This window comes from Streptomyces sp. NBC_01092, from assembly GCF_045039535.1.
In the GTDB taxonomy this organism is placed as follows: domain Bacteria; phylum Actinomycetota; class Actinomycetes; order Streptomycetales; family Streptomycetaceae; genus Streptomyces.
On the sequence record NZ_CP108659.1, the window covers coordinates 2,053,531 to 2,111,201 of the forward strand.

The 57,671-nt window shown below is 71.2% G+C and carries 50 protein-coding genes and 1 pseudogene (2 of these 51 only partly in view); 15 read left to right on the forward strand and 36 right to left on the reverse strand.

Annotated features, from left to right (window positions below; all coding sequences use genetic code 11):
- Positions 1-327: the final stretch of a uracil-xanthine permease family protein gene (locus tag OG254_RS09030; protein ID WP_405579267.1), read on the forward strand. Its footprint begins 1,083 nt before the window's first position; 327 of the gene's 1,410 nt are visible here — the last part of the coding sequence; its start codon lies off the left edge, out of view; it ends in the stop codon at positions 325-327.
- On the opposite strand, the gene OG254_RS09035 is transcribed toward OG254_RS09030, so the two are convergent.
- Positions 309-1,439, reverse strand: a complete 1,131-nt coding sequence (locus tag OG254_RS09035; protein WP_405594909.1) for a glycoside hydrolase family 6 protein — start codon at positions 1,437-1,439, stop codon at positions 309-311. The two genes, OG254_RS09030 and OG254_RS09035, sit on opposite strands and share 19 nt — an antisense overlap.
- Before the next feature lie 172 nt (positions 1,440-1,611).
- On the opposite strand from OG254_RS09035, the gene OG254_RS09040 reads away from it, so the two are divergent.
- Positions 1,612-2,298, forward strand: coding sequence for a DUF5995 family protein (locus tag OG254_RS09040; RefSeq protein WP_405579269.1), 687 nt, complete (start codon positions 1,612-1,614; stop codon positions 2,296-2,298).
- Between the two features lie 99 nt (positions 2,299-2,397).
- Positions 2,398-3,327, forward strand: coding sequence for an LLM class F420-dependent oxidoreductase (locus OG254_RS09045; protein WP_405579271.1), 930 nt, complete (start codon positions 2,398-2,400; stop codon positions 3,325-3,327).
- Between the two features lie 15 nt (positions 3,328-3,342).
- On the opposite strand, the gene OG254_RS09050 is transcribed toward OG254_RS09045, so the two are convergent.
- A complete protein-coding gene (locus tag OG254_RS09050) occupies positions 3,343-5,058 on the reverse strand; it encodes a flavin monoamine oxidase family protein (RefSeq protein ID WP_405579273.1) in 1,716 nt (571 codons plus the stop codon).
- Positions 5,059-5,105: 47 nt separating this feature from the next.
- Positions 5,106-5,894 carry a carbon-nitrogen hydrolase family protein gene (locus OG254_RS09055; protein ID WP_405579275.1) on the reverse strand — a complete coding sequence of 263 codons (789 nt, stop codon included), beginning with the start codon at positions 5,892-5,894 and terminating at the stop codon, positions 5,106-5,108.
- 299 nt (positions 5,895-6,193) lie between these two features.
- On the opposite strand from OG254_RS09055, the gene OG254_RS09060 reads away from it, so the two are divergent.
- Complete coding sequence (locus OG254_RS09060; RefSeq protein WP_405579277.1) at positions 6,194-6,736, forward strand: Repetin; 543 nt, start codon at positions 6,194-6,196, stop codon at positions 6,734-6,736.
- Here OG254_RS09060 and OG254_RS09065 read toward each other — a convergent pair.
- The 6 genes from OG254_RS09065 to OG254_RS09090 all read right to left on the reverse strand — a co-directional run bounded on the left by OG254_RS09065 (position 6,705) and on the right by OG254_RS09090 (position 13,483).
- Positions 6,705-7,907: an MFS transporter gene (locus OG254_RS09065; protein WP_405579280.1), complete on the reverse strand. Its 1,203-nt coding sequence runs from the start codon at positions 7,905-7,907 to the stop codon at positions 6,705-6,707. The two genes, OG254_RS09060 and OG254_RS09065, sit on opposite strands and share 32 nt — an antisense overlap.
- 120 nt (positions 7,908-8,027) lie before the next feature.
- On the reverse strand, positions 8,028-9,491 hold the full coding sequence (locus OG254_RS09070; RefSeq protein WP_405579282.1) for an HAD-IA family hydrolase: 1,464 nt from the start codon (positions 9,489-9,491) through the stop codon (positions 8,028-8,030).
- 56 nt (positions 9,492-9,547) lie between these two features.
- The gene (locus OG254_RS09075) at positions 9,548-10,627 is read right to left on the reverse strand and encodes an ABC transporter ATP-binding protein (protein ID WP_405579285.1); all 1,080 of its coding nucleotides are present in this window, start codon (positions 10,625-10,627) and stop codon (positions 9,548-9,550) included.
- Positions 10,628-10,629: 2 nt separating this feature from the next.
- Entirely contained in the window at positions 10,630-11,442 is an 813-nt protein-coding gene (locus tag OG254_RS09080; RefSeq protein ID WP_405579288.1) for an ABC transporter permease, read from the reverse strand.
- Positions 11,430-12,329, reverse strand: a complete 900-nt coding sequence (locus OG254_RS09085; RefSeq protein WP_405579290.1) for an ABC transporter permease — start codon at positions 12,327-12,329, stop codon at positions 11,430-11,432. Before OG254_RS09085 ends, OG254_RS09080 begins: the two co-directional genes overlap by 13 nt.
- Positions 12,326-13,483, reverse strand: coding sequence for an ABC transporter substrate-binding protein (locus OG254_RS09090; RefSeq protein ID WP_405579293.1), 1,158 nt, complete (start codon positions 13,481-13,483; stop codon positions 12,326-12,328). Before OG254_RS09090 ends, OG254_RS09085 begins: the two co-directional genes overlap by 4 nt.
- A 226-nt stretch (positions 13,484-13,709) precedes the next feature.
- Between OG254_RS09090 and OG254_RS09095 the strand changes: the two genes are divergently transcribed.
- Positions 13,710-14,450 (forward strand): GntR family transcriptional regulator, encoded by a 741-nt coding sequence (locus OG254_RS09095; RefSeq protein ID WP_405579295.1) that lies wholly within the window; start codon positions 13,710-13,712, stop codon positions 14,448-14,450.
- Between the two features lie 75 nt (positions 14,451-14,525).
- A complete protein-coding gene (locus OG254_RS09100; protein ID WP_405579298.1) occupies positions 14,526-14,888 on the forward strand; it encodes a hypothetical protein in 363 nt (120 codons plus the stop codon).
- Between the two features lie 50 nt (positions 14,889-14,938).
- On the opposite strand, the gene OG254_RS09105 is transcribed toward OG254_RS09100, so the two are convergent.
- The 4 genes and pseudogenes from OG254_RS09105 to OG254_RS09120 form a co-directional block, all read right to left on the reverse strand.
- Positions 14,939-15,391, reverse strand: coding sequence for an Lrp/AsnC family transcriptional regulator (locus OG254_RS09105; RefSeq protein ID WP_048581051.1), 453 nt, complete (start codon positions 15,389-15,391; stop codon positions 14,939-14,941).
- Between the two features lie 10 nt (positions 15,392-15,401).
- Positions 15,402-16,892, reverse strand: coding sequence for an amino acid permease (locus OG254_RS09110; protein WP_405579300.1), 1,491 nt, complete (start codon positions 16,890-16,892; stop codon positions 15,402-15,404).
- Positions 16,893-17,121: 229 nt separating this feature from the next.
- A pseudogene (locus tag OG254_RS09115) lies at positions 17,122-17,619 on the reverse strand (GNAT family N-acetyltransferase).
- A gap of 94 nt (positions 17,620-17,713) precedes the next feature.
- Positions 17,714-19,156, reverse strand: coding sequence for a GuaB1 family IMP dehydrogenase-related protein (locus OG254_RS09120; protein WP_351196320.1), 1,443 nt, complete (start codon positions 19,154-19,156; stop codon positions 17,714-17,716).
- A 343-nt stretch (positions 19,157-19,499) separates the two neighbouring features.
- On the opposite strand from OG254_RS09120, the gene OG254_RS09125 reads away from it, so the two are divergent.
- The 6 genes from OG254_RS09125 (at position 19,500) to OG254_RS09150 (ending at position 29,150) form a co-directional block, all read left to right on the forward strand.
- A complete protein-coding gene (locus OG254_RS09125; protein WP_405579305.1) occupies positions 19,500-20,384 on the forward strand; it encodes a hypothetical protein in 885 nt (294 codons plus the stop codon).
- Between the two features lie 6 nt (positions 20,385-20,390).
- The gene (locus OG254_RS09130) at positions 20,391-21,731 is read left to right on the forward strand and encodes a hypothetical protein (protein WP_405579308.1); all 1,341 of its coding nucleotides are present in this window, start codon (positions 20,391-20,393) and stop codon (positions 21,729-21,731) included.
- Between the two features lie 11 nt (positions 21,732-21,742).
- On the forward strand, positions 21,743-23,803 hold the full coding sequence (locus OG254_RS09135; protein ID WP_405579310.1) for a hypothetical protein: 2,061 nt from the start codon (positions 21,743-21,745) through the stop codon (positions 23,801-23,803).
- Positions 23,804-23,807: 4 nt separating this feature from the next.
- A complete protein-coding gene (locus OG254_RS09140; protein WP_405579313.1) occupies positions 23,808-25,217 on the forward strand; it encodes a penicillin-insensitive murein endopeptidase in 1,410 nt (469 codons plus the stop codon).
- Between the two features lie 11 nt (positions 25,218-25,228).
- Positions 25,229-26,023 carry an amidohydrolase family protein gene (locus OG254_RS09145; protein WP_405579316.1) on the forward strand — a complete coding sequence of 265 codons (795 nt, stop codon included), beginning with the start codon at positions 25,229-25,231 and terminating at the stop codon, positions 26,021-26,023.
- A 190-nt stretch (positions 26,024-26,213) separates the two neighbouring features.
- The gene (locus OG254_RS09150; protein WP_405579318.1) at positions 26,214-29,150 is read left to right on the forward strand and encodes an AAA family ATPase; all 2,937 of its coding nucleotides are present in this window, start codon (positions 26,214-26,216) and stop codon (positions 29,148-29,150) included.
- 263 nt (positions 29,151-29,413) lie between these two features.
- Here the strand turns inward: OG254_RS09150 and OG254_RS09155 are convergent, their stop codons facing one another.
- The 3 genes from OG254_RS09155 to rpe all read right to left on the reverse strand — a co-directional run bounded on the left by OG254_RS09155 (position 29,414) and on the right by rpe (position 31,815).
- Positions 29,414-29,830, reverse strand: a complete 417-nt coding sequence (locus tag OG254_RS09155; protein ID WP_405579321.1) for a barstar family protein — start codon at positions 29,828-29,830, stop codon at positions 29,414-29,416.
- Positions 29,831-30,006: 176 nt separating this feature from the next.
- Positions 30,007-31,050 (reverse strand): sugar-binding transcriptional regulator, encoded by a 1,044-nt coding sequence (locus OG254_RS09160; RefSeq protein ID WP_405579324.1) that lies wholly within the window; start codon positions 31,048-31,050, stop codon positions 30,007-30,009.
- A 78-nt stretch (positions 31,051-31,128) separates the two neighbouring features.
- A complete protein-coding gene (gene rpe, locus OG254_RS09165; protein WP_351196302.1) occupies positions 31,129-31,815 on the reverse strand; it encodes a ribulose-phosphate 3-epimerase in 687 nt (228 codons plus the stop codon).
- Positions 31,816-31,949: 134 nt separating this feature from the next.
- On the opposite strand from rpe, the gene OG254_RS09170 reads away from it, so the two are divergent.
- Positions 31,950-34,082, forward strand: a complete 2,133-nt coding sequence (locus OG254_RS09170; protein WP_405579327.1) for an MMPL family transporter — start codon at positions 31,950-31,952, stop codon at positions 34,080-34,082.
- A 72-nt stretch (positions 34,083-34,154) separates the two neighbouring features.
- On the opposite strand, the gene OG254_RS09175 is transcribed toward OG254_RS09170, so the two are convergent.
- Positions 34,155-35,573 carry an RsmB/NOP family class I SAM-dependent RNA methyltransferase gene (locus OG254_RS09175; RefSeq protein ID WP_405579330.1) on the reverse strand — a complete coding sequence of 473 codons (1,419 nt, stop codon included), beginning with the start codon at positions 35,571-35,573 and terminating at the stop codon, positions 34,155-34,157.
- Positions 35,574-35,647: 74 nt separating this feature from the next.
- Positions 35,648-36,580 (reverse strand): methionyl-tRNA formyltransferase, encoded by a 933-nt coding sequence (gene fmt, locus OG254_RS09180; protein ID WP_405579333.1) that lies wholly within the window; start codon positions 36,578-36,580, stop codon positions 35,648-35,650.
- Positions 36,581-36,889: 309 nt separating this feature from the next.
- On the opposite strand from fmt, the gene OG254_RS09185 reads away from it, so the two are divergent.
- On the forward strand, positions 36,890-37,432 hold the full coding sequence (locus OG254_RS09185; protein ID WP_147997191.1) for a hypothetical protein: 543 nt from the start codon (positions 36,890-36,892) through the stop codon (positions 37,430-37,432).
- 158 nt (positions 37,433-37,590) lie between these two features.
- On the opposite strand, the gene OG254_RS09190 is transcribed toward OG254_RS09185, so the two are convergent.
- The 14 genes from OG254_RS09190 to pyrR all read right to left on the reverse strand — a co-directional run bounded on the left by OG254_RS09190 (position 37,591) and on the right by pyrR (position 54,240).
- Positions 37,591-39,744: a primosomal protein N' gene (locus OG254_RS09190; protein WP_405579337.1), complete on the reverse strand. Its 2,154-nt coding sequence runs from the start codon at positions 39,742-39,744 to the stop codon at positions 37,591-37,593.
- A 106-nt stretch (positions 39,745-39,850) separates the two neighbouring features.
- Entirely contained in the window at positions 39,851-41,059 is a 1,209-nt protein-coding gene (gene metK, locus OG254_RS09195; protein WP_351196291.1) for a methionine adenosyltransferase, read from the reverse strand.
- Positions 41,060-41,299: 240 nt separating this feature from the next.
- Positions 41,300-42,502: a bifunctional phosphopantothenoylcysteine decarboxylase/phosphopantothenate--cysteine ligase CoaBC gene (coaBC, locus tag OG254_RS09200; RefSeq protein WP_351196289.1), complete on the reverse strand. Its 1,203-nt coding sequence runs from the start codon at positions 42,500-42,502 to the stop codon at positions 41,300-41,302.
- Between the two features lie 122 nt (positions 42,503-42,624).
- Positions 42,625-42,897: a DNA-directed RNA polymerase subunit omega gene (gene rpoZ, locus OG254_RS09205; RefSeq protein ID WP_030247008.1), complete on the reverse strand. Its 273-nt coding sequence runs from the start codon at positions 42,895-42,897 to the stop codon at positions 42,625-42,627.
- Positions 42,898-42,961: 64 nt separating this feature from the next.
- Positions 42,962-43,519: a guanylate kinase gene (gene gmk / locus OG254_RS09210; protein WP_351196287.1), complete on the reverse strand. Its 558-nt coding sequence runs from the start codon at positions 43,517-43,519 to the stop codon at positions 42,962-42,964.
- A gap of 59 nt (positions 43,520-43,578) precedes the next feature.
- Positions 43,579-43,902, reverse strand: a complete 324-nt coding sequence (locus OG254_RS09215; RefSeq protein WP_003977346.1) for an integration host factor — start codon at positions 43,900-43,902, stop codon at positions 43,579-43,581.
- A 320-nt stretch (positions 43,903-44,222) separates the two neighbouring features.
- Entirely contained in the window at positions 44,223-45,068 is an 846-nt protein-coding gene (gene pyrF, locus OG254_RS09220) for an orotidine-5'-phosphate decarboxylase (RefSeq protein ID WP_405579343.1), read from the reverse strand.
- On the reverse strand, positions 45,065-46,171 hold the full coding sequence (locus OG254_RS09225) for a quinone-dependent dihydroorotate dehydrogenase (RefSeq protein WP_405579345.1): 1,107 nt from the start codon (positions 46,169-46,171) through the stop codon (positions 45,065-45,067). Before OG254_RS09225 ends, pyrF begins: the two co-directional genes overlap by 4 nt.
- Before the next feature lie 75 nt (positions 46,172-46,246).
- The gene (gene carB, locus OG254_RS09230) at positions 46,247-49,555 is read right to left on the reverse strand and encodes a carbamoyl-phosphate synthase large subunit (protein ID WP_405579348.1); all 3,309 of its coding nucleotides are present in this window, start codon (positions 49,553-49,555) and stop codon (positions 46,247-46,249) included.
- Entirely contained in the window at positions 49,548-50,705 is a 1,158-nt protein-coding gene (gene carA, locus OG254_RS09235) for a glutamine-hydrolyzing carbamoyl-phosphate synthase small subunit (protein WP_351196280.1), read from the reverse strand. Before carA ends, carB begins: the two co-directional genes overlap by 8 nt.
- Positions 50,702-51,298 (reverse strand): hypothetical protein, encoded by a 597-nt coding sequence (locus OG254_RS09240; RefSeq protein WP_147997180.1) that lies wholly within the window; start codon positions 51,296-51,298, stop codon positions 50,702-50,704. Before OG254_RS09240 ends, carA begins: the two co-directional genes overlap by 4 nt.
- Complete coding sequence (locus OG254_RS09245) at positions 51,295-52,581, reverse strand: dihydroorotase (RefSeq protein WP_351196277.1); 1,287 nt, start codon at positions 52,579-52,581, stop codon at positions 51,295-51,297. Before OG254_RS09245 ends, OG254_RS09240 begins: the two co-directional genes overlap by 4 nt.
- A gap of 5 nt (positions 52,582-52,586) precedes the next feature.
- Positions 52,587-53,564 carry an aspartate carbamoyltransferase catalytic subunit gene (locus OG254_RS09250; protein ID WP_351196275.1) on the reverse strand — a complete coding sequence of 326 codons (978 nt, stop codon included), beginning with the start codon at positions 53,562-53,564 and terminating at the stop codon, positions 52,587-52,589.
- A gap of 103 nt (positions 53,565-53,667) precedes the next feature.
- Positions 53,668-54,240 carry a bifunctional pyr operon transcriptional regulator/uracil phosphoribosyltransferase PyrR gene (gene pyrR, locus OG254_RS09255; protein WP_351196273.1) on the reverse strand — a complete coding sequence of 191 codons (573 nt, stop codon included), beginning with the start codon at positions 54,238-54,240 and terminating at the stop codon, positions 53,668-53,670.
- Between the two features lie 255 nt (positions 54,241-54,495).
- Here pyrR and bldD point away from each other — a divergent pair, with 255 nt between their 5' ends.
- Positions 54,496-54,999, forward strand: a complete 504-nt coding sequence (gene bldD, locus OG254_RS09260; RefSeq protein ID WP_007491469.1) for a transcriptional regulator BldD — start codon at positions 54,496-54,498, stop codon at positions 54,997-54,999.
- A gap of 174 nt (positions 55,000-55,173) precedes the next feature.
- Here the strand turns inward: bldD and nusB are convergent, their stop codons facing one another.
- The 4 genes from nusB to OG254_RS09280 form a co-directional block, all read right to left on the reverse strand.
- The gene (nusB, locus tag OG254_RS09265; RefSeq protein ID WP_351196965.1) at positions 55,174-55,608 is read right to left on the reverse strand and encodes a transcription antitermination factor NusB; all 435 of its coding nucleotides are present in this window, start codon (positions 55,606-55,608) and stop codon (positions 55,174-55,176) included.
- Between the two features lies 1 nt (position 55,609).
- Positions 55,610-56,176: an elongation factor P gene (gene efp, locus OG254_RS09270; protein ID WP_030607045.1), complete on the reverse strand. Its 567-nt coding sequence runs from the start codon at positions 56,174-56,176 to the stop codon at positions 55,610-55,612.
- Between the two features lie 51 nt (positions 56,177-56,227).
- The gene (locus tag OG254_RS09275) at positions 56,228-57,334 is read right to left on the reverse strand and encodes an aminopeptidase P family protein (RefSeq protein WP_405579353.1); all 1,107 of its coding nucleotides are present in this window, start codon (positions 57,332-57,334) and stop codon (positions 56,228-56,230) included.
- 173 nt (positions 57,335-57,507) lie between these two features.
- Positions 57,508-57,671, reverse strand: partial view of a Pro-rich N-terminal domain-containing protein gene (locus tag OG254_RS09280; RefSeq protein ID WP_405579356.1) — the end only. It continues 739 nt past the right edge of the window; the window shows 164 of its 903 coding nt (coding positions 740-903); the start codon falls outside the window, past its right edge; the stop codon is at positions 57,508-57,510.

The following is a 57,671-nucleotide window of genomic DNA, read 5'->3' on the forward strand; positions in this document are numbered from 1 at the left end:
ATCACCGTCATCCTGTACGGCATGATCGGCCTGCTCGGCGCGCAGATCTGGATCAACGCCAAGGTGGACCTGCGCAATCCGCTGAACCTGGTGCCGGCCGCGGCGGGCATCATCATCGGCGTCGGCAACGTCACCCTGGAGTTCACCGACACCTTCGAGCTGAGCGGCATCGCGCTGGGCACGCTGGTGGTCATCACCGGCTACCACGCGCTGCGGGCGTTCGCCCCGGCCCACCTCAAGACGCAGGAGCCGCTGCTCGACGAGGGGACGTCGTCGTACGACGAGGAGAGCGGCACCGGCGACGGGGCTCAGCGCGCCAGCTCGTAGGCGTACGACGCCGTGAAGGTCCCGGGACTGCCCTTGCACCCGTCCGACTCCCCCGGGAGCTTGACCCACAGGTAGGCGTCGATGCGGGCCTCGCCGGTGGCGAGCGTCGGCGCCCGGCCCAGTTTGCGGCCGGACGGGTCGCACCACTCCCCGTCGGCGGGGGCTCCGGCGCCGTTGCGGCTGGTGTCGATGACGGCGCCCAGGCTCGCGGGGCCGCCGAGGGCGTCGAGGACCCGGCGGTCGTAGGCGATCTCGTCGGGGGTGGTGTGGAAGTTGGAGACGTTGCTGAAGACGCCGTCCGAGGACGCGGTCGTGGCGGCGCCGGCCTGGCGCAGCCACGCGGCCTGCTTGGCGGGAGCGTTCCAGCCGGAGTGCCCGGCGTCGTAGTAGACCCGGGCCTTGGGGTTGGCCGCCTTGAGGACGCGGCCCGCGCGGGCCAGGGAGGCGAAGCGGTCGGCGCGGGCGCGGGCGGAGAGGCACTCGGACTGGGCGACGGAGTCGGGCTCCAGGACGACGATGACGTCGCCGGAGCCGAGCCCGGCGGCGAACCTGTCGATCCAGGCGTCGTAGGCGTCGAGGCTCGGCGCCCCGCCCTCGGAGTAACCGCCGCAGTCCCGGTCCGGTATGGCGTACGGCACCACCACCGGTACCCGTCCCAGCGCCGACCCGCCCGAGGTGACCGCGCGGACCCGGGCGGTGATGGTGTCCGGCGTGAAGTCGGCGAACCACACGGCGGCCGGCTGGGCGGCGATACGGGACTCGATGAGGGTGTGGCGCGGGTCGGCGGGGTTGTCGCGGACCCACTCCAGGACCTGGGAGTCGGGGTGGCGATAGAGGCGGGGGGAGACCACGGCCGGCTGCTGCTTCCTCTCGGTCCGGGGCGGCGAGGGCTTCGGACTGGCCTTCGGCCTCGGGGTCGGCGAGGCGGACGTCGGCGAGGCGGACTTCGTGACCGACGGGGAGGCGGACGGCGCGGGCGGCAGGTACTCCAGGCGAGGTGAGCGCGTCGCCTCGGGCGGCCCGGCCTCGTCGGTACCCCTCCGGTCGTCGAGCGCGGAGATCATCCCGGTCGCCGCGCCGACGGCGACCACGACGAAGGCCGCCACGACCATGGCACCCCGCCGGGCGACCTTCCTGCGCTCGGCCCTTCGAGCGGCCAGTCGCCGGGCACGTGAGCCTGGCACGTCCTGCTCCCCCTCCCCCTCGGCGGGCGCGTTCCCCCGTTCTGGGGAAGCGCCGGGCCCGCCGACACTGCCGCCACCCTAAAGCTGGGACATTGCCCCCATGGGGCAATGCGAACAATTCACCACAGCCGTGGACGCGGTCATCTCCCGTATGCGCGCCCTCGACGCGACCCTGCCCGAGCACGACGGCGTCGCCGTCTTCAACCGCGTCTACCTCGCCGTCACCGAGGCCGTCGACCGGCACATCGACGGCGGCCGGTTCGCGGACCCGCGGGCGGCGATCACGCTGGACGTGCGGTTCGCGCAGCGGTATCTCGCGGCGGTGGAGTCGGCCGAGGAGGGACGGCGCCCGCCCGCCTGCTGGCGGCCCCTGTTCCAGATGCGGCGCCATCCGGGCGTACGACCGTTGCAGTTCGCGCTCGCGGGCATCAATGCGCACATCGGCCACGATCTGGCGCTCGCCGTGGTGGACGCCAGTCGTAGCCTCGGCTGCGAACCCGTCGACCTGGAGGACGAGTTCGATCGGGTGGGTGATGTCCTCGTCTCGCTGGAGGAGCGCGTCCGCGAAGAGCTGATGCCGGGTCCCGACCTGCTCCAGATCGCCGACCCGCTCACCCATCTGCTCGGCTCCTGGAGCCTGGAGCGGGCCCGGGACGCCACCTGGTCGGCGGCTCGGACGCTGTGGGCGCTGCGCCGACTGCCCGACGTCGCCGAGGAGTTCACCGAGCGGCTGGACGCGGCGGTGGGACTGGCGGGGCGCATGCTGCTCACGCCGCTGAACGACTGATCTCGGCCACACCCGTGCGGTACACCTGCCTCGGGCGGGTACCTGAGTTAAGTTGACGATTGAACCGTCTGAGACGAACCGACGCAAAGGAGCGTACGGATGGCCATCAGGCTGGGACTCAGCCTCCCCCAAGCACAGCAGTACGACATCGGCCGTGACGTGCCGGACGTCGCGCGCACCGCCGAGCGGATCGGCTACGAGAGCTTCTGGGTCTACGAGCGGGCCCTGTTCCCGGAACCCGCGACACAAGGCCTGTACGGCATCGAGGGGATGCCGTGGCCCGAGATGTACCGGGGCGTCCCGGAACCCCTCGTCACGCTCACCCTGGCGGTGTCGGCCACCGAGCGGGCCCGGCTCGGCACCAGCGTCCTGGTGGCCCCGCTGCACAACCCGTTCCAGCTGGCCAAGACGCTCGCCACGCTGGACGCGGCGAGCGGCGGCCGGGTCGTGGCGGGCCTCGGCACCGGCTGGTCGCTCGACGAGTACGCGGCCGCGGGCGTGGCCCCGTTCGAGGAGCGGGGCAAGGTGCTCGACGAGGTCATCGACGTGTGCCGGGCCGTATGGGGCCCGGACCCCGTGTCCTACGAGCGCCCGCACTCCAAGGTCGCCTCGGCCGCGGTCTCCCCCAAGCCCGCCCGGCCGATCCCGATCCTCGTGCCCACCAACAGCAAGAAGGCGATGACCCGCCTGGTGGACCGGCTCGACGGCTGGATGCCGATCGCCATGGGCGCCGAGCAACTCGCCGCGCAGTGGCGGCAGTTGCGGGACCTGGCGGCGGAGCGCGGCCGCACCGAGCCGATCCAGGCGGTGGTCCGGATCAACCCGCAGTACAGCGCCAAGGCGTACGACGGCCCCGACCGCGCCGCGTTCCAGGGCAGCGTCGACCAGATCGTCGAGGACCTGGCCGCGCATGTCGTGGAGGGGCTCGACGAGTTCTTCTTCGAGTTCCAGGGCCTGGCACGGGACGCCGAGGAACTCAAGGACATCGCCGCCGAGGTGTACGAGGCGGTGCGGGCCGCCGGAATCTGACGGCCCTGGCCGGGCTCAGTCCTCCGGCAGCTCGACCGGCGCGATCTCGTCGTAGACGTCGCCCGGGCCCGGGTTGCCGGCGTCCGTCGCCCCGCCGAAGTGGTGCATCACGCCCCAGACCGCGTTCAGCGCGGTCTGGATGGCGCCCTCGGCCCAGCCGGCCGTCCAGGAGATGTCGTCGCCGGCGAGGAAGATGCCCCGCTTGTCCTCGGGCAGCCGGTCCTGCATGAAGTGCGTGAACAGGCGCCGCTGGTAGCGGTAGTGGCCGGGCAGGTTGGCCTTGAACGCGCCCATGAAGTAGGGCTCGTTCTCCCAGGAGACGGTCACCGGGTTGCCGATGATGTGCTTCCTGATGTCGACCTTCGGGTAGATCTCGCCGAGCGACTTCAGCATGACCTCCATCCGCTCGTTCGCGGACAGCGGCAGCCACTTCAGGCTGTCGTCGCACCATGTGTAGGAGAGGCAGATGACGGCGGGCTTGTCCGGACCGTCGTCCAGGAGGTAGGTGCCGCGCGTCATCCGGTCGGTCAGCGTCATCGACATGACGTCCCGGCCGGTCGGATTTCCCCTGTCGTCGACGGCCTTGTCCAGCCAGAACGGCCGGTCGACGGGCACGAACAGCTTCGAGCTCTCCATGTAGTGGGTGCGCTCGATCGCCGTCCAGTGGTCGATCGGGAAGAGCGAGTCGTCGCAGGCGATCTTGGAGAGCAGCATCCAGGACTGGGCGGTGAAGACGGCCGCCTGGTAGGTGCGGATGTCGCCGTTCGCGTCGGTCACGGTGATCCGGTTGCCGGCGGCGCGGTGCAGCCGGGTCACGGCCGGGCGGGGCTCGCCGTTCTCGTGCAGCGACGCCAGCGAGGTGCCGTACGCCCAGTGCACGATCTTCTCCGGCTCGCGCTCCCACATGCGCACCGGCAGCTGCTGGGAGCCGCCGACGATGCCGCGGTGGTGGTCGTCGGCCTCGGTGTAGACGACGCGCAGGATCTCCAGGATGGAGTTCGGGAAGTCGGTGTCCCAGCCGCCGGTGCCGAAGCCGACCTGGCCGAAGATCTCGCGGTGCCGGAAGGACTTGAACGCCTCGGAGTCGCAGAGGAAGCCGTAGAAGGTCTGGTTGTCGAGCTTCTCGACGAGCTTCGCCCAGATCTCGCGGATGCGCGGCACGTCGCGCTCGCGCATCGCGCGGTTCATGTCGGAGAAGTCGGCGCCCTCTTCGAGGCACTTGTTCCAGGCCTCGGCGACGTCCCGGTAGACCTGCGGCAGGTCGTCGACCGTCTCGGCGTAGTGCGACTCGCCCTTGAGGTCGACGACCGTCGACGGCGTGGTCTCGGCGAGCGGGTTCGGGAAGGGGCTGGTCCGAAGGTCCACCAGGTCGATGTAGTGCTGCAGGGCCGTGGAGGACGGCGGGAAGCGCATCGCGCCCATCTCGGCCGTCAGGCCCTCGGTGCTCGGGCCGTCGAAGCCGACGGTGCGCAGCCGGCCGCCGATCTGGTCGGCCTCGTACACGACGGGCTTGAGGCCCATCTTCATCAGCTCGTACGCGGCGACGATGCCGGACAGGCCGCCGCCGATGACCGCGACCTCGGTGCCGTGCTCGGTCGCGGGTATCTGGCCGAGCCCCGCCGGGTGGGCGAGGAAGTCGTCGTACGCGTACGGGAAGTCCGGGCCGAACATGGTGATCGGCGGCTGCTGCTCGTCGGCGTGCTGGACGGCGTTGGGCACCATGGACGTCATGGGGTACGGACTCCTTGCAGAAGCTGCTGGTGAAGGCTGAGGGGGATTCAGACGAGCGACCCGTAGAGGCCGGGGCGGCGGTCCTGCAGATACGGGTTCGCCTCGCGGGAGGCGGCGACGAAGGCGGGGTCGACGTCGGCGAGGACGAGCTCCTCACCGCGGCCGGCGCGGGTGCGGGCGACTCCGTCGGGGCCGGCGAGCGTGGAGAGGCCCACGAACTCGAACTCCCCTTCCTGGCCGACCCGGTTGACGTACGCGACGTACATCTGGTTCTCGAAGGCCCGCACCGGGATCATCGACTCGGCGACGAACTGGAACGGGTGCATCTGCGCCGTCGGGACGACGAGCAGGTCGGTGCCGGCCAGGGCGTGGGCGCGGACGTTCTCCGGGAACTCGACGTCGTAGCAGATCAGGATGCCGACGCGGACGCCGTCGAGCTCCGCCTGGACGACCTGCTGCTCGCCCGGCGTGAAGTGGTCGCGCTCGAAGCAGCCGAAGAGGTGGGTCTTGCGGTAGTTGGCGAGCCGCGTGCCGTCGGCGGAGATCAGCTGGGCGGAGTTGTACACGGTCTCGCCCGCCCGCTCCGGGTAGCCGTAGACGATCGCCAGGCCGTGCCGGCTCGCCGTCTCGGCGATCGCGTCCGCGCAGTCGCCGTCGGCGGGCTCGGCGAGGCGGGCGATGTCGTCGCCGATCGCGTACCCGGTCAGGAACATCTCCGGCGCCACCAGCAGCCCGGCACCCGCGGCGGCGGCACGGCCCGCGGCCTCGTCGAGGACCTTCAGGTTCTCGAACGTGGAGCCGGGGCGGCCGGAGCTCTGGAGCAGGGCGGTGCGCATGCGTGTCCTCACCGGGCGAAAGGGTGATTGTGGGGGCCACGTAGACGGTACGGGCGGCTGACCAGGCCGGACAAGAAGGAGCCGTTGCGCGCCGGTGAGCGGTTCGTTGCGTCGGTCACGGGTCCGGCGGTGATTCGTTGCGCGCCCTCGGGACGGAGATCCCGTCCTCCTCGGAGCTGAGGGGCGCACGAGTGGCTCCGCCGTGCGGCGGAGGCGGGGTCCGGTCCTCGGTGCGATGTGGCCGGGGTGCGTCGCCGCGAGAGTGGTGACTGTCCGGTTGACCTGCGGAAAGGACCGCCATGAACCGCCGTACGAGGACCGTCGTGCTCTGCTGTGCGCTGCTGCTGCTCACCGCCGGAACGGTCGGTCCCGCCACCGCGTCCCACGACGCGCCGGTGCGGCGCGAGGCCGCCGCGCTCACCGGCACCGCCAAGCTGTACCGCTCGGCCGGGGACGACATCACGTTCTCGTTCGACGCGCACCTGGCGGCGAAGGACAACGCCGACCCGATGAAGGCGACCGGCACCTTCGAGTGGAGCCACTACCTGAACGGCGAGGGCGCCTGGGCCAAAGCCAAGGTCGACTGCCTGGTCACCGGTGGGAAGGTGGCCGTCGTCTCCGGGGTCATCACCTCCTCCGACCTGCCGGGCGCCGAGGGCAAGCGGGTCGGCGTCACCGTCCACGACGCCGGCCGCCACGACCGCCTCGGCTACAGCTGGGCCTCGACGGGCAACCCCGTCGAGACGAAGGAGCTGCCCAAGTGCGTGAGCTCCGCCCCCTTCGAGAAGGTCAAGAAGGGGACGGGCGACTTCACGGTCGTGCCGTGGCAGCCCGACTTCTAGCCAGCGCCAGCGCCAGCGCCGTCACCAGGTAGGGAACCGCGAGCACCGCGAACACCGTGCTGTGTGCCGCGCGCGTGCCGAGCAGCGCGTACGCGCCGAACGTGGCGACCGTGGCCAGCTCGGTGCCCAGGTTGGCCACGGAGGTGAGGGTGGCCCGTCGGGACTCGTCGATGCGGTGCTGGAGACGGACGTCGGCGAGTACCTCGGCCAGCTGGAATCCGGCGAAGGCGAGGCTCACGAGGGCGACGCCGGCCAGGGAGCGAGCCGTGGCGCCGATGGCCAGGGCGAGCGCCGCGCCCGCGAGCAGTGCAGCGAGGCCGGTCGTGCCGAGGCGTTCGGCCGGGCCGGTCAGGAGACTGCCGAGGGTGACACCGGCCCAGATCAGCATGATCAGATACGGCACGGTCGCCTCGGCGACGCCGATGTCCCGGACGAGCAGCGGGGTGTACTCGTCGAGCGCGCCCCATACGGCGGCCACGGCCGGGATCAGCAGCAGGGCGCCGCGCACCGCACGGTCCCTGCGGACCTGGGCGAGTCCGGTCCGCAGGGTCGTCGCCCAGCTGTCGTAAGCGGTCTCCGCCCGCATCCGGTGCTCGGGGAACCGGGTCGCGACGGCCGCGGTCAGGACACAGGCCAGGAAGCTCGCGGCACCGACCGCCGTGTAGCCGCCCTGGGCGAAGACGGGCCCCGCGAGGCCGATGGAGGCCACGGTGCCCACCAGCCGCGCGGCCCGGGCCCGGCCCATGACCCGCGCATAGCGGTCGGCGGCGCCCAGCCGGTCCAGCTCGTCGTACACCAGCGCCTCCAGCGCGCCGGAGCCGAGCGCTCCGCCGGCGCCCCACAGGACGAAGCCGGTCGCGAAGGCCCAGTACGACGGGACGGCCACCCACAGCGCGAAGCCGACGGCGGTGAGCAGCGGACCGATCCACAGCAGCCGGCGGCGCGACACCGCGTCGGCCCAGGCACCCGAGGGCACCTCCAGGACGACGCCGGTGATCGACCACAGGGCGAACAGTGAGGAGATCTGCCAGAGCGACAGGCCGGTGTCGGCGAACAGCAGCGCGTACACCGGGTAGAGCAGGACGAAGTCGTCGAGGAACGCGTAGCCGTACAGCGTGGCTGTCAGCCGCCGGACACCGGAGGCGGGCACACGCGCAGGTGAGAGTGTCATGAGGCCTTCCCGCAGGGACGTTTCGGACACCGGGGGTACGGCGTCCGAGGCGGCCCTCGGGAGGCACGGCTGGTGGATCAATGTCGCCAGGTCATGGCACCGATGGTAGGCCGGTCCGGCTCACTCGCGCAGGGAAAATGTGGTGATCACGGCGGCGTGGTCGGAGGGCCATGCGTTGTGCTCGACGTCCGGCCAGGGGCGCGGGTGACCGCTGACGTACGTCTCGGAGTCGAGTACGCCGAGGCCCCGGTGCAGCACGAAGTCGATCCGGTCCTGCGGCTCGGGGCGTCCGCTGCCGTCCTCGTGCAGGGCGTGGATCGGCGACCAGGTGTGGCCGGGGCGGTCGGCCGGGTCCGGGTGGGCCTCCCGGTAGGAGTCGCGCAGCCCCGCCTCCTCGGCCGCCTTCGTCACCGGCCACTCGACGTCCGGCCGGTCCAGGTGGGAGGGGCTGTTGAAGTCGCCGACGAGGACGACGGGGACACCGGGGACGGCCGTCTCCTCGATCCGGCGCAGGGCGTCCCGCATCTGCGCGAGCCGCACCTCCTCGTGTGCGATCAGCTCGGCGGCCGGGAGCCCGTCGAAGGCCGCCTCGTAGGGGCCGTAGGGCGTGTGGTCGAGGTGGGCCGTCCAGATGTCGACCTCCCGCTCCCCCGCCCGGATGCGGACGCCGGCCGCGCCGAAGAAGCCGACGGCAGGGTCGCCGAAGCGGGCCGTGATCGGGTGGCGGCTGATGATGCCGAGGTTCTCGCCGGCCCGGTGGTGGTACCAGCCGAGGGCGTCGGCGAGATCTTGGGCGGCGGTGCCGTGGGTCTCCTGGAGACCGACCACGTCGACGCCGGTCCCGGCGATGACCTTGAGCTGCTTGGCCAGGTGGTCGTGGACCTTGGTGCCGCCGTACCAGAGGTTCCAGCTCATGACGCGCAGCTCGGGCGAGGGCAGGGCGCCGGGCAGCAGGGCGCGCAGCCGCGCCGTGGTGACGCCTTCCAGGCTGGCGAGGACGGTGCGCCCGGGGGCCGGCTCGATCGGCGCGAGCGAGGGCACCGCGAGCACCGTGCAGCCGGCCGCCTCGGCGGAGCTGACGCCGGTGCGGGTGTCCTCCACGGCGACGCAGGCAGCCGGGTCGACGCCGAGGGCGCGGCAGGCGGCGAGATAGGGGTCGGGGGCGGGCTTGGTGCGGTCGGTGTCGTCGGCGGTGACGGAGACCGCGAAGCGGCTCGCGCCGAGGGCTTCGAGGACGGTGTCGGCGACGGCCCGGGGCGACGCCGTGACCAGGGCCGTGGGGACGTTGTCGCGGGCCAGGGCGTCGAGCAGGTCGAGCGCGCCGGGGCGGGGGACGATGCCGGTGCGGACCCGGTCGGCGAACTCGCGGTGCAGGGTGTCGGCGAGGTCGGTGGCCGACGCGCCCGTGGCCGCGGCCAGCCAGTCGGCGGTGTGCTCGACGGACCGCCCGAGCACCTCCGCCTCGTCCGCCTCGGTCAGCGCCCGGCCGGCGACGAGCTCCACCGCCTCCCACCACAGTCGCTCGGTGTCGACGAGCGTGCCGTCCATGTCGAACAGGACGGCCTGGAGCGGGAGTTCAGTCACGGTGGTCTCTTTCTTGCGTGTCTTGCGTGGGGGGGGATCGACAGGTGGTGCGGGGGTCAGCGGCTGCGTTCGGCCACCAGCACCGGCCGCTCCGGGAGCGAGACGCTCACCGCGGCGCCGGCGCCGAGGGCGGCACCCTCGTGGGCGGGCAGGTCGGCCTTGACCTCGGTGCCGTCGGCGAGCCGTACGGTCAGCCGGGTGGTGGCCCCAAGGAACGCCGTGGCGACCACGCGCGCGTCGGCGGCGTCATCCGCGCGCACGGTCACCGCTTCCGGCCGCGCCAGCACGTCGACCTCGGACACCGAGGGTACGTCGCCGTCGACGGGCAGCCGCCGCCCCAGCACCTCGACGCCGCCCTCGACGAGCTTGCCCGGGATCCGGCTCATCGTGCCGACGAACTCGGCGACGAAGGCGGTGGCGGGCCGGCCGTACAACTCGGCGGGCGCGGCGCACTGTTCGAGCCGTCCGGAGCGCATGACCGCGACCCGGTCGGCCATGGACAGCGCCTCCTCCTGGTCGTGGGTCACGAACAGCGTGGTGATGCCCAGCTCCTGCTGGAGCCGGCGGATCTCCTCGCGCAGCGTCAGGCGCACCTTGGCGTCGAGTGCGGACAGCGGCTCGTCCAGCAGCAGGACGCGCGGGCGCAGGGCGAGGGCACGGGCCAGGGCGATGCGCTGCTGCTGCCCGCCGGAGAGCTCGTGCGGGTAGCGCTCGCCCTTGTCGGCGAGGCCGACGAGCTCCAGCAACTCGGCGGCACGGGCGCGCCGTTCGCCGGTACGGACCTTGCGCATGCGCAGCCCGAAGGCCACGTTGTCGAGGGCGCTCAGATGCGGGAAGAGGCTGTACGACTGGAAGACCATTCCGGCGTCGCGGCGGTGCGCGGGGATGGCGGTGACGTCCTCGCCGTCCACCAGCACCTGGCCGGAGTCGGGATGTTCGAACCCGGCGAGCATGCGCAGGGCGGTGGTCTTGCCGCAGCCGGACGGGCCGAGCAGGGCGAGGAGTTCGCCCGGCTCGACGGTCAGGTCGAGTCCGTCGAGGGCGACGGTGGTCCCGAACTCCCGGCGCAGGCCGCGGAATTCGACGGTGGCGGCCTTGGTCGCCGTAGCTTCGGCTGTCTTTTCGAGCACGGTCATGATCATCCCCGGGAGTTGGTACGGGTGCGGCCGCCGAAGCCGGCCATCACAAGGAGCAGCACCCAGGTCACGAGCAGGCTGAGCACCGACACGGCGACCGACAGCTGGGCCTGCGAGCCGCTGACGTTGACGATCCACACGGCGAAGGGCTGGAAGCCCAGCAGCTGCGCGACCGTGAACTCGCCGAGCACCAGGGCGAGGGTGAGGAAGGAGGCGTTGAGCAGCGCGCCGCGCAGGTTGGGCAGGACGGCCTGCACCAGTGCCTGCGGCCAGCCGGCGCCGCAGCTGCGGGCGGCCTCCACGAGGGTCGGCACGTCGATGGCGCGCAGTCCGGCGTCCAGGGCCCGGTACACGAACGGCAGCGCCATCACGACGTAGGCCAGGACCAGCACCACGGGGAAGTCCGGGTTCTGGATCGCGACGAAAGTCTGGAACAGCGGCGTGCGCGAGAGGTGCTCGGGCCCCCACTTCAGCACCGTCCCGATCCCGGCGACGAACGCGATCGGCGGCACGACCAGCGGCAGCGAGCACACGATCTCGACGACCGGCCGCAGCCGGGGCGCGCCGAGCCTCAGCGCGACCATGGCGGGCACCATCAGCAGCAGGACGACGGCGATGGTGGCGGCGGCCAGCTCCAGCGAGAGCAGCAGGCTGGAGACGAAGCCCTCGGTGGAGAAGATCTGCGTGTAGGCGTCGAAGGTGATGCCCTGCCCGGGCACGTCGACCGTGAAGAGCACCGACGCGGCCAGCGGCACCAGGAAGTACAGTCCGGCGAGGCCGAGCACGCCCCACCGCCACAGGTTCAGGCGAGCCATCGCGCGCTCCGTCGTTGCAGGGGCAGATACACGGCCATGACCAGCCCGGCGACCAGGACCATGTCGAGGCTGAGCGCGAGCGCCACGTTCTCCTGGCCGACCAGGACGTTGCCGGAGAGCGCGTCGGCGATCTGGAGGGTGACCAGCGGGATCGAGCTGCCCACCATGGCGGCGGCCGTGGCGTACGCGGCGAAGGCGCTGCCGAAGAGCAGGACGAACCCGCCGAGGAGCGTGGGCAGCAGCACGGGCAGGGCCACGTGTCGCCAGTACTGCAGCGTGGTGGCGCCGTTGTTCTGCGCGGCCTCGCGCCACTGGGAGCGCAGGCCGTCCAGGGCCGGGGTGATGGTGAGCACCATCAGCGGGATCAGGAAGTACAGGTAGACGAGCACCAGTCCCCAGAAGCTGTACAGATCCCAGCCCTTGTCGCTCAGGCCCAGGTGCCGGGTCAGCACACCGGCGTTGCCGAGCGTGGCGACGAAGGCGAAGGCCAGCGGGACGCCGCCGAAGTTGGCGAGCACGCCGGACGCGGTGAGCACGGCCTCGCGCAGGGCGCGGAAGCGGGAGGTCACCACGGCCTGGGCGAGCGGCAGCCCGAACAGAGCGGCCAGGGCCGCGGAGACGGCGGACAGCTTGACGCTGCCGAGGAGGGCCGTGAGGTAGGCGCCCTGGAGCGAGTTGGTCAGGTTGTCCGCGCTGTACGAAGTCGCCTGCGTGGCCGGGTCCTTGACGGTGAAGGCGCCGTCCAGCATGGCCAGGGCCGGGAGCCCGAAGGCGAGCGCGGTGAAGACGAGCAGCGGGGCGACGGCGAGCCAGCCGCCGACGGCACGGCGCCGCCGCTTGCGCGGAGCGGCGGTCGCCGTGTCGACCCGGGTGAGGGTGGTCGTCATCCGGAGACGGCCTTCGCCCAGCCCTGGCCGAGCACCGTCTTGGCCTTGTTCTGCTGGTCCTCGGTCGGGAAGGAGGGCGTCCCGGAGACCTTGGGCAGCTTGGCGGCGGCCGTCTTGTCGAGGGTGCCGGCCTTCTCCATGGCGACCATCAGCGCCGGACGGGCGAAGCCCTTGAGCCACAGGTTCTGGCCCTCGGTGCTGTAGAGGTACTCCTGCCACAGGCGGGCGGCCGCGGGATGCGGGGCGTCCTTGTTGATGGCCTGGGAGTAGTACTGGGCGTAGACGCCGTCGGAGGGGATGGTCACCTGCCAGTCGACGCCCTTGGACTTGAACTCCTCGGCGTACCCGGCGTTGAGGTAGTCCCAGTCGATGCTGATGGGCGTCTCGCCCTTCTCGACCGTGGCCGGCGTCGACTCGACGGGCGTGTAGTTGCCGTTCTTCTTCAGCTTGCCGAAGAAGTCCAGGCCGGGCTGGATGTCGTCGAAGGAGCCGCCGCTCGCGAGGGCCGCCGCGTACACGCCGCCGAAGGCCGAGCCGGACTTGGTGGGGTTGCCGTTGAGGGCGACCTGGCCCTTGTACTGCGGCTTCAGCAGATCAGCAAAAGTCTTCGGGCACTCCTTGACCCGCTTCGCGTCACAGCCGATGGAGATGTAGCCGCCGTAGTCGTTGAACCAGCGGGCCTGCGCGTCCTTCTGGCCCTCGGGGATGTCGGCGAAGGCCTCCACCTTGTACGGCGCGAGCAGCCCCTGCTGGGCGGCGCTGATCGCGAAGGAGCTGCCGAGGTCGAGCACGTCGGGGGCGCGGTCCTGCCCCTTGCGCGAGGTGACGGCGTTGATCTCGTCCTGGCTCGCGCCGTCGGGGTTCTCGACCTCGATCTTGATGCCGTACTTCTTCTGGAAGCCGTCGATGAGGGCGCCGTAGTTGGCCCAGTCGCGGGGCAGCGCGATGGCGTGCAGCGTGCCCTCCTTCTTGGCCGCCTCGACCAGCTTGTCCATGCCGCCGAGGTCGGCGGCGGAGGTGGCGGTGGCGGCGCTCTTGCCGTCGGCGGTGGTGGACGCGTTGTCGGGTGCGGCGCCACAGGCGCTCAGGGCGAGCGCGGCGACGACGGCGAGGGCACCGCCGAGGGAGGCGGTTCTCGGCAGGGAAGCGGACACGGTTTCTCCAGGGGACGCGCGAGGGTGCAGGAGGATCTTGCCCAGAAAAGATCTCGAACTTGTCTGAACAAGTTGGCCCCAGTAGGCCCGCCGATGGTGACACGTTCGTTAACACTGGCGAAAGCCTCTGCCCTGAATTTGTGCACAGTCCCCTCAGGACCGGAGTGCTGGACGATCTCGATTACGCTGGTCACGCTGTGCACAGTGACGGACTCAGAGGGGAAGCATGACGGCGCGACACGAGGAGATCGCCGACGCGCTGCGTCGGGCGATCGACCGCGAGGAGTACACGGTCGGCTCACTGCTGCCCGCCGAGACGGACCTCGCGGCCCACTACGGCGTCTCGCGCGGCACGGTCCGGCAGGCCGTCGCGGCCCTGACCGCCGAGGGCCTCATCGGCTCCCGCCAGGGCGCCCGCCGGGTTGTCCTGGCCAGCCGCCGCAGCCAGAGCTTCGCCGAGCTGCGCAGCTTCGCCCAGTGGGCGCACGCGATGGGCCGCGAGGCGACCGGTCACGTGGTCACGCAGGAGTACCGCCCGGCGACGAAGGAGGACGCGGTGCGCCTCCAACTGACCGCCGGAACGCCGGTGTTGCACGTCCTGCGGGTGCGCGGCCTGGACGGCGAACCGGTGCTCCTGGAGCGCACGGTCTACGCGGACTGGATCTCGCCGGCCGTCGAGTCCATAGAGCCCGACTGCGCGTCGGTCACCCAACGCCTGTACGAGGAAACGGGGTTGGTATTCGCCTACGGCGAGCACGTCATCGACGCGGTGTCAGCGGGCGCCCAGGACGCCGAGTTGCTGGGCATCCGCCGCACGAGCCCCTTGCTCCGGGTCCGCCGCGTGACGACGACCCGCGAGGGCCGCCCGGTGGAGTGGTCGGACGACCGCTACCGCTCGGACGCGGTGAGCTTCAGCGTCCACAACTCGATCGACAACAACGCGCTGGCGAGGAAGACGGCCGACTGACGCCTCCGCCGTACGGCTATGCGGCTCCGCCCGACGGAGGAGGCCGCAGCGTGGGCGAGCGGGGAGACTCCTCCCATGGACGCCACCGAGATCCCGGCCCTGCCCTTCGTCGATGAACATGCGACGACGGTCGAGGCGAACGCCGACGCCGTCTGGCACGAACTGGGCGCCATGATGAACGGCTCCCGAGGCTTCCGGGTGGCGGTGTCGGTGCCGGGCCAGGAGCTGGCCTACGTCGGCCGCCACCCCTTCTCGACGTACGCCCTGATCTTCCACCTGGACGAGACGCCCCAGGGCGGGACGCGCCTGCGGGCCGAGACGAGGGCCGACTTCCCCGGCCGCAAGGGCGCCCTCTACCGGCGGCTGGTCATCGGCACGGGCGCCCACGCACTGGTCGTACGGCACATGCTGACGAAGGTCCGCAAGAACGCCGCTTAAGGGGCGCGGGGAACTGCGCGACAAGCCCCCACCCACCCGCACGCAAAAAACTACGTGGGCGACCCGGAAGAAAACCGCCGCAGCAGGGGCGACAGCACCAGCACAGACTTGGTCCGCTCCACGAACGGCTCCCCGGCGATCCGCTCGAGCACCCGCTCGAAGTGCCGCATGTCGGAGGCGAAGACCTGCACGACCGCGTCCGCGTCCCCGGTGACGGTGGACGCGGCCACGACCTCCTGATACCGCTCAAGACCGCGCCGGATGGTGTCCGGCGAGGTGTTGTGGCGGCAGTAGATCTCGACGAACCCCTCGGTCTCCCAGCCGAGCGCCGACGGGTCCACCCGTACGGTGAATCCGGTGATGGCTCCGGTGGCGCGCAGCCGGTCCACGCGCCGTTTCACGGCGGGCGCGGACAGGCCGACGAGTTGCCCGATGTCCGCGTAGGAGCGGCGGGCGTCCTCGGCGAGGGCGTGCACGATGCGTTCGTCGAGATCGTTCAGCACTGCGGGTGGTTCACTTCACTTCTGGTGTTACGGGAGCGTCGACCGTCGCGAGACGGGAACGGCGATAGCCGTACAGGAAGTAGAACACGAGTCCGGCGGCCATCCAGCACCCGAAGACCACCCAGGTGACGGTGTCGAGGCTGAACATGTTGTACGCGCAGAAGAGGAAGCCCAGCACCGGCAGCACCGGCCCGAACGGCACCCTGAACGTGCGCTCGAGCTCCGGCCGCTTCACGCGCAGCACGATCACCGCGATGTTGACCAGCGCGAAGGCGAACAGCGTGCCGATGCTGGTGGCGTCGACGAGCTTGCCCAGCGGGATGAGCGCGGCGAGCGCACCGCAGAACAGGGACACGATGATCGTGTTGAGGCGGGGCGCGCCGGTCTTCTTGTGGACCTTGCCGAGCGCCTTGGGCACCAGGCCGTCCCGGGACATCGCGAAGAGGATGCGGGTCTGGCCGTAGAGCACGGTCAGGACGACGCTCGCGATGGAGATGACGGCGCCGAGGGCGAGCAGGGTGCCGTAGAAGGACTGGCCGCTGACGTCGGTCATGATCGCGGCGAGGGAGGCCTCGGAGCCCTCGAACTTGGTCCAGTTCCAGGCGCCGACGGCGACGCCTGCGACGAGGACGTAGAGCGCAGTCACGATGATCAGCGACAGCATGATCGCCCGCGGCAGGTCCCGCTTGGGGTCCTTCGCCTCCTCACCGGCAGTGGAGGCGGCGTCGAAGCCGATGTACGAGAAGAACAGCGTGGCACCCGCGGCGCTCACGCCGGCCATGCCGAGCGGCATGAAGTCCTCGTAGTTGCCGGACTTGAAGCCCATGAAGCCGACCGCGCAGAACAGCACCAGCGCGGCGATCTTGACGGCGACCATGATCGTGTTGGCGCGGGCGGACTCGCGGACGCCGCCGAGCAGGAAGATCATCGCCAGCATGACGACGATCAGCGCGGGCAGGTTGATGATCCCGCCCTCGCCGGGCGCGGAGGACAGTACGGACGGGATGGTGACGCCTATGGTCCCGTCGAGGAGCTCGTTGAGGTACTCGCCCCAGCCGACCGCGACGGCGGCCACCGAGACGCCGTACTCCAGCACCAGGCACCAGCCGCAGACCCAGGCGACGAGCTCGCCCATCGTTGCGTACGCATACGAGTACGAGGAGCCCGCGACCGGGATGCTGCCCGCCAGCTCGGCGTACGACAGGGCCGAGAACAGCGCCGTGAGGCCGGCGATCACGAAGGCGAGGGTGACCGCGGGACCGGCCTCCGGGACGGCGTCGCCGAGGACGACGAAGATGCCGGTGCCGAGGGTGGCACCGATGCTGATCATGGTGAGCTGCCACAGGCCGAGGGAGCGCCGCAGGGACCCTCCTTCGCCCTGGCCACCCTCCGCGACCAGGTGTTCCACAGGCTTGCGGCGCATCAGACGCGCGCCGACGCCGAGGGGCGCGGGGGCGGCTGTCTGGCCTGGGGATTGCGGGGGTGCGCCTTGGTCGAGCACGCGCTGGCTCCTTATCGCTGCCGGTCAGGGCGGCAGGGACGAGCGGCACCCTTGCAGCGGGGACCACCGAGCGGGGTCCCTGCCACGCCACGTACGAGGCGACAGCCTACGAGGAGTGACGTTGCTGGTGAAATGCAGCAACCTTGCGTGTGCCCGCATGATCATTGCGTGTCTGGTGGCTGGGTGGATGTTCGTTGCAGCGGGGCTTTCGACCGTTGCGCAGGGCTGGTCAGAACAGGTCTTTGACGAGGAACGTGCACGCGTCGACCCAGTCGTGCAGCGCTCCGTCGGGGCCCTCGTACGACCAGCGGTCGTGGTAGTCGATCAGGGGCTGATAACCCAGCCGCGCATAGAGCGCGGCAGCACGCGGGTTGTCCTTCGCGACGCCGATGCCGACGACGGTGATGCCGCGTTCGCGGGCCGGCGTCTCGGCAGCCTGGACGAGCGCGGTGCCGATGCCCCGTGAGCGCAGTTCCTCCGGCCAGACGCCCAGTCCGTTGATCTCGGGGCAGCCGGGCCGCGCGGTGCGCACAGCGGGGGCGTCGCAGCCGATCCAGCGCATCTCCACGTGCCCGACGGGCCGTCACTCCAACCAGGCGACCAGATAGGTGCTTTCACCCCGTTCCTGACGTGCGAACCTTCGCGCATGGAACGACAGGGCGCCGGGCGAAGCGATGTGCCGGTCGAGCAGCGCCACATCGGCGGGTCCGCAGACGGTGATCTCCATGTCGCCGAAGTTACTTCCCGGAGCATGGGAACGGCCCCCGATTTTCCCGGCGGGCGGGACAACGGGGGCCGTACGAAAGGGCACTGACGAGGCGTCAGCTCCAGCTGGCGTGCAGCGGCTTGCCCTCCGCGTAGCCGGCGGCGCTCTGGATGCCGACCACGGCCTTCTCGGCGAACTCCTCCAGGGAGCCGGCGCCCGCGTAGGTGCAGGACGACCGCACGCCGGCGATGATCGAGTCGATCAGGTCCTCCACGCCCGGGCGGGTCGGGTCGAGGAACATGCGGGAGGTGGAGATGCCTTCCTCGAACAGCGCCTTGCGGGCCCGGTCGTACGACGACTCCTCGGACGTACGGTTGGCCACGGCACGCGCGGACGCCATGCCGAACGACTCCTTGTAGAGGCGCCCGCTCGCGTCCTGCTGGAGGTCGCCCGGCGACTCGTACGTCCCGGCGAACCAGGACCCCACCATCACGTTGGACGCACCGGCGGCCAGCGCCATGGCGACGTCACGCGGGTGCCGGACGCCACCGTCGGCCCAGACGTGCTTGCCGTACTTCTTCGCCTCGGCGGCGCACTCCAGCACCGCCGAGAACTGCGGCCGGCCGACGCCGGTCATCATGCGGGTGGTGCACATCGCGCCCGGACCGACACCGACCTTGATGATGTCCGCGCCCGCCTCGATCAGATCCCGCACGCCCTCGGCGGCGACGATGTTGCCGGCGACGATCGGCACCTGCGGGTCGAGCGCCCGCACGATCCGGACCGCGGCGATCATCGACTCCTGGTGGCCGTGCGCGGTGTCGATGACGAGGGTGTCGACGCCCGCGTCGAGCAGCTGCTTGGCCTTGCCCGCCACGTCGCCGTTGATGCCGACGGCGGCAGCGATGCGCAGCTTGCCCTGCGCGTCGACGGCCGGCGTGTACAGCGTGGCGCGCAGGGCGCCCTTGCGGGTCAGGATGCCCGCGAGGCGGCCCTCGGAGTCGACGGCCGGGGCGTAGCGCCGGTTGTGGTGGTCGAGGGTGTTGAAGGCCTCGCGCGGGTCGAGGTCGGCGTCGAGAAGCAGCAGGTCCCGGGACATGACCACTTCGAGCTGCGTGAAGCGGTCCACGCCGGAGAGGTCGGAGTCGGTGACGACACCGATCGGCCGCTGGTTCTCGTCGACGACGACCCCGGCGTTGTGGGCGCGCTTGGGCAGCAGGGCGAGCGCGTCGGCGACGGTCTGGTGCGGGGCCAGCACGATCGGGGTGTCGAGGACGTGGTGGCGGCTCTTCACCCAGGCGACGACGTCCGTGACGACGTCGATCGGGATGTCCTGCGGGATGACGACCAGGCCGCCGCGCCGGGCCATCGTCTCGGCCATACGGCGGCCGGCGATGGCGGTCATGTTGGCGACGACCAGCGGGATCGTGGTGCCCGTCCCGTCCGGGGAGCTGAGGTCCACGCCCTGCCGCGAGCCGACGGAGCTGCGGCTCGGGACCATGAAGACGTCGTCGTACGTCAGGTCGTACGCGGGCTGGATGTCATTGAGGAAACGCACGTGCTGCACATCCCAGTCGATCAGAGGTGGCCCCCGGACAGGTCAGCCAGGGGGAAAGCACGTACTTCATTGTCCCATGTCGCCGGGTATGCGCGGGCTGGTCGAAACATCCAGGCAGGTCACGGGGGTGTTTGTCGCATCCTCCGAAGCCCTGCCCGGCGGACTGCCGACCCGGGGTGCCCCGGGGGCCTTCCCGCGCCCTCCCTGGCCGGTGCCGGCTCCGATCCTCGGGCCGACCCGGGGGCCGGCACGGACGCGGCCCCGGACCCGGCGTTCCTACGGTGGCAGCCGGAGCCCATCCGGGGGCTCGCCCGACCACGGTCGCCGCGACCGGGAGGAGCTGATGAGCATGCAGCAGTACGGGCTCACCCCTTATCAGGAAAGCGAGTCCTACCCGCAGGAGCTGGAGTTCGGCGCCGAGGCGCACGGCCCCGGCGAGTACGAGGGGCCGCTGCACGGCGAGTACGAGATGCCGGGGGCCGGCGAGTACGAGATTGCGGGCGCCGAGGCCGAGTTCGGCGGGCATGCCGAGGGTGCGTTCGGCGGGCACGGAGAGGCCGGGGCGTTCGGTTCGCACGCCGAGAGCTGGGAGGTCCAGGGAGGTCTGCACGAGGGTCCCGCATACGGCGAGGTGCCCCACGCGGAGCTGGAGAGTCCGCTGAGCGAGCAGCAGGAGATCCAGCTGGCCGCCGAGCTGCTGGAGATCACCACCGAGGCCGAGTTCGAACAGTTCATCGGTGGCCTCATCAAGAACGCGCGCAACTTCTTCCGCAAGGGCTTCGGCAAGACCCTGGGCGGCCTCCTGAAGAACTTCGGGCCCGCGCTGGCCGGCTTGCTCCCGGTCCCCGGCCTCGCCACCGTCGCCAACCTGGCGAGCAAGCTCTTCGAGGTGCAGTCCGAGGGCGTCGACCGGCAGGAGTTCGAGTTCGAGATCGCCCGGCGCTTCGTCCGGCTGGCCAGTACGGCCGTCCAGAACGCGGCCCTCGACCAGCGCCCGGTATCGCCCGAGCAGCAGGCCAGGGACGCCTTGCTGACCGCCGCCCAGATACACGCGCCCGGCCTCGCGAGGTACCCGCAGCTGATCGCTCGCCCGGCCTCCTGGCACTGGCCCGCGCAGCAGGCCCCGGGTTTCGCCGACGGCCACGGCCAACCGAGGCGCCGGCCGGGCCGGGCCCGCTCGGGTCGCTGGGTCCGGTACAACAACAGCATCGTGATTCTGGGGCTCTGAGGAACCGTGGAGGCGACCTCCGCGACCTCCGTGAGCTCCGCGGCCGCCTCGCTGCTGAGCGGCGAGGCCCGGGGTCTGCTGACCCGGCTGGACCGGGTGCGGCCCTTCGCCCTGCACGAGACGATGGTGCCGGCCGCCGCCCCGACGCCCGAGGCCATGACCGCCGTCGAGCGGTTCCTGGTCCGCGGGCGTACCGAACTGCGCCGCGAGGTCGAGGCGTATCTGGCCTGGCTCGGCGGGCCGGGGCGCACCGCTCCCCCGCACGTCGCACAGCGGCGGTTCACGGCCGTGCGCCGGCGGTTCAACGGGGTACTGACCCAGTTCGACGTCTTCCAAGAAGCCGTCACCCAGCGCAGCGAACGGGACATCGGCGTCTGGCTGGCCGGACTGGACGTCGCCGCCGCCGACGCGCTGGCGACGCCCCGCACCCCGCTGCACCGGCCGCCACCCGTGATCACCTATCTGGATCATGGACCGGGCGCCGCGATACGCCGGGTGAACACCCGCATCCCGGGCGGGGGCCGCACCCCCGTGGCGCTCGTGCGCATCCCACGGGAGCGCATGGTGGGATACGGCATCGGCGCCTCCCTGGTCCACGAGGTCGGGCATCAGGCGGCCGCCCTGCTGGGGCTGGTTGACTCCCTGCGGCAAGTGCTGCTCGACATCGAGCTGACCGCGCGCCATCCGGCCGAGCGGGCGGCCTTCGGGTACTGGGGGCTGACGGTCAGCGAGATCGTCGCGGACTTCTGGGCGGTGGGCCAGCTCGGCATCGCGGGCACGCTCGGTCTGATGGGCGTGGTGAGCCTGCCCCGGAGGTTCGTCTTCGCCCTCGTACCCGACGATCCGCACCCGCTGCCGTACATCAGGGTCCGGCTGAGCTGCGCGCTGGGCGACGCCCTGTATCCGCATCCGCAGTGGCGCGCGCTCGGCTCGCTGTGGTCGGCGCTGTATCCACCGACGCCGCTTCCCCGGGAGCTGCGGCTGCTGCTCGGGGCGCTGGAGTCGACGATGCCGCGGTTCGTCGACGTCATGCTGCGCCACCGGCCGCCGGCCCTCGGCGGTCTGCGGCTGGCCGACGTCATGCCGCTGGCCGAGCGCCGACCGGAGCAGCTCCTCACCCGCCACGGGAGCTGGCTGCGCAGACCGGACCTGCTGCGCGCGGCCCCGCCGACCCTCGTCTTCGCGGTCCTCGGCCAGGCCCGGGCCGCCGGACGCATCGGCGCCGAGGAAGAGAGCCGGCTCCTCGGTGACGTGATCACCCACTGGGCGCTCAGCAGCACGCTCGCTTCGGCGTGGCGCTGCGCGGGCGCCCGACCCGAACTTCCCGCCGGCCGTTCCCACCGCTGAGGAGGCCCGCCATGCCACTCAATGCCGTACCGAAAACCATCGAACAGGGCGGCAAGGTCCGACTGACCTACGAACTGCCGAGGATCGGGCTGGGGATGATCGCCTCCGGCTCACCGGCCTCCGCTCCCGGGGGAGGAGCTCCGAGCACACCACCCACCGCTCCCTCGGCAAGTGCCTCGACCTCACCGCCCGGCGGCACGGCCGCTCCAGCGGCCGTGGGCCCCGTAGCGGCGCCCGCAGCCACCATCACGTGGGAGATCGTCGGCATCGGCACCATCGCCGCCACCCCGGTCCTCGCCGGCGCCAGTGGGCCGTGGAACGTCGACTGGGACGTACCGGCCAACCTGCAGCCGAGCCAGTACACCGCGCGCGCCGTCTACACCGAGAGCGGCTCTGCGCCGATCGACGAGGCGGACACCTTCGTGGTGACCTCAAGGCCCCTCGGCCCTACCGATCCGTTCCATGTGCAGGTACGCATGCGCCGGACGGGCACCGACCCCACCGACGACCAGGCGCTCTGGTCCGCGATCAGGCTGAGCACCGACGGGCTGGCCTTCAAGCCCTACGCCGAATGGATCGAGCCGATCATGTGCAGCGGCCAGCTGCCCGGTCCGAGGGTTCCGGCCCCCAGGCGCGACCCGCTCAACCCGGCCATGGCCTTCCCCGGCGTCGACCCCTACCTGCTGCTGCGGGTCGCGACCGAGGTGTTCCTGCTGGCGCGCTGCGGTGTGCACATCCAGTCGAACAACATCCAGCAGCTCTTCGCCGGGCTCGACCTCGCCGACGAAGCCCGTCGGTACGCGACCGAGCAACCCGATCCCCAAGCGTTTCAGCGCGCCATCGAACTTCAGTGGCAACGCTACGTCGGCGCCGCCCCGGGCCACCCCAACCCGGCCACGGACCCGGCGGCACTGCCGTATCTCGCCGTCATCCGCGAGAAGCTCGGAGGCGTCGGCTTCCCCCTGCAGGACGGTTTCGGCCGCGACTGCTCCGGCATCCTCCGGGAGAAACTCGCCTTCCCCTGCTTCCTGGAGCTCTTCTGGAGCTTCTGGCACGAGCTCGGCAACCTCACGCACTCCGTGGACGCCATCGCCCTGCGGTTCCAGAACATCCGCGGCCCCGGCGCCCGCGATCCGCTGGCGCACGTGGAGATCGACCCGCTGCGGGCCCTCAATCCGATCCTGTGGGGTTACGTCCAGGACAAGGAGCACCGACTGACCGCCCTGCGCCGGGCCCACGAGTACGACCACCACTACGGCATCAGCCAACTCCCGCCCGGCGCCCCGTCACTGCGCCCCGCCGACAGCCGACCGCAGTTCCTGGAGGCCTTCCACACCCTGCTCCACCTGGCCTCCGCCTTCTTCCGCGACGACGACGACACCACCGTCATCGCCGACGGTTTCCCGGTGCTCAACGCGCTGCGGGACGTTCATCTCCTGCTGACGGAGGGACAGCACAACCAGTACGGCGACCTGCCCTGGACGGCACGCCAGGAGATGCTGATGCAGCAGTGGATCCTCGCCCGCCCCGAGATGCGCGAATTCCTGCCGGGCCGGACGATGGTCGCCTATCCGGAAGCCTGGATGGACCGGGTGGACACGATGAAGCGCCTGCAGGGGTGGGGCTCCGACTCGGTGATCCACTTCCACAATCTCGGACGGTTCGGCGAACAACTGCTGCTGTCGGTGCGGTTCGGGAACTGGGGTGCCGTCATCGACCGGGACTCCGCGGCCAACTGGGCACGCTACTGGCGCACCGAGATCCAGGGGTACGTCCACTCGTACCGCTCGGTGACCGGCGCCGATCTGACCGAGGCCCCGGTCGACACAGCACTGCCGACTCTCCATCTCGTCCGCCGCCTCTCCCCGCAGGGCCCCGGACGCGCCGCCCTGCCACCCACCACCAGGGGCACCGCGTCCCCCGCGCTCCGCCGCAGGGCCGCCCCTCGCCTCGCACAGCCCCGCCCCGTGCCCCAGCTGCCGCCCGCCCAGCGTCCCCCGGCCGCCTCGCCGGCCCCGCTGCCGCCCGGCAGCCAGGGCGCCCCCCGGCTGCCCCGGCGGGAAGGACGGTGACGGCATGACGCTTCTGACCGAGGCTCCGCTCACAGCGGCCGAACGCAACCGTGCCTACGCCGACACACTGGGCTGGGGTGCGCGACTGGCCGAGGTCCGGCGCGCCCTCAACCCGCGCCGCACGGCGTGGGACGATGCCGCGCTGGTGACGGAGACGTCCAAGTGGCAGGCACGAACCGGGCTTGCGGCCGACGGCGTCCTCGGACCGACGACCTGGGCGTATCTGAGGGTCGCCGCGGGCCTCGACCCGGATCCGGCCATCTCGGCGCAACTTCCCGCGCAGGGGCCGGGGTTCTACGCCGACGGTCCGCACGAGCGGCGCTTCGCCCGGCCCGAGACCGTCAGGGCGCTCCTGGCGACGGCGCTGGGCTGGCATGGCGCACGCCCCGGAGGGCCTCGCATCGGATTCCGCGAGATCTCCGTGCGCGGCGGCGGCCCGGTCACCGGCCACGGTTCCCATCGGCTGGGTCTGGACGTGGACATCCGCCCGGTGCGCGCCGACGGCAAGGAGGCCCCGGCCCTGTGGAACCAGCCGGGCTATTCCCAGTCCCTCACTCAGGAACTCGTCGACCGGCTGCACGGAAACGGAGTTCTGCCGGTCCACTTCATCCTGTTCAACGACCCGCGCATCAGGGGCGTACGGAAGTGGGACGGCCACGACAACCATCTGCACGTCCGCTTCCGCCCACCGGTCCCGGCCCGGCCGTCGGCCACCGTGCCCCCTGCTGCCGGCGTCCGTCCCACCGACGCCCTGGGCACCCTGGTCGCCCCCGGCTCCGCGCCGCCGTACCGGTTCACGCCGGACGACCTCCTGTGGACCGCCCGCTTCCTCGTCGGCGAGACCGGGGGGAGCCGGGCGGGGGCGGAGCAGGCCGCGGTCGTGTGGGCGATGCTCAACAGGTACGGACTGCTCACGCGCTCCCGCTATCCGTCGTTCCACGCGTTCCTGCGGGCCTACTCGACACCGTTGCAGCCCGTGCTCAGGAACTGGCGGGCCACTCGGCGGGCCGCGCGCCAGGACGACTTCGTCCCGATCGGCGGCATGTTCGGCCCGCCCGCACCTCCCGGTGTGCAGATGGGGCAGCGGCAGCGGTACATCGAACTGCAGCGGCTCCCCTGGGAACGGCTGCCTGCGGCCGCCCGCTCCGTCGCCGTCCGGGCTCTCACCGGCGCACTCGCCAATCCGGTGGGCAACGCCACCGAGTTCGGCTCCACCCGCGTGTACTTCCACGACCGGTACGGCAGGTATCCGGGCCGGGAGGAGTGGCAGAGGTTCACGGAACGCTTCGCGGCCGGCCGCAGGTGGACCTGGATCGGGCCGGTGCCCGGCCTTGACCAGCTGGGCAACACGTTCTTCGTCCAGAACCGCCTGGCCGGGCTCGCCCCGCGGGCCGTACGCGTGCTGCCGCCGTGAGGAGGGAGGCGATGGTCATCGACTGCCACTGCCACGCCGGCCGGGGCCCGGAGTTGAGCGGCCCCTGGGATTCCGCCCCGCTGGACGCGTACGCCCGTCGCGCGAGGGCGGCCGGCATCGGCCACACGGTCCTGCTGCCGGTCTTCCACTCGGACTACGCGGCCGCGAACGCACAGGTCGGCCGGATCGTCGCGGCCCGGCCCGACCGGTACAGCGGCTTCGCCATGGTGCACCCGCGGCGGGACGCCGGCCGGATCCACGCACTGCTGGCGGAGGCGACCGCCCGCTGGCAGCTGTGCGGCGTCAAGGTCCACCGCCATGACGCACGGCTCACCCGGGAGATCTGCGAGGCAGCCCGCGCGTTCGGTCTTCCGGTGCTGTACGACGTGATGGGCGAGGTCGCCACGGTGGAGCTGTTCGCCACCGCCTACCCCGAAGTCGACTTCGTCATCCCGCACTTGGGCAGCTTCGCGGACGACTGGGGCGCACAGCTCGCCCTCGTCGACCATCTGGTGCGCCATCCGAACGTGTACGCCGACACCTCCGGCGTCCGCCGCTTCGACCTGCTGGTGCGTGCTCTGGAGCGGGCGGGTCCGGCCAAGCTCCTGTTCGGCTCGGACGGTCCGTGGCTGCACCCGGGGTTGGAACTGGCGAAGGTACGCGCCCTCGGCCTGCCCCCGGCCGACGAGGCAAAAGTGACCGGGGGAAATCTGCTGCGCCTGCTGGGACCGACGGTCCGTGCCACCAGGAGCCGCCATGCGCTACATCATCGACCTGTACCACTCGAGCCGAGGGGTCCACGGTGAGGTCCTCGTGGAGGGAGCGGACGCGCCCGTGCCGTTCTGGGGATGGCTGGAGCTAGTACGGCTGCTTGAGCCGCCTCCTCCCCCAACGGGGCCAGCTCCGCGCGGAGTCACCGATTCTGGTTGTACGGGACCCGGCCGGCCGCCACCGTGAGTCAGTCAGCGCCGGGCGAGCGTCGGGGGAGCCGCCGTCATGACCGACCTCACCTCCGCACTCCTGGCACCGCATCAGGGAACGGGCAGCGCTCCAGGTCTTGCCCAACCTGCCCCGGACCCGCCCCACATCACGGAGCCGGACCACGACTTCTGCGGACGGGAGCGCGAACTCGCCGTACTGGAGGGCCTGTTGACGGCGGTCGGCAACGGCGCCCGGCTGGTCTGCGTGGACGGCCCGGCCGGACTGGGCAAGACCACGCTGGTCCGGGAGTTCCTCCGCCGGCACGCGGTGCGGGCCTGCCGGGTGGCGGGCGAGGAGAACGAGTCGACACTGCCGTACGGACTGCTGGGCCGGCTCCTGGACTCTCTCCCCGCGCCCGCCACCGACGGTGCTCGCAGCGGGTCCCTGCGCCACGTCGCGGATCCGTTCGCCGCCGGGGCCGGACTCCTCGACGCCCTGGGGCAGTCGCAGGACGGCACTCCCCTGGTGGTCGTCCTCGACGACGCCCAGTGGGCGGATGTGCCGTCCCTGGACGCGCTGGCCTTCGCGCTGCGCCGGCTGGGCGCGGACCGGCTCCTCGCCGTCGTCGTGACCCGGGACCCCGCCGACCCCGGCCTGCCGGAGGGCCTGCGCCGGCTGCTCGCGGACTACGACACCGTACGGCTGTCGCTCCCGCCGCTGGACGTGGCCGACGTCGCCCGCCTGGCCACCCGGCTGCTGGCCGCGCCCCTGCCCGCGCACGCGGCGGCCCGGCTGCACGGCCACACGGGCGGCAATCCGCTGCACGTCCGCGCCCTGCTGCGCGAGGTTCCCGGCGACATCCTGGCGGGGTCGGACGACTCACTGCCGGCGCCCCGCTCCTACAGCCTGCTCGTGCTCGCGCGTCTGGCTCGCTGCGACCGTGCCACACAGGACCTGGTGGCAGCGGTCAGCGTGCTGGGCACCCACTGCGACCTGCGCGACGCCGCACACCTCGCGGACCTCACCGAGCCGCTGCCCTCCGTGGAACAGGCGATCGCGCAGGACCTCCTGCGGGAGAGGTTCGCGCCGGGCACGCACCGGCTCTGCTTCCCGCATCCCCTGGTACAGGCCTCCGTCTACCACCATCTCGGCCCGGTCCTGCGGACCAGGCTGCACGCCCGGGCCGCCGAGGCCGTCACGGACCGCTTCGGCGCCCTGAGGCACCGGCTGGGCGCGGCCGACGGCACGGACGTGGCCCTCGCCCGCGAACTCGCCGCCGTCGCCGACGAGGAGGCCGCCGCCGGACGCTGGTCCATCTCCGCCACCCTGGCCCGGCATGCCTTCCGCATGGCCCCGGCCGGCCCCGGGCGGGACCGGCTGGCCGTCGCGGCGGCCGACGCCCTGCTGGCCGACGGCCGGGTCGACGAAGCCGCCTCGCTGATCGGCGCCCTGCCGGGTGCGGCCTACAGAGGGAACCCATGCGCCGAGGGCACCGGTACGGCGCTCCCCGGGCACCGCTGTGCCGAAGGGCCTGGCACGACGGGGGACGAGCCGCACCGCTGCGCCACGGGCCCCGGAGCGGCCGATGCCGCCCGGCAGCGCTACGCCGAGGGCCATCTCGCTCTCGTGCGCGGGCAGATGGCAGATGCCACGACCCTGCTCGGCGACGCCTGGCAGCACTGCGACCCGGCGGCGGACCCCGCCCTGGCCCAGCGCATCGCGGAGCGCCTCGCCACGCTCTGCCTGGTCGACTGCCGTGGCACCGAGGCGGCACGCTGGGCCGAGCAGGCGAGCGCGCTTTCCGCCGCCCCCGCCAAAGGCGGCACCCTGCGCTACTGCCGCTTACTGGCGCTGGGCATGACCGGCGCCGCCGAGCGGGGAGTGGCGCTCACGCGGGAGCTGCCCGCCCCGGCCCTCGTCCCCGCCGAGGACGCCGATCTGCTGCTGGGGCGCGGCATCCTGCGGGTGTGGTCGGACGATCTCGAAGACGGCCGGGACGACCTGCTCGCGGCCGTGCGCATGACTCGGCGGGGTCCGGTCCCGCTGCGGGTACTGGCCGACACGCACCTCGGCCAGGCCGAGTTCCGCGTGGGGCGCTGGGACGAGGCCGTGCTGCACCTCGGCGTCGGCTGTTCCGTCGCCGAGGACGCCGGCCAGGCGTGGCTCGCGCCGCACGGGCACGCGGAGCTGGCCCTGGTCCTGGCCCTGCGCGACGACAGGGCCGGCGCCGCGGCCCACCTGGAAGAGGCTCGGCGTGGTCTGGGGGGCACCCGGGACGTGGTGACGCTGATGGCCATCGCCCGAAGCCGGGCCTGGCTGGCGGTGGCCCGCGGCGACCATCAGGAGGCCGTCCGCGCGCTGCGCCCGCTGCTGGACCTGCGGACTCCCGACGAGCCGGCCTTCCTGCCCTGGCACGATCTCCTCGCCCACGCGCAGCTCGCGGTCGGCGCCCTGCAGGAGTGCGCCGCCACGCTCGCCCGCCTGGAGGAGCTCGCCCAGACGACGGGACGGCTGTCGGCGCTGGCCGCGGCGGCCGGCGTGCGCGGCGGACTGCTAGCCGCGCGGCAGCGGCCCGAGGCGGCCGAGCAGGCGTTCCGGACGGGCCTCGGGCAATCGGCGACGGTCGCGAACCCGTTCGACGGGGCACGGCTGGCCCTCGGCCTCGGGGTCTTCCTGCGCCGTACCGGTCGACGAGCCGCCGCGGCCGAGCACCTGCTGACCGCCCACGGCACCTTCGTGAGGCTGGGCGCCGTCTGGCTCGCGGGGCGCTGTGCCCGCGAGCTGGCCGCGTGCGGACAGCCCGTCGGCCCGGACACCAGGGCTCCGCTGCCACTGACCCCGCAGGAACTGGCAGTGGCCCGCCTCGCCGCCGATGGCCTCACCAACCGCCGTATCGCCCATGAGCTGGTCCTGAGCGTCAAGACGGTCGAGTACCACCTCAGCCACGCCTACGCCAAGCTGGGCATCGCGTCCCGAACGGCCCTGCCGGCGCGGCTGGCGCCGAAGACCTGACCTCGGACGGCTCTAGGGGCTGTCGTTTGGATCATCCCGGCGTCGCGGGGCCTGGCACGCACTCCCCCAAGCTCTTCGAGCAGGGGGGACCCCCAGCCGCGTTGTCGTCGGTTGCCGACTCCCCCACTCTCGACTCCGCTCGAGCGGGGGGACCCCCATCGCGTCGACGCCCTCCTCCGCCTTGCAGCTGCACGCACCAGGCCCCGCTCGGGTCGGCTGAAAGGCGCAGCCTCTCTCAGCCGGCCTGATCCAAACGACAGCCCCTAACCGAGCGCCATCAGGACGACCAGTCCGGTATCCGTCTCCCGCCAGCGTGCGGCGGCGTCGGCGAAGATCTCCTGGAGGACGCCCCACTCGTCGGGCCGGGCCTTCGCGAAGACCTGCCACTCGCGGACGAGAATCAGCCGCCCCCCGCGCGTGGGCCACCACTCCAGATCGGTGAGGGAGTCGGCGAGAGCGTCCCAGTTCGCACCGAACCAGTCGGGCAGGCGCAGTGCGTCGGCGAACGCCGTCATGAGCCCGGCCTTGTCCGTGACACCGGAGAGGTCCAGGACTGCCGCCTCCCACTGTGCCGCGCGTGCCGCGTCCACGGCCTGCGCCGTCGGCAGACCGGCCGGCCACGACAGGACGCCGGGCGGCGTGGTGCCCGCGAGCACGGGCGCGAGCGGATCGTCGGTCATGTCAGCACCGCCCTGAACGATTCGTACGGATCATCGAGGCAACAGACCTCGCGCAGCCCTTCGAAGCTCCCGTACACGGCAGAAGCCCGTGGCGGGACTGGAGGAGACGAGCCGTAGCACCACCCCGTCGATGCCGCCGCGGCTGTCTCCTTCATGACTTACTTCATGACCTACCGTCAGTTCCCGTCCGGATCCGCCCTGTTGAGCGTGTTCTTCGGGGTCGGGCCGACCGTCATCAGGTAGTCCGCCGCCGAGGTGTCCGTCACCAGGGAGGTGACGAGCCCGGACCGCAGCACCGCGTCGATCGCGCCCGCCTTGCGCTGCCCGCCCGCTATGGCGACGACCTCGGGGATACGGCGGAGCTGGTCGGCCTTGACCGTGATGCACCGCTCCTGCAGGTCCCGCCCGACCCGGCGGCCCTCGGAGTCGAAGAGGTGCGCGGACATCTCGGCGGCGACGCCGAGCGAGGCGTAGTGCGCCCGCTCCTCGTCGCTCAGCATGTCGTGCACCGTCGAGATGCCGGGCTCCCACGAGCCGATGGAGACGCAGGCGACGGTGACCTTGTCGAAGTACTCGAAGGCCCGCGCGATGCCGGTCTGGTGGCGCAGCGCCTCCGCGGTGGCCGCGTCCGGCAGCAGCATGGGCGCGTAGATGGGGTGGGCGTCACCGCCCGACACCTGGGCAGCGCGGCGCACCGCCTCGACCGAACCGCGCTCGGCGGTCCCGGCGTCGTAGACACCGGTCAGCTGCACCACCGTGCACGGCGCCAGCCGGTCGAGGGCCGCGGCCATGTGGATGGTGGACCGGCCCCAGGCCAAGCCCAGCACATCCCCTTCGTTCACGAGCTCGCCGAGCAGGTCGGCGGCCACCTCTCCCAGGTTCTCGGGGTCGGGCGACTCCTCGGCCTCGGCCGGGGACTCGACCACGACGGCGTGCCTGAGGCCGTAGCGGGCGCGCAGCGCGTCAGAGCGCTCGGCGTCCAGCTCGGCCGGCACGCGGATCTCGATGCGCACCAGATCCCGTTCGAGAGCGGTCTCCAGGACCCGGGCCACCTTGAAGCGGCTGACGCCGAACTCCTCGGCGATCTGGATCTTGGATTTGCCCTCAAGGTAGAAGCGGCGGGCCATGGCCGCCGCCTGCACCAGCTCAGCGGGTCCCATCCGCATGGCTGACCGGCCCGCCGACATACCCGACACGGCGATCTCCTCACTGCTGTTCACACTCTGGATTCGCCGTTCATCCTTGCAGATCCGGCGCTCTTGATCCGCCCTGATGGGCGCCGTTCACGTTCCCTTGGCTCAGTGGTCGCATGCCCAGGCGGCGGACTTGGTCACGTCCTCGGCCTGGGCGCGCAACGCACGGACCGCCGCGGCGGGGTCGTCCGCCCCGTACACGGCCGAACCGGCGACGAAGACGTCCGCGCCCGCCTCCGCGCACCGCTCGATCGTCGAGGCCGACACCCCGCCGTCGACCTGGAGCCACAGGTCGAGGCCGTGCTTGCTGATCAACTCGCGGGTGCGGCGAATCTTCGGAAGCATGATGTCGAGAAACGCCTGACCACCGAAGCCCGGCTCGACCGTCATGATCAGCAGCATGTCGAGCTCGGGGAGCAGATCCTCGTACGGCTCGATGGGCGTCGCGGGCCTGAGCGCCATGGAAGCACGGGCGCCTTTGGCCCGGATCTCCCTTGCCAGCCGTACCGGGGCCGCGGCGGCCTCGACATGGAAAGTGACGGAGGAGGCCCCTGCTTCGACGTACTGGGGCGCCCACCGGTCGGGGGCCTCGATCATCAGATGGCAGTCCAGCGGAGTGTCCGTCGCACGGGCCAGGGACTCTACGACCGGCACGCCGAGCGTGAGGTTCGGGACGAAATGGTTGTCCATGACGTCGACGTGGAGAAAGTCGGCTCCTTCGACCGCCTTCGCCTCGTCCGCGAGGCGGGCGAAGTCGGCGGACAGGATGCTGGGGTTGATCTGCACGGCCATGCCCCAAGCCTGCCATGCCGGAGCACGAATGTTCGCCCCGGTCCAGACCTAAGACGTTCATCCGATGTTGTGTCCGGGCCGCGCGTGCCATGCTGGGCGCCCGGCCGGATCGTTGTTCGGCTGCGGGGGTGACCATGACGGAGATCCAGGAGAAGAACCGGCAGACGGGTTCCGGACAGCAAGGCATCGCGCATCTGGTCTGCGGACGACGCGCCAAGTGGGTGGTGCTCGTCCTGTGGGTGGTGGCGCTGTTGGTGACGGCTCCGCTCGCGCAGAAGCTGACCGACGCGCAGGACAACGACGCCGCCTCCTGGCTGCCGGGGTCCGCGGAGTCCACCCAAGTCCTGGAGACCTCCGAGAACTTCCGGCCGGAGCAGATCCCCGCGGTCGTCATCTACGCCCGCGACGGGGGCCTGACGGCACAGGACCGGGCCGCGATCACCGAGGACGTGGCCCAGCTCAAGCAGCTGACCGACCACGGCATCCGGGGCGCCGAGACACGTGGACCCGTCTTCGACCGGGAGATCGACCCGCGCGCGGCCCAGGTCCAGGTCCCGATCACCATGGACGAGAAGGGCTGGGAGCGCATCGCGCCGGCCGTCGACTCCATCCGGGACGTCGTCGGGACGAGCAGCGGCGGGCTCGCCGTGCACATCACGGGCCCAGGCGGCACGTCGGCGGACTTCTCCGAGGCGTTCGAGGGCATCGACTCCACTCTCCTGCTCTCGGCGATGACGGTCGTCATCGTCATGCTCCTGATCACCTATCGCAGTCCGACCCTGCTCCTGGTCCCCCTGATCGCCGTGATCGTCGCCCTGTTCACCGCCCAGGCCTTCATCTACCTCCTGGCGGAACACGGGGGCCTGACGGTCAACGGGCAGAGCGCTGGCATCCTCACGGTCCTCGTCTTCGGCGCGGGGACCGACTACGCCCTACTCCTCGTCGCCCGCTACCGGGAAGAACTCCGCCGTCACGAGGACCGTCACGAGGCGATGGCCCTGGCCCTGCACCGCGCGGGCCCGGCGGTGCTGGCCTCCGGCGCGACCGTCGTGCTGAGCATGCTGGTGCTGCTGGCGGCGGAGATGAACTCGACGAGCGGCCTCGGCCCGGTGGCCGCGATCGGCGTGGCGGTGGCCCTGCTCGCGATGATGACCCTGTTCCCCGCGCTCCTCGTCATCTGCGGCCGCTGGATCTTCTGGCCGGTGATCCCCCACCTCGGTGCGGAGAACCCGCACGAGCGCGGCGCCTGGGCCCGCATGGGCCGCGGTATCGCGCAGCGCCCCCGCATGACCTGGGTCATCACCGCCGTGGTCCTCGCCGTCTGCTCCCTGGGCCTGATCCAACTGCGCGCCGAGGGGCTGAGCAACGCCGACGCCTTCACCGACAAGCCGGACTCGATCACCGGCCAGGAGATCTCCGAGCAGTACTTCCCGGCCGGCAGCGGCGACCCCCTGGTCATCGTCAGCAACCAGGCCCAGGCCCAACAGGTGGGCCGGGCCGTCGCCGAGACCCGGGGCGTCGTCCCCGAATCCCTCGGCCTGCCCCCGGGCACGAAACCGCTCTACGAGGGCCAGGTGCTCTTCGAGGCGACGATGACCGCTCCGGCCGACAGCGAGGCCGCGAAACAGACGGTCGAGCGGGTACGGGACGCCGTCCACGCGGTGCCGGACGCCGACGCCCAGGTGGGCGGGGGCACGGCGGCCCTCCTCGACATGGACAAGGCGACGACCCACGACAACATCGTGATCATCCCGCTCGTCCTGGTCGTGGTGATGCTGATCCTCGCGGGCCTGCTGCGTGCCCTGATCGCTCCCCTGCTGCTGATCGGCACGGTGATCCTGTCCTTCGCGGCAGCGTTGGGCATCAGCGCGCTGGCCTTCCGCCACATCTTCGACTACGCGGGCGAGTCGACCGACTTCCCCCTGTTCGTCTTCGTCTTCCTGGTGGCGCTGGGCATCGACTACAACATCTTCCTGACCACCCGGATCCGCGAGGAGGCCGCGCACCAGGGCACCCGCCAGGGCGTCATCACGGGCCTGGCCGCCACCGGCGCGGTCATCACCTCCGCCGGCCTGGTCCTGGCCGGCACCTTCGCCGCGCTGGGCACCCTCCCCATGGTCGCCTTCGCCGAAATCGGCTTCGCCGTGGCGCTGGGGGTGCTCCTGGACACGTTCATCGTGCGTTCGGTGCTGGTGACGGCGTTGTTCCTGGACGTGGGGAAGAAGGTGTGGTGGCCGCACAGGTTGTCGCGGGAGGACGGGGACTGACGCATCCCAGCCCGTCCGGCTCAGGGATTTCAGCCCGTCCGGCGTTCGAGGACGGGCCACCCCCCACGAACCTCAGCCAACCCGCCGCATCAACGCCAAATACATCGCATCCGTCCCATGCACATGAGGCCACAACTGCACATCGGGCCCCTCCCCCAACTCCGACACCCCACCCAGCAACGGCCGCGCGTCGATCAGCTCGACCTCGGCCCCGTGCTTCAACACGTCGTCGACAACGGCCCGCGTCTCGGCAAGATGGGGCGAACACGTCGCGTACCCCACGACACCCCCCACCCGCACGGAGTCGATCGCATTGCGCAACAACTCCCGCTGGAGCGGGGCAAACCCATCCAGATCCTCCGGCCGCCGCCGCCACCGCGCCTCGGGCCGCCGCCGCAACGCCCCCAGCCCGGTGCACGGCACATCCACCAGCACCCGGTCGAAGCTCCCGGCCCGCCACGGCGGCCGAGTCCCGTCCGCGGCGATCACCTGATACGGCCCCGGATTGCCGTGCAGAGCCTTCGCCACCAGCCCCGCCCGATGCGGCTGCTTCTCGGACGCGAGCAGCATGGCCCCCCGCTCGGCGGCGAGCGCCCCGAGGAGCGCGGCCTTCCCGCCGGGCCCGGCACACCCGTCGAGCCACTTCGCGTCAGGCCCGTCGAGCGGCGCGTTGGCCAGGGCGAGCGCGACGAGCTGACTCCCCTCGTCCTGCACCCCCGCCCGCCCGTCCCGCACGGCCTCGATGGCACCCGGCTCCCCGCCCTCGGCGAGCCGCACGGCGTACGGCGACCAGCGCCCCGCCACCGCGGCCTCCTCGCCGAGCAGTTCCTCGGTCGTGGCCCGCCCGGGCCGCGCGACCAGAGTCACCTCGGGCCGCTCGTTGTCGGCCTCCAGCAGCGCCTCGATCCCCGCGCGCCCGCCCCCGAGCGAGTCCCACAGCGCGGAGACGACCCAGCGCGGATGCGAGTGCACGACGGCGAGATGCTCCTCGGGATCGTCGTCGTACGGCGGCGCGACCCGCTGGATCCACCCGTCGAGATCGTCCTGCGTGACCTTCCGCAGCACCGCGTTGACGAACTTGGCCCGCCCGTCACCCAGCACGACCCGGGCGAGCTCGACGGACGCCGACACCGCGGCATGCGTCGGAATCCGGGTCCCCAGCAGCTGGTGCACACCCAGACTGAGCACGTCCAGCACCGGCGGGTCGACCTCACGCAGGGGCCGGTCCACACACGCGGCGATGATCGCGTCGTACGTTCCCTGGCGCCGCAGCGTCCCGTACACCAGCTCGGTGGCGAGCGCGGCGTCCCGTCCGTCGAAGTCGCCCTTCTCCCGCGCCTTGCGCAGCAGCGGCGGCAGCACGAGGTTCGCGTACGCGTCCCGCTCGTCCACCGCGCGCAGCGCCTCGAAGGCGAGGACGCGGACGGGGTCCTTCTTGGGCCGTCGGTAGGGCTTGCCGGGTTTCTGGGGCCGACGGGAGGTGTCGCTCACGAAAAGGTGCTCCGGATTACTGGATGAGATGTACGACCAGCCTACGTCGCACGCCCGGCCCGGCGTACGGCCGGTTACGCCCCGAGGCTCTCCCCGGCCCCGATCCGCACGCCCCGCGCCCAGTCGGCGGCCCGCATCGGCTTCTTGCCCTGCGCCTGCACCCACAGCAACTCGACGGCGTACGACCCCGTCCCGACGTACACGTTGTTCTTCCCCACGGAGAGCGCGCCGGGGGCGAGGTCGTCCCGCCCGGGCACCGGCTGCACGTGGATGAGCTTGAGCCGCTCGTCGCGGAACGTGGTCCAGGCACCCGGCGCGGGGGTGCACCCGCGCACGAGCCGGTCGACGCGCAGGGACGGGGCGTTCCAGTCGATGTGGGCGTCCTCGACGTTGACCTTGGGGGCGAGGGTGATCCCCTCGGACGGCTGCGGTACGGCCTTCAGCGTGCCGTCCTCGATGCCGTCCATGGTCGCGGCGAGCAGCCCGGCGCCCGCGAAGGCGAGCCGGGTCAGCAGGTCGCCGCTGGTGTCGGTGGACCGGATCGCCTCGGTGACCGTGCCGTAGACGGGCCCGGAGTCGAGCCCTTCCTCGATGAGGAAGGTGGAGGCCCCGGTGATCTCGTCGCCCGCCATGATGGAGTGCTGCACGGGCGCGGCCCCACGCCAGGCGGGCAGCAGCGAGAAGTGCAGGTTGACCCAGCCGTGGGCCGGCACGTCGAGGGCGACGCGCGGCAGCAGGGCGCCGTAGGCGACGACGGGGCAGCAGTCCGGCGCGATCTCCCTCAGCCGCTCCAGGAACTCGGGATCGCGCGGCTTGGCGGGCTTGAGTACCTCGATCCCGGCCTCCTCGGCCCGCTCGGCCACCGGGCTCGCCACCAGCCTGCGCCCACGCCCGGCCGGCGCGTCGGGCCGCGTGACGACGGCGGCCACGTCGTGCCGCCCGGAGGCGATGAGAGCGTCCAGAGCGGGAACGGCGACCTCGGGGGTACCGGCGAAGACAAGCTTCATGGGTGGGCACGGGCCTCTCGGGCGGGGTTGGTTGGGCAACACACAAGTCTATGGGTGCGACGCTCGGTGGCTCACGTCGGAGCACGACAACGAAATCCGAGGCCGAAGGACAAGGCCGAAGGACAAGGACTCCTGCTCGGGCTGCTCGGGTGTGGACCCCACCCAGGGGCGTAGGCATATGCCCACACGCCCCCAGGGCGTGACCCGCAGAGCACTCCCGCGTTGGTCAAGAAAGAGTTGACCACAACGGGCCGCAAGCGCCGTAACCGCGGCCCTCTCCTTTTCAACGCCGGTTCGAGAGGCTTGTTCATGGCCGACCACGCAACCCACGACGCCCAGGCTCGGGCCAGCCTGCACTTGCTGGTGCGGGACATCGAGCGGGTCCGCCGGCAGGTGGACGCACTGCGTACGCTCACCGCGCAACTGGGCAACGTCTACCGCCCGCGCCGCTCCGGTCCCTCCACGGGCTTCGTCGTCTACGGACGCGCTCCCGCCCCGACGGTCCGTCTTGCCCAGGAGCTGCGGGACAGCGTCGAAACCCTGGTCACGGCAGCCGTGGACTTCGACCGCTCGCTCGGCTTCTCCTGGGACGCGGTGGGCAGCGCCCTCGGCGTCACCAAGCAGGCGGTCCACCGACGCTACGGCGCGCGCCGCGCCGCCACCCAGGCGGCGGCCGAGGCCGAGCGGACGACCGAGCCTTCGGGCAGCCGGACCGTCAATGTCACCACCGCCCTCCCCACCGTGCCGACGGTCCCCGCGGCGCGCTCCATGCCGACGCAGCCGACGGCAGGCAGCCCCGGCCTGCGCGACGAGGCCAGGCCCACGGCATTCCCCGGTCCGCGTAACGGCTGACCCCCAGCACTCTGCCCTCCCGGAGCGCACCCGGGAGGGCAGGGCTTTGTCCGGCCCCGTCCGCGGTCAGGTCACGGCCGCGCTCTGATCCTCGGTGGATCCCTCGGTGGATCCCTTGGTGCCCGAAGCCGGCATCCGGCAGTCGGCACTCGCCGGCCTCACCCGATATCAGGCGGATCAATCCGGACCCGCACCGCGACCTCTCCACCCCCACGCGCCATCCGAGCCGCCTGCGCGGTCTTCAGCGCGGAGGCCAACGCGGCCCCGCTTCCCGGCGGAACCCGTATCAACGCCCGGTCCCAGTGCTCCCCCGGCGGCGGCCCGCCCACCCGCCGAGGCCGCCCCACGGCCGTGACCGGCATCGGCACGGGCCCCAACACCTCGGCGTCCGGCGGCAGCTCGGCCGCACGCAGGAACTCGGCGATCGCCTCCCCGGGTCCGGCCACGGCAGCCATCCGCGACACCGGCGGAAACCCCAGCTCGGCCCGCTCGGCGAGCTCGCGCACCGCGTGCCCGACGGGGTCCCACCTCACCAGCGCCTGCACGGGCCGCAACGTGGGCTCGGCGACGACGACCACCGTCCCTCCGGCGCTCTGCGGCCGTACCAACGAGGCGGCCCCGATCCAGCGGCGCAGCGCGTCCTCCCCCGCCCGCAGGTCGGGCCGCCCGAGCATGGCCCAGCCGTCCAGCAGCAGGGCCGCCGCGTAGCCGCCCTCGGCGACGGGCTCGGCGCCCGGCGTGCTCACGACCAGCGAGGGTGTGCCCGGCACTGTGTCCAGCACATGCTCGCGCCCCGACGTGCGCACCGGAACGGCGGGAAAGGCCCGCCCCAGCTCCTCGGCGGTCCGCCGCGCCCCCACCACCTGGGCGCGAAGCCGGAATCCACCGCACTCCGGACAGTGCCAGGAACCCTCGTCCCGTCCGCACCACCCGCACTGCAGATCGGCCCCGGAGCCCTGTGCCTCCAGCGGCCCGGCGCAGTGCCTGCACCGGGCGGGCGCCCGGCAGTTGGCGCACGCCATCCGTGGTACGTATCCCCGCCGAGGCACCTGCACGAGCACCGGCCCGTGCCGCAGCCCGTCCCGCACCGCCTGCCAGGCAAGCGTGGGCAGCCGGGCGGCCCGAGCGGCCTCGTCCCGGGCGAGATCGCCGTCCCCGACGGTCCGTACGAGCGGAGCCGCGCCCCGCACCTGCTCCCGTGCGGCAACCAGCGGCCGGGCCCAACCGCTCTCCACGAGCTGCGCGGCCTCGACGGTGCAGCTCCAACTCCCCAGCAGAAACCCGCACTTGTCCTGGGCGGCCCGAAGCAGCAGCACTTCGCGCGCATGGGGCTGCGGGGCGTGCAGCTCGCTGTGGCTGTCGTCGCCGTCGTCCCAGAGGGCGACCAGCCCCAGATCCTGCACGGGCGCGAACATGGCGGCCCGCGTCCCCACAACGGCCCGCACGCTCCCTCGCCGCACCGCCAGCCACTCCCGATACCGCTTCTCGGGCCCGGCATCGGCGGTCAGCACCGCATGATGCCCCTTGCCCAGGAGCGAGGTCAGGGCAGCGTCCACCCGAGCGACGGCCTTCCCGTCCGGCAGCACGACGAGCGCGCCCCGCCCGGAGGCCAGCGTGGCGACAACGGCGCGGGCGAGCTCCTCACTCCACTCGGGCCCGGGCAAGGCATTCCACACGGCACGCGGCGTGCCCCCGGAGGCGAGCGCCTCCAAGAACCCGGCTCCTCGCTCATACCGCTCCCAGGACCCCGCCTCGGGCCGGCCGGGCGGCGCGAGCGGCTCCGGTGAGGGCCGCTGCTCGGCCCGGGCGCTGCGCGGCGGCACCGCGAGCTGCAACACATCGGCAAGCCCTCCGGCGTACCGGTCGGCGACGGCGCGCGCGAGCGCCAACAGCTCCTCGCTCAGGACCCGCTCGGGCGATACGACCTGCGCGAGCGCCGCCAGCGGACCCGCATAGTCGGACTCGGCGACCCGCTCGACGAGGAACCCGTCAATGAGCCCCCCGCCCTCACGCCGCCCGTCTCGCACCCGATGCCGCCCGGCGCCGAACCGCACCCGCACCCGCACCCCGGGCTGTGCGTCCTCGTCCAGCTCCTCCGGCACGGCGTAGTCGAAGTACCGGTCGAGATGCAGCACGCCCTTGTCGACGAGCACCCGCGCCACCGGCAACCGCTCGGCGAGCCTGGCCCCCCGCCAGGTCCTGGGCTTCGCCCGCGGCTCCTGGGCCTTGCGCACACTCTCGCGAATGAGCGCGAGCTGCTCGGGCGACGCCCCCTCGGCGCCGCCACCACCAGTCCCGTTCTCGCTGCTCACGCTTGCATTCTTACCAAACCCCACTGACAACCGACGCCCACCCGACAGACGCCGAGGCCCGGCCCCCAAAGGGACCGGGCCTCGCGCAAAGCCGTGGATCCGGGCCTTACAGCCCCGCAGCCTTCTGCAGCGCCTCCACCCGGTCCGTCCGCTCCCAGGTGAACTCCGGCAGCTCGCGGCCGAAGTGGCCGTAGGCGGCCGTCTGGGCGTAGATCGGACGCAGCAGGTCCAGGTCGCGGATGATCGCGGCCGGGCGCAGGTCGAAGACCTCGTCGATGGCCTTCTCGATCTTCTCGGGCTCCACCTTGTGGGTACCGAAGGTCTCGACGAACAGGCCGACCGGCTCGGCCTTGCCGATCGCGTACGCCACCTGCACCTCGCAGCGCGATGCCAGTCCCGCCGCGACCACGTTCTTGGCGACCCAGCGCATCGCGTACGCCGCCGAACGGTCCACCTTGGACGGGTCCTTGCCGGAGAAGGCACCGCCGCCGTGGCGGGCCATGCCGCCGTACGTGTCGATGATGATCTTCCGGCCGGTCAGCCCCGCGTCACCCATCGGACCGCCGATCTCGAAGCGGCCGGTCGGGTTCACCAGCAAGCGGTAGTTCTCCGTGTCCAGCTTGATCCCGTCGTCGAGCAGGGACTTCAGCTCCGGCTCGACCACGAACTCCCGGATGTCGGGGGCGAGGAGCGAGTCCAGGTCGATGTCGCTCGCGTGCTGCGAGGAGACGACCACCGTGTCCAGGCGGACCGCCTTGTCGCCGTCGTACTCGATGGTGACCTGCGTCTTGCCGTCGGGGCGCAGGTAGGGGATCGTGCCGTTCTTGCGAACCTCGGACAGGCGCTTCGACAGGCGGTGCGCCAGGAAGATCGGCAGCGGCATCAGCGTCGGCGTCTCGTCCGACGCGTAGCCGAACATCAGGCCCTGGTCACCGGCGCCCTGCCGGTCCAGCTCGTCTTCGTCGCCCTCGACCCGGGACTCGTACGCCGTGTCCACGCCCTGGGCGATGTCCGGGGACTGCGCGCCGATCGACACCGACACGCCGCAGGAGGCGCCGTCGAAGCCCTTCTTCGAGGAGTCGTAGCCGATCTCCAGGATCTTGCTGCGGACCAGCGTCGCGATGTCCGCGTACGTCTTGGTCGTGACCTCTCCGGCCACATGCACGAGCCCGGTGGTGATCAGTGTCTCGACGGCGACCCGAGAGGTCGGGTCCTCGCGCAGAAGCGCGTCGAGAATGGTGTCGCTGATCTGGTCAGCGATCTTGTCGGGGTGACCCTCGGTCACGGACTCCGAGGTAAACAGGCGACGGGACACAACGCTCCCTGTGGTTGCAGCGGCTGCTGGCTGATCATTGGCGGACGGGCCTGGGGGCTGCGCCCGGCGTCGTCCGAGGACAGTTTATCTGTCGTGCTCGGTCACGGACCCCCTGTCTCGCCTCTCGGGAGCGCTGTGACCTGCGGCACGGGCATTCTGCCCACTCTCACACACCCTTGACCAGGGATGCCACACCCGAATCGAGGAAGCCACCAGTGAAGCCCGAGCGCATCAAACAATTCACCCCAGTCGCCGCGCCACCAGGTCCCACACGGTTTCGGCCAGGGCCTCCTTCGGGCCGTGCGGTACCGGGGTCTCGCTGCCGTCGGCGCCCAGGACGACCGCCTCGTTCTCCTCGGAGCCGAACGTCTTGCGCTCCCCCACCTCGTTCACCACGAGGAGGTCGCACCCCTTGCGTTCCAGCTTCTTGCGGCCGTTGGCCAGCACGTCGTCCGTCTCGGCGGCGAAGCCGACGATCACCTGACCGGGGCGGGCGCGGTCGGTGGAGATCTCCGCGAGGATGTCCGGATTTCGCACCAGAATGATGGGTTCCGGGTCCTCACCGTCCTTCTTCTTGATCTTCCCGGTGGCATAGGTCGCGGGGCGGAAATCGGCCACCGCGGCCGCCATCACCACCGCGTCGGCGTCCGAGGCGGCCTTGAGGACCGCCTCCCGCAGCTGCACCGCCGTGCCGACCGGTACGACGTCCACGCCGGCCGGGTCGGGCAGCGCGGGGTTGGCGGAGACCAGCGTGACGCGGGCGCCGCGGGCGGCGGCGGTGCGGGCGAGGGCGTAGCCCTGCTTGCCGGAGGAACGGTTGCCGAGGAAGCGAACGGGATCGAGGGGCTCGCGCGTGCCACCGGCGCTGACGACGACATGCCGTCCCTTGAGGTCCGGCTCGGTGACGCCCCGGGCCAGCACCCGGCGGCAGACCTCGAAGATCTCCGCGGGCTCGGGCAGCCGGCCCTTGCCGGTGTCCACGCCGGTGAGGCGGCCGACGGCGGGCTCGATGACGACCGCGCCGCGCCGGCGCAGTGTTGCCACGTTCTCCTGGGTCGCCGGGTGCTCCCACATCTCGGTGTGCATGGCGGGGGCGAAGACCACCGGGCAGCGGGCGGTGAGCAGGGTATTGGTGAGCAGGTCGTCGGCGAGGCCGTGCGCGGCCTTGGCGAGCATGTCGGCCGTGGCCGGGGCGACGATCACCAGGTCGGCGTGCTGGCCGATGCGGACGTGCGGGACCTCGTGGACGTCGTCCCAGACCTCCGTCGAGACGGGGTTGCCGGAGAGGGCGGACCAGGTGGCGGCGCCGACGAAGTGCAGGGCGGAGGCGGTGGGGACGACGCGGACGTCGTGACCCGACTCGGTGAGTCTGCGCAGCAGCTCACAGGCCTTGTACGCGGCAATGCCGCCGCTGACCCCCAGAACGACCTTCGGCTTGTCCACCGGCTCTCCCCGAATCGGCTCAGGTGCGCCAGGGATCAGCGCACGACTCCACTACACACCACAGGCCCGGCAGTCGCGCTGCCGGGCCTGTGGAAAAGTCAGCTTCAAGCTGTAAATCGTACTTACTGCGCCGGGCCCTCAACGGCCTCGGACGTCAGCAGACCCGCGTTGATCTCGCGCAGGGAGATCGAGAGCGGCTTCTCGTGGACGTGGGTGTCCACCAGCGGACCGACGTACTCGAGGAGGCCCTCGCCGAGCTGCGAGTAGTACGCGTTGATCTGGCGGGCCCGCTTGGCCGCGTAGATCACGAGGCTGTACTTCGAGTCGGTGGCCTCGAGGAGCTCGTCGATCGGCGGGTTGATGATGCCCTCGGGCGCGGAGATGGAAGAGGACACGCTCTACCTTCCGATGGATGGGAAAGATTCAGTGGATGTGATCACTCGGAACGAGCAGTCACGATCACACAACGTCCACCAAGGCTAGCAGCTCGCGCGCCACGTCCTCGACGGAGGTGTTGACCAAGGTCATGTCGAACTCCGGCTCGGCCGCCAGCTCGACCTTCGCCGCGTCCAGCCGGCGCTTGATCACCTCGGGCGGCTCGGTGCCACGTCCGGTGAGTCTGCGCACGAGCTCCTCCCAGGAAGGAGGAGCCAGGAACACCAGCTGAGCCTCGGCCATGGACTCCCGGACCTGCCGGGCCCCCTGGAGATCGATCTCCAGCAGGACGGGCTCACCCGCCTCCAGCCGCTCCAGCACGGCCGCACGCGGCGTGCCGTAGCGGTTGCCCGCGAACTCGGCCCACTCCAGCAGCTCGCCGTTGGCGATCAGCTTGTCCATCTCGTCGTCGGTGACGAAGAAGTAGTGGACTCCATGCCGCTCGCCGGGGCGGGGCTTGCGGGTCGTCGCCGACACCGAGAGCCAGACCTCGGGGTGTTCCTTGCGCATATGGGCGACGACCGTGCTCTTGCCGACCCCTGAGGGGCCGGAGAGCACGGTCAGCCGCGGACGTTCACTCATGCAGCGATTATTCCAGCAATCCCGGAGTGCCCGGGACTCCCTGTCCCAACTGCCGGGAGTCAGGAACCGGTGCTGCCGAACTCACGCTCCAGGGAAGCGATCTGGTTCGAGCCGAGGCCACGCACACGGCGGCTCTCGGAGATGCCGAGTCGCTCCATGATCTGCTTGGCGCGGACCTTGCCCACGCCCGGCAGGGACTCAAGCAGCGCGGAGACCTTCATCTTGCCGATGACGTCGTTCTCCTGGCCCTGCTTGATGACCTCGTGCAGGGAGGCGCCGGAGTGCTTGAGTCGATTCTTGACCTCGGCCCGCTCCCGGCGAGCCGCGGCGGCCTTTTCGAGCGCGGCTGCGCGCTGTTCAGGGGTAAGGGGCGGAAGAGCCACGCCTACGTCACCTCGGATGTCGAACTGTCGGATACGGACCGGTGAGGAACCTAGTCGCCCCACACCTGGGGAGGCACGAGCAACACGCTGCCCGTTCTCCCCCACTGCTTCAGGAGCGTGGAAGGTGCCCCCACTGGTCGGAGACTAGCGGGCAAGTCCGCCAGAGTCAGCGAGAACAGCGGAAAAGTCCTGGTCAGCCTCCGTCAGGTCGGACATTTAGGACATAATGCCCCGGATTTGAGGATGTATTCAGACTCAAGTCGGCCGCGGACCACTCATCGGAGGACTTCCGCGACCGGCTCGAACACCTCTGACGGCGGTCAGGCACCCGATACAGCGTGCGCGACCTCGTCTGCGAAGCGTGACGCGGCCTCACGCAGCGCGACGACGTCCGGTCCGTGCCGCAGCACACCCCGGCTGACGTTCGGGACGACATTGCGCACCGCCGCGCCGAAGACCTGCGGAAGATCCGCGGGCGTGGCGCCCTGGGCACCGATGCCGGGGGCGAGGATCGGACCGTTGATGGCGAGGTCGTACGACGACAGGTCGCCGAGCGTGGCGCCGACGACCGCCCCGAAGGACCCCAGAGGCTCCTCTCCCTCGTTCTCGGCGGCCAGGTGGGCCAGCATCGTCGCGCCGACGGTGCGGCCGTCCGCGCGGATCGCGTGCTGGACCTCGCCGCCCTCGGGATTCGAGGTCAGCGCGAGCACGAACAGGCCGGCGCCGCTCTCCCGGGCCAGCGCCACGGCCGGCGAGAGCGATCCGTAGCCGAGGTACGGCGAGACGGTCAGCGCGTCGGAGAACAGCGGGGAGTCCTTGTGCAGGAAGGACTCGGCGTACGCGGCCATGGTCGAGCCGATGTCGCCGCGCTTGGCGTCCATCACGACCAGCGCTCCGGCCGCTCGCGCCTCCTCGACCGTCTTCTCCAGGACGGCGACACCGCGCGACCCGAAGCGCTCGAAGAAGGCGCTCTGCGGCTTGAGCAGGGCGACCCGGTCGGCCATCGCCTCGACGACCGTACGGCTGAACCGCTCCAGGCCCGCCACGTCGTCGTTCAGGCCCCACTCGGCGAGCAGGGAGGCGTGCGGGTCGATGCCGACGCAAAGGGGGCCGCGCTCGTCCATGGCGCGGCGAAGGCGTGCGCCGAAGGGTTCGAGAGAGCTCATGCCGTCTTCCTCACGTCGGCGCCGACCGCGTCGGCGAGGGTGGCGTACGGGCTGGTGCGCAGGCGCGCGGCGAGCCCCTTGTGGAGGGCACGGCCCCAGAAGGGCCCCTCGTAGATGAAGGCGCTGTATCCCTGCACGAGCGTGGCACCGGCGAGGATGCGCTGCCAGGCGTCCTCGGCGTTCTCGATGCCCCCGACGCCCACGAGGGTGATCCGGTCGCCCACGCGCGCGTACAGGCGCCTCAGCACCTCCAGGGAGCGCGCCTTCAGGGGCGCCCCCGACAGACCGCCGGTCTCCTTCACGAGGGTGGGTTCGGACTTCAAACCGAGTCCCTCGCGCGCGATGGTGGTGTTCGTGGCGATGATCCCGGCCAGGCCGAGCTCGACGGCCAGGTCGGCGACGGCGTCGACGTCCTCGTCGGCGAGGTCCGGCGCGATCTTCACCAGCAGCGGCACGCGACGGGCGGTCACCGTGCGGTCGGCGGCCTCGCGGACGGCGCTCAGGAGCGGCCGCAGGGACTCCGTGGCCTGGAGGTTGCGCAGGCCGGGCGTGTTGGGCGAGGAGACGTTCACGACCAGGTAGTCGGCGTACGGCGCGAGCCGCTCGGTCGACTTCACGTAGTCGCCGGCGGCGTCGGCCTCCGGGACGACCTTGGTCTTGCCGATGTTGACGCCCACGACGGTGCTGAAGACGGGCGTACGGGACGCCAGGCGGGCCGCCACGGCCAGCGAGCCCTCGTTGTTGAAGCCCATGCGGTTGATGAGCGCGCGGTCCTGCACGAGCCGGAACAGCCGCTTCTTGGGGTTGCCGGGCTGGGCCTCCCCGGTCACCGTGCCGATCTCGACGTGGTCGAAGCCGAGCATCGACATCCCGTCGATCGCGACGGCGTTCTTGTCGAAGCCCGCGGCGAGCCCGAAGGGGCCGTGCATGCGCAGCCCGAAGGCCTCGGTCCGCAGTTCCTTGTGGCGGGGCGCGAGCGCGGCCGCGACGAACGTGCGCAGCACCGGGATGCGGACGGCGAGCCGGATCCAGCGGAACGCCAGGTGGTGGGCCTGCTCCGGGTCCATCCGTTTGAAAACCAGACGGAAGAAAAGCTTGTACATCGTTGTGTCCTCTTCGAAGCCTCAGTGAGCCTCATGAAGAGGGGGACACCGTTTCCGGTGTCCCCCTCAGGGCTGCTAGTCGCGGGCCGCGGTCAGATGCTCGGCGTGTTCCTGCAGGGAACGTACGCCCACATCACCGTGGTTGAGGGCGTCGATGCCCTGGACGGCGGCGGCGAGCGCCTGGACCGTCGTCAGGCAGGGCACGGACCGCGCCACGGCCGCCGTACGGATGTCGTAGCCGTCGAGGCGGCCGCCGGTGCCGTACGGGGTGTTGACGATGAGGTCGACCTCGCCGTCGTGGATGAGCTGGACGATGGTCTTCTCGCCGTTCGGGCCGGTGCCCTCGGACTGCTTGCGCACGACCGTGGCGTTGATGCCGTTGCGCTTGAGGACCTCGGCCGTGCCGGAGGTGGCCATGAGCTCGAAGCCGTGGGCGACCAGCTCGCGCGCCGGGAAGATCATCGAGCGCTTGTCGCGGTTGGCGACCGAGATGAACGCGCGGCCCTTGGTGGGGAGCGGGCCGTACGCGCCCGCCTGCGACTTGGCGTACGCCGTGCCGAAGACGGAGTCGATGCCCATGACCTCGCCGGTGGAGCGCATCTCCGGGCCGAGGACGGTGTCGACGCCGCGCCCGTGGATGTCGCGGAAGCGCGACCACGGCATGACGGCCTCCTTGACGGAGATCGGCGCGTCGAGCGGGAGTTCGCCGCCGTCGCCGGTCGCCGGAAGCAGGCCCTCGGCGCGCAGTTCGGCGATGGTCGCGCCCAGCGAGATGCGGGCGGCGGCCTTCGCCAGCGGTACCGCGGTCGCCTTCGAGGTGAAGGGGACGGTGCGGGACGCGCGCGGGTTGGCCTCCAGGACGTACAGGATGTCGCCCGCCATCGCGAACTGGATGTTGATCAGGCCGCGTACGCCGACGCCCTTGGCGATGGCCTCCGTGGACGCCCGCAGGCGCTTGATGTCGAAGCCGCCGAGCGTGATCGGGGGCAGGGCGCACGCCGAGTCGCCGGAGTGGATGCCGGCCTCCTCGATGTGCTCCATGACGCCGCCGAGGTAGAGCTCGGTGCCGTCGTAGAGCGCGTCGACGTCGATCTCGATCGCGTCGTCCAGGAACCGGTCGACGAGGACCGGCCGCGAGGGGCTGATCTCGGTCGACTCGGCGATGTAGGACTCCAGCCGGGTCTCGTCGTAGACGATCTCCATGCCGCGTCCGCCGAGGACGTACGACGGCCGCACGAGGACCGGGTAGCCGATCTCGTCGGCGATGGCCTTGGCGCCGGCGAAGGTGGTGGCGGTGCCGTGCTTGGGGGCCGGGAGGCCCGCCTCCGCGAGGACCCGCCCGAAGGCGCCCCGGTCCTCGGCGGCGTGGATGGCCTCCGGGGACGTACCGACGATCGGCACGCCGTTGTCCTTCAGCGCCTGCGACAGACCCAGCGGGGTCTGGCCGCCCAGCTGGACGATCACGCCCGCCACCGGACCGGCCTGCTGCTCGGCATGGACGATCTCCAGCACGTCCTCCAGCGTCAGCGGCTCGAAGTACAGCCGGTCGGAGGTGTCGTAGTCCGTGGAGACGGTCTCCGGGTTGCAGTTGACCATCACGGTCTCGTACCCGGCGTCGCTCAGCGCGAAGGAGGCGTGGACGCAGGAGTAGTCGAACTCGATGCCCTGGCCGATGCGGTTGGGCCCGGAGCCCAGGATGATGACGGCCGGCTTCTCACGCGAAGCGACCTCGGTCTCCTCGTCGTAGGAGGAGTAGAAGTACGGCGTCTGCGCGGCGAACTCGGCGGCGCAGGTGTCGACCGTCTTGTAGACCGGGCGGATGCCGAGCGCGTGCCGCACCTCGCGCACGACGTCCTCGCGCAGGCCGCGGATCTCGGCGATCTGCTGGTCGGAGAAGCCGTGCCGCTTTGCCTCGGCGAGCAGCTCGGGGGTGAGCTCCGCGGCCTCGGCGATCTCGTCGGCGATCTCCTTGATGAGGAAGAGCTGGTCGACGAACCAGGGGTCGATCTTCGTGTACTCGAAGACCTCCTCCTGGGTGGCGCCCGCGCGGATGGCCTGCATGACGGCGTTGATCCGGCCGTCGGTCGGGCGGACCGCCTCTTCGAGGAGAAGAGCCTTGTCGCCGGGCTCGCCGACGAAGGTGAACTGGCTGCCCTTCTTCTCCAGCGAGCGCAGCGCCTTCTGGAAGGCCTCGGTGAAGTTACGGCCGATGGCCATGGCCTCGCCGACCGACTTCATGGTGGTGGTGAGGGTGGAGTCGGCCTGCGGGAACTTCTCGAAGGCGAAGCGCGGGGCCTTCACGACCACGTAGTCGAGCGTCGGCTCGAAGGAGGCCGGGGTCTCCTTCGTGATGTCGTTCGGGATCTCGTCGAGGGTGTAGCCGACGGCGAGCTTGGCGGCGATCTTGGCGATCGGGAAGCCGGTCGCCTTGGAGGCGAGGGCCGAGGAACGCGACACGCGCGGGTTCATCTCGATGACGATCACGCGACCGTCCTCGGGGTTCACCGCGAACTGGATGTTGCAGCCGCCGGTGTCGACGCCGACCTCGCGGATCACGGCGATGCCGATGTCGCGCAGGATCTGGTACTCGCGGTCGGTGAGCGTCATCGCGGGCGCGACGGTGATCGAGTCGCCGGTGTGCACGCCCATCGGGTCGAAGTTCTCGATGGAGCAGACGACCACGACGTTGTCGTGCTTGTCGCGCATCAGCTCCAGCTCGTACTCCTTCCAGCCGAGGATGGACTCCTCAAGGAGCACCTCGGTGGTCGGCGATAGCATGAGGCCCTGGCCTGCGATGCGGCGCAGCTCCTCCTCGTCGTGCGCGAAGCCGGAGCCGGCGCCGCCCATGGTGAAGGACGGGCGGACGACGACCGGGTAGCCGCCGAGGGTCTCGACGCCGCCCAGGACGTCGTCCATGGAGTGGCAGATGACCGAGCGGGCGGACTCGCCGTAGCCGATCTTGGCGCGTACGGCCTCGACGACGTCCTTGAAGAGGTCGCGGTCCTCGCCCTTGTTGATGGCCTCGACGTTGGCGCCGATCAGCTCGACGCCGTACTTCTCCAGCGTCCCCGCCTCGTGCAGCGAGATGGCCGTGTTGAGGGCCGTCTGGCCGCCCAGGGTGGGCAGCAGTGTGTCGGGCCGCTCCTTGGCGATGATCTTCTCGACGAACTCCGGGGTGATCGGCTCGACGTAGGTGGCGTCGGCGATCTCCGGGTCGGTCATGATCGTCGCCGGGTTGGAGTTCACGAGGATGACCCGGAGGCCCTCGGACTTCAGGACGCGGCACGCCTGCGTGCCGGAGTAGTCGAACTCGGCGGCCTGGCCGATGACGATCGGGCCGGAGCCGATGACCAGGACGGACTGGATATCGGTGCGCTTAGGCACGCTGGCCCTCCATCAGGGATACGAAGCGGTCGAACAGGTAGGCGGCGTCGTGCGGGCCCGCTGCCGCTTCGGGGTGGTACTGGACGCTGAAGGCCGGCTTGTCGAGGAGGTGGAGGCCCTCCACCACGTTGTCGTTGAGGCAGACGTGGGAGACCTCGGCGCGGCCGTAGGGGGTGTCGGAGACCTTGTCGGTCGGGGCGTCCACGGCGAAGCCGTGGTTGTGCGCGGTGACCTCGACCTTGCCGGTGGTGCGGTCCTGGACCGGCTGATTGATGCCGCGGTGGCCGTACTTCAGCTTGTAGGTGCCGAAGCCGAGGGCGCGGCCGAGGATCTGGTTGCCGAAGCAGATGCCGAAGAGCGGGGTGCCGCGCTCCAGGACCGCCTGCATGACGGAGACCGGGTGGTCGGCGGTGGCCGGGTCGCCCGGGCCGTTGGAGAAGAACACGCCGTCCGGGTTCACGGCGAAGACGTCCTCGGCGGTCGCCGTGGCCGGCAGGACGTGCACCTCGATGCCGCGTTCGGCCATGCGGTGCGGGGTCATGCCCTTGATGCCGAGGTCCACGGCGGCGACCGTGAACTTCTTCTCGCCGATCGCGGGGACGACGTACGTCTCCTTGGTGGCGACCTCGGCGGAGAGGTCGGCGCCCTTCATCTCGGGGGCCTGGCGGACCTCGGCGAGCATGGTGCCCTCGTCGGGCAGCGCGTTGCCGGAGAAGATGCCAACGCGCATGGCGCCGCGCTCGCGCAGGTGGCGGGTGAGCGCGCGGGTGTCGATGCCGGAGATCCCGACGACGCCCTGGTGGCGCAGCTCGTCGTCCAGCGAGCGCTTGGCACGCCAGTTGGACGGCACGCGCGCGGGGTCGCGCACGACGTAGCCGGCGACCCAGATCTGCTTGCTCTCCGGGTCCTCGTCGTTGACGCCGGTGTTGCCGACGTGCGGGGCGGTCATCACGACGACCTGGCGGTGGTACGACGGGTCGGTGAGGGTCTCCTGGTAGCCGGTCATGCCGGTGGAGAACACGGCCTCGCCGAAGGTCACCCCCACGGCCCCGTAGGCACGGCCGCGGAACATGCGGCCGTCCTCCAGGACGAGTACGGCGGGAGCCGCCTTGTGCCTCTTCGAGGCGGTCCCCTGGATGGAGGTCGTCATCGTTCGGCGCCTTCCGTGCTGTTGTTGTCGATCATGGAGTTGTCGATCATGGAGTTAATGACGTCGACCCACTCGTTGTGCTCCGCCGCGTGGTCCGAGCGGAACCCTGAGTCGATCAGCCGCTCGCCATGCGCCCAGGTCACCACGAGCAGTCCGCCCTCGGTCAGGACCTTGCCGGCGATGCCCTTGTCGAGCCGGGCCTCGCGCAGCTGCGCGACGGGGACGAAGAAGTCGGTCGCGCCGGGGCGTACGACGTCCAGTCCCGCGTCCGTCAGCGTGAGCTCGACCCGGCTGCGGGTGCCGAGGCCGTGCGCCACGATGCGGTCCAGCCACTGACCTGCGGTGGTCGAGCCGTGGTAGCGGCCGCTCATGCTCAGTCTCGCCGGGCCGGGGTCGTCCGGCGCGCTGGGCAGCTCGGGCAGGTCGCCCTGGAGCGTGCCGCGCCATTTCCAGCCCTCGCGCATCAGCCAGTAGACGAGCGCGACGAAGAGGGCGAGTCCGACGAGCCAGCCCGCGCGGGCGGCCCAGTCGGTGACCTCGGCCGACTTCTTTTCGGCGGCGAGTCCGGCGGCGAGCAGAGTTGCAGGTGTCACGTGAGCTTCCCGTCGACGAGCGTGGCCTTGCCCCGGAGCCACGTGTGCGTCACACGGCCCGGCAGCTCACGCCCCTCGTACGGGGTGTTGCGGCTGCGCGAGGCGAAGCCCGCGGGGTCCACGGACCCACGGTATTCCGTGTCGACGAGCGTGAGGTTGGCGGGCTCACCAGCCGAGACGGGACGGCCGTGCCCCTGCGCCTGCCCGATCTGGGCGGGCTTGAAGGACATGCGCTCGGCGACCCCGGTCCAGGTGAGGAGCCCGGTGTCCACCATGGTGTCCTGCACCACTGACAACGCGGTCTCCAGGCCGACCATCCCCATCGCGGCGGCGGCCCACTCGCAGTCCTTGTCCTCGTGCGGGTGCGGGGCGTGGTCGGTGGCGACGATGTCGATGGTGCCGTCGGCGAGCGCCTCGCGCAGCGCCATCACGTCACGCTCGGTGCGCAGCGGCGGGTTCACCTTGTAGACCGGGTTGTAGGTGCGCACCATCTCGTCGGTGAGGAGCAGGTGGTGCGGGGTGACCTCGGCGGTGACGTCGATGCCGCGGGACTTGGCCCAGCGGACGATCTCGACGGACCCGGCAGTCGACAGGTGGCAGATGTGCACGCGGGAGCCGACGTGCTCGGCGAGCAGGACGTCCCGGGCGATGATCGATTCCTCGGCCACCGCGGGCCAGCCGCCGAGGCCCAGCTCGGCGGAGACGACGCCCTCGTTCATCTGGGCGCCCTCGGTCAGCCGCGGCTCCTGCGCGTGCTGGGCGACGACACCGCCGAAGGCCTTCACGTACTCCAGCGCGCGGCGCATGATCACGGCGTCGTCGACGCACTTGCCGTCGTCGGAGAAGACGGTGACGCCCGCCACCGACTCGTGCATGGCGCCCAGCTCGGCGAGCTTGCGGCCCTCGAGGCCGACGGTGACGGCGCCGATCGGCTGCACGTCGCAGTAGCCGTGCTCCCGGCCCAGTCGCCAGACCTGCTCGACCACGCCGGCGGTGTCGGCGACCGGGAAGGTGTTGGCCATGGCGAACACGGCCGTGAAGCCGCCGGAGGCCGCCGCGCGCGTGCCGGTCAGCACGGTCTCGGAGTCCTCACGGCCGGGCTCACGCAGATGCGTGTGAAGGTCGACCAGGCCCGGCAGCAGGACCTTGCCCGCCGCCTCGACGACCTGGGCGCCCTCGTCGCTCAGACCGGTGCCCACCGCTGCGATGGTCTCGCCGTCGATCAGTACGTCCTGCGGCTCGCCGCCGAGCACCTTCGCACCACGGATCAGGATCTTGCTCATCGGTCTTACTTCTCCTCGGTACGGGTGTGGGCGGCGGCCGGTTCGTTTCCGCCCAGCAGCAGATACAGGACGGCCATCCGGATGGAGACTCCGTTTGCAACCTGCTCGATGGCGGTGCAGCGCTCCGAGTCGGCGACCTCGGCGGTGATCTCCATGCCGCGGACCATCGGGCCGGGGTGCATGACGATGGAGTGCTCGGGCATCTTGGCCATGCGGTCGCCGTCGAGGCCGTAGCGCCGCGAGTACTCGCGCTCGGTCGGGAAGAACGCGGCGTTCATGCGCTCGCGCTGCACGCGCAGCATCATCACCGCGTCGGACTTCGGAAGCGTGCTGTCGAGGTCGTACGACACCTCGCAGGGCCAGGTCTCGACGCCGACCGGCACCAGGGTGGGCGGCGCGACGAGGGTGACCTGGGCGCCGAGGGTGTGCAGCAGGTCGACGTTGGAGCGGGCGACCCGGCTGTGCAGGATGTCGCCGACGATCGTGATGCGCCGGCCGTCGAGGTCCTGGCCGATCCCGGCGTCCCGGCCGACGAGCCGGCGCCGCATCGTGAAGGCGTCCAACAGGGCCTGGGTCGGGTGCTGGTGGGTGCCGTCGCCAGCGTTGATGACGGCCGCGTCGATCCAGCCGGAGTTGGCCAGGCGGTACGGCGCTCCGGAGGCGCCGTGCCGGATGACCACGGCGTCGACGCCCATGGCCTCCAGGGTCTGGGCGGTGTCCTTCAGGGACTCGCCCTTGGACACGCTCGACCCCTTGGCGGTGAAGTTGATGACGTCCGCGGAGAGCCGCTTCTCGGCGGCCTCGAAGGAGATACGCGTGCGCGTGGAGTCCTCGAAGAAGAGGTTCACGACGGTGCGGCCGCGCAGGGTCGGCAACTTCTTGATCGGCCGGTCGGCGACCCGGGCCATCTCCTCGGCGGTGTCGAGGATCAGGACGGCGTCGTCGCGGGTGAGGTCGGCGGCCGAGATGAGATGACGCTGCATCTGTCAGGCTCCGTAAGGCAGTTCATTCAGGCGAAATCGGGGCAGACGGGTGCGCGCGAGGGCGCACTGAGCGGGCGTACGACAGCGGCATACGCCGTGGGCGCTACTGGGAGGTCCGCTTGGCACCGAGCAGAACGGTGTCGCGACCGTCCTCCTCGGCGAGCAGGACCTTGACCGTCTCCCGCAGCGACGTGGGGAGGTTCTTGCCGACGTAGTCGGCGCGGATGGGCAGTTCGCGGTGGCCGCGGTCGACGAGGACGGCGAGCTGGACCGCGCGCGGACGGCCGATGTCGTTCAGGGCGTCGAGAGCGGCGCGGATCGTGCGGCCGGAGAAGAGCACGTCGTCGACGAGGACGACGAGGCGGCCGTCGATGCCGTCACCGGGGATCTCGGTGCGGGCGAGCGCACGCGGCGGGTGCATGCGCAGGTCGTCGCGGTACATCGTGATGTCCAGCGAGCCGACCGGCATCTTGCGCTCGGTGATTTCCTCGAGCTTGGCGGCGAGCCGCTGGGCGAGGAAGACGCCTCGGGTGGGAATCCCGAGGAGCACCACGTCGTCGGCGCCCTTGGCGCGCTCGACGATCTCGTGGGCAATGCGGGTCAACACCCGCGCGATGTCAGGGCCTTCGAGAACGGGCCTTGCGTCGGACGCTTGCGTGTCCTGTTGCCTGTCCATACGAAAAGGACCTCCTTCTCCGCCTCACGGGACGGACCTTAAAGGACGTCTGGTTTGCGCCATCCACGGTAGCAGGCCGCCGAGGCCCTCCTCATCACCCCCTTGGCCCAATCAGCCACCGATAGCACGGAAGAGTCGGTGTGGACCATTCGGCTTGACGGGCCAGAGTAACGCTGCGTAACCTCACAGTGAGTTACCAACCGCGCGGCATGGAACCCAAGCCACGCCGCGTCGACACAGTGTCCGGGGAGCTATATGTCCAGCGAATACGCCAAACAGCTCGGGGCCAAACTCCGGGCCATCCGCACCCAGCAGGGCCTTTCCCTCCACGGTGTCGAGGAGAAGTCCCAGGGACGCTGGAAGGCCGTCGTGGTCGGTTCGTACGAGCGCGGCGACCGCGCCGTGACCGTGCAGCGACTTGCCGAGCTGGCGGATTTCTACGGCGTGCCGGTGCAGGAGCTGCTGCCGGGCACCACGCCGGGCGGGGCCGCCGAGCCGCCGCCGAAGCTGGTCCTGGACCTGGAGCGGCTGGCCCACGTGCCGGCCGAGAAGGCGGGCCCCCTGCAGCGCTATGCCGCGACCATCCAGTCGCAGCGCGGTGACTACAACGGCAAGGTGCTGTCGATCCGCCAGGACGACCTGCGCACACTCGCCGTCATCTACGACCAGTCCCCCTCGGTCCTCACCGAGCAGCTGATCAGCTGGGGCGTGCTGGACGCGGACGCGCGCCGCGCAGTGTCCCACGCCGACGAGGGCTGAGCGTTACGCCGCTTGAGCAGAAACGTACCGCCGGGGTGGCCGGAACCCATTGGGTTGCGGCCACCCCGGCGGCGTTCTGCAGCCTGAGGAGACCCCGAGAGTCCCCTGGGGCACAAGAAGACGCGGGAGGGCCCGCAGCGGTCGCTGCGGGCCCTCCCGCGTCTTCGAGGACCCTTACGCTTCGTCTCGGCGCAGCGAGGGCTTCAGGTCCTTGAGCCGGCCGAGCAGGCCGTTGACGAACGAGGGCGACTCGTCCGTCGAGAACTCCTTCGCCAGCTGCACCATCTCGTCCAGCACGACGGCGTCCGGGGTCTCGTCGACCCAGATCAGCTCGTACGCGCCGAGGCGCAGGATGTTGCGGTCCACGACCGGCATCCGGTCGAGCGTCCAGCCGACGGAGTACTGCGCGATCAGCTCGTCGATGCGCCTCGCGTGCTGGGCGTAGCCCTCGACGAGCTGCATCGTGTACTCGCTGACCGGCGGCTGCCGGGTGTCGTCCCGGGAGAGCCGGATCCAGTCCGCGAGGACCGTCAGGACGCCGACCCCGCGCTGGTCGCCCTCGAAGAGGATCTGGAAGGCGCGCTTGCGGGCCGTGTTGCGGGCAGCCAATTTAGCTGTTCACCCGGCCGAGGTAGTCGCTCGTGCGAGTGTCGACCTTGATCTTCTCACCGGTGGTGATGAAGAGCGGGACGTTGATCTGGTGGCCAGTCTCCAGGATGGCGGGCTTGGTGCCGCCGGTGGAGCGGTCGCCCTGGACGCCCGGCTCGGTCTCCTGGATGACGAGCTCGACGGCGGCCGGCAGCTCGACGAAGAGCACCTCGCCCTCGTGCTGCGCGACGGTGGCCGTAAAGCCCTCGATCAGGAAGTTGGCGGCGTCGCCGACGGCCTTGCGGTCGACCATGAGCTGGTCGTAGGTCTCCATGTCCATGAAGACGAAGTACTCGCCGTCCATGTAGGAGAACTGCATGTCGCGCTTGTCGACAGTGGCCGTCTCGACCTTGACGCCGGCGTTGAACGTCTTGTCGACGACCTTGCCGGAGAGCACGTTCTTGAGCTTGGTGCGCACGAAGGCCGGGCCCTTGCCGGGCTTGACGTGCTGGAACTCGACGACGGACCAGAGCTGGCCGCCTTCGAGCTTGAGCACCAGGCCGTTCTTGAGGTCGTTCGTGGAAGCCACGGTTGCGGAATCTCCTGGACTGACGTGGACGACCCCGGCGCACGCTCCTGTCTAAAGGGCGAGCAGCTCCTTGGTCGTGATGGTGAGTAGCTCGGGTCCGCCGTCCGCCTCGGGGCGGACGACGAGCGTGTCATCGATCCGGACGCCGCCCCGGCCCGGGAGGTGGACCCCCGGTTCGACGGTGACCGGCACGCAAGCGTCCAGTTTACCCATGGCCGCGGGAGCCAACTGCGGGTCCTCGTCGATTTCGAGTCCCACACCGTGCCCCGTCAGCGACGGAAGGCCCTCCGCGTACCCCGCGGAATCCAGTACCTGACGTGCGGCACGGTCCACGTCGCGGTAGGCGGCGCCAGGTACCAGAGACTCCCGTCCGGCGCGCTGGGCGGCGAAGACCAGGTCGTACAGCTCGATCTGCCAGTCGGCCGGGGAGGTACCGATCACGAAGGTACGGCCGATCTCGCAGCGGTAGCCGCGGTACATGGCCCCCAGGCAGACGGAGAGGAAGTCGCCTTCCTCGACCCGGCGGTCGGTGGGCCGATGGGCACGCCGGCCGGAGTTCGGGCCGGTGGCCACGGCGGTGGGGAAGGCGGGGCCGTCGGCGCCGTGATCGACGAGGCGCCGTTCCAGTTCGAGGGCGAGGTGGCGCTCCGTGCGGCCGACGAGGATGGATTCGAGCAGCTCGCCCAGGGCCTGGTCGGCGATCTCGGCGCCGATGCGGAGGCAGGAGATCTCCTCCTCGTCCTTGACGACGCGGAGCTGTTCGACGGCGCCGCCGAGGTCGGTCAGGCGCAGCCGGGGGACGACGGAGCGGATGGCTCGGTGCCGGGCGACGGTGAGGTGATGTTCCTCCACGGCGAGGGAGTCACCGCCCTGCGCGGCGCAGAGGTCGGCGGCCGCGACGGCGGGGTCACCGCCGGCGCCGGGCAGGAGGTGCGTCCGCAGCGCCTCGTCCGGGCGACCCTCGGCGGGGCGGTCGCCGGGCGGGCCGAGGCACACGAGCAGGTCCTCGGTCCTGCCGATGAGGAGCACGGAGTCCTGCGGGGCGGCGCCTGCGAGGTAGCGGACGTTCGCGGGGCGGGAGATCAGCGCGGAGGCGCTGCCGCTGGCTTGGCAGCGTTCCCGTAGGCGGGTTCGGCGGGCGGCGTACACCTCTGACATGACACGAGCGTAGGAGCTCTGTCGGGTTGGCGCCGGTTGAGGGGGTCTGAGTGGGCGGTGCCGCGTTTGTGCGGGTTGGACGAGTGCCGACCCGGGGTTGTGTGTCGTCTACAGGTCAGTGGGGGCCGGTCGCGCAGTTCCCCGCGCCCCTGGGTCGGCTCCGCTCGCCTCCGCTACCAGTTCGGTGGGCTCGCGATCGAGCGGGCCAGTACGTCGTCCAGGACCCGTGCCGTCTGCGGGACGTCGAGCTGGGAGTTGTCGATGATCGGCAGGCCCGAGCCGTACCAGCCCGCCATGCGGCCGTGGATGCGGGCGACCTCCTCGTCGGTGAGGCGGC

Bases quoted from the DNA above. Each gene is read 5' to 3' on its own strand.
- OG254_RS09035 (WP_405594909.1), bottom strand. From the start codon at position 1,439: ATGGTCGTGGCGGCCTTCGTCGTGGTCGCCGTCGGCGCGGCGACCGGG.
- OG254_RS09040 (WP_405579269.1), top strand. From the start codon at position 1,612: ATGGGGCAATGCGAACAATTCACCACAGCCGTGGACGCGGTCATCTCC.
- OG254_RS09045 (WP_405579271.1), top strand. From the start codon at position 2,398: ATGGCCATCAGGCTGGGACTCAGCCTCCCCCAAGCACAGCAGTACGAC.
- OG254_RS09050 (WP_405579273.1), bottom strand. From the start codon at position 5,058: ATGACGTCCATGGTGCCCAACGCCGTCCAGCACGCCGACGAGCAGCAG.
- OG254_RS09055 (WP_405579275.1), bottom strand. From the start codon at position 5,894: ATGCGCACCGCCCTGCTCCAGAGCTCCGGCCGCCCCGGCTCCACGTTC.
- OG254_RS09060 (WP_405579277.1), top strand. From the start codon at position 6,194: ATGAACCGCCGTACGAGGACCGTCGTGCTCTGCTGTGCGCTGCTGCTG.
- OG254_RS09065 (WP_405579280.1), bottom strand. From the start codon at position 7,907: ATGACACTCTCACCTGCGCGTGTGCCCGCCTCCGGTGTCCGGCGGCTG.
- OG254_RS09075 (WP_405579285.1), bottom strand. From the start codon at position 10,627: ATGACCGTGCTCGAAAAGACAGCCGAAGCTACGGCGACCAAGGCCGCC.
- OG254_RS09080 (WP_405579288.1), bottom strand. From the start codon at position 11,442: ATGGCTCGCCTGAACCTGTGGCGGTGGGGCGTGCTCGGCCTCGCCGGA.
- OG254_RS09085 (WP_405579290.1), bottom strand. From the start codon at position 12,329: ATGACGACCACCCTCACCCGGGTCGACACGGCGACCGCCGCTCCGCGC.
- OG254_RS09095 (WP_405579295.1), top strand. From the start codon at position 13,710: ATGACGGCGCGACACGAGGAGATCGCCGACGCGCTGCGTCGGGCGATC.
- OG254_RS09100 (WP_405579298.1), top strand. From the start codon at position 14,526: ATGGACGCCACCGAGATCCCGGCCCTGCCCTTCGTCGATGAACATGCG.
- OG254_RS09125 (WP_405579305.1), top strand. From the start codon at position 19,500: ATGAGCATGCAGCAGTACGGGCTCACCCCTTATCAGGAAAGCGAGTCC.
- OG254_RS09135 (WP_405579310.1), top strand. From the start codon at position 21,743: ATGCCACTCAATGCCGTACCGAAAACCATCGAACAGGGCGGCAAGGTC.
- OG254_RS09140 (WP_405579313.1), top strand. From the start codon at position 23,808: ATGACGCTTCTGACCGAGGCTCCGCTCACAGCGGCCGAACGCAACCGT.
- OG254_RS09145 (WP_405579316.1), top strand. From the start codon at position 25,229: ATGGTCATCGACTGCCACTGCCACGCCGGCCGGGGCCCGGAGTTGAGC.
- OG254_RS09150 (WP_405579318.1), top strand. From the start codon at position 26,214: ATGACCGACCTCACCTCCGCACTCCTGGCACCGCATCAGGGAACGGGC.
- OG254_RS09155 (WP_405579321.1), bottom strand. From the start codon at position 29,830: ATGACCGACGATCCGCTCGCGCCCGTGCTCGCGGGCACCACGCCGCCC.
- rpe (WP_351196302.1), bottom strand. From the start codon at position 31,815: ATGGCCGTGCAGATCAACCCCAGCATCCTGTCCGCCGACTTCGCCCGC.
- OG254_RS09170 (WP_405579327.1), top strand. From the start codon at position 31,950: ATGACGGAGATCCAGGAGAAGAACCGGCAGACGGGTTCCGGACAGCAA.
- fmt (WP_405579333.1), bottom strand. From the start codon at position 36,580: ATGAAGCTTGTCTTCGCCGGTACCCCCGAGGTCGCCGTTCCCGCTCTG.
- OG254_RS09185 (WP_147997191.1), top strand. From the start codon at position 36,890: ATGGCCGACCACGCAACCCACGACGCCCAGGCTCGGGCCAGCCTGCAC.
- gmk (WP_351196287.1), bottom strand. From the start codon at position 43,519: ATGAGTGAACGTCCGCGGCTGACCGTGCTCTCCGGCCCCTCAGGGGTC.
- pyrF (WP_405579343.1), bottom strand. From the start codon at position 45,068: ATGAGCTCTCTCGAACCCTTCGGCGCACGCCTTCGCCGCGCCATGGAC.
- OG254_RS09225 (WP_405579345.1), bottom strand. From the start codon at position 46,171: ATGTACAAGCTTTTCTTCCGTCTGGTTTTCAAACGGATGGACCCGGAG.
- carA (WP_351196280.1), bottom strand. From the start codon at position 50,705: ATGACGACCTCCATCCAGGGGACCGCCTCGAAGAGGCACAAGGCGGCT.
- OG254_RS09245 (WP_351196277.1), bottom strand. From the start codon at position 52,581: ATGAGCAAGATCCTGATCCGTGGTGCGAAGGTGCTCGGCGGCGAGCCG.
- OG254_RS09250 (WP_351196275.1), bottom strand. From the start codon at position 53,564: ATGCAGCGTCATCTCATCTCGGCCGCCGACCTCACCCGCGACGACGCC.
- pyrR (WP_351196273.1), bottom strand. From the start codon at position 54,240: ATGGACAGGCAACAGGACACGCAAGCGTCCGACGCAAGGCCCGTTCTC.
- bldD (WP_007491469.1), top strand. From the start codon at position 54,496: ATGTCCAGCGAATACGCCAAACAGCTCGGGGCCAAACTCCGGGCCATC.
- OG254_RS09275 (WP_405579353.1), bottom strand. From the start codon at position 57,334: ATGTCAGAGGTGTACGCCGCCCGCCGAACCCGCCTACGGGAACGCTGC.